This is a genomic window from Zhongshania sp., from assembly GCF_047636175.1.
Lineage (GTDB): Bacteria > Pseudomonadota > Gammaproteobacteria > Pseudomonadales > Spongiibacteraceae > Spongiibacter.
Window position 1 is genome coordinate 1 of record NZ_JBLIKC010000016.1, and the last position, 57,671, is coordinate 57,671.

At 49.2% G+C, this 57,671-nt stretch carries 47 protein-coding genes (1 of these 47 running past the window's edge); 19 read left to right on the forward strand and 28 right to left on the reverse strand.

Annotated features, from left to right (window positions below; all coding sequences use genetic code 11):
* The first annotated feature begins 101 nt into the window (after nucleotides 1–101).
* Both ACI955_RS10710 and ppa read left to right on the forward strand, forming a co-directional pair.
* Nucleotides 102–422, forward strand: coding sequence for a 2Fe-2S iron-sulfur cluster-binding protein (locus tag ACI955_RS10710; protein WP_415243726.1), 321 nt, complete (start codon nucleotides 102–104; stop codon nucleotides 420–422).
* A gap of 259 nt (nucleotides 423–681) precedes the next feature.
* A complete protein-coding gene (gene ppa / locus ACI955_RS10715; RefSeq protein WP_368375434.1) occupies nucleotides 682–1,209 on the forward strand; it encodes an inorganic diphosphatase in 528 nt (175 codons plus the stop codon).
* 184 nt (nucleotides 1,210–1,393) lie between these two features.
* Here the strand turns inward: ppa and ACI955_RS10720 are convergent, their stop codons facing one another.
* The 3 genes from ACI955_RS10720 to ACI955_RS10730 form a co-directional block, all read right to left on the reverse strand.
* On the reverse strand, nucleotides 1,394–1,870 hold the full coding sequence (locus tag ACI955_RS10720; RefSeq protein ID WP_415243727.1) for a hypothetical protein: 477 nt from the start codon (nucleotides 1,868–1,870) through the stop codon (nucleotides 1,394–1,396).
* A gap of 86 nt (nucleotides 1,871–1,956) precedes the next feature.
* A complete protein-coding gene (gene cysE / locus ACI955_RS10725) occupies nucleotides 1,957–2,748 on the reverse strand; it encodes a serine O-acetyltransferase (protein WP_415243728.1) in 792 nt (263 codons plus the stop codon).
* Nucleotides 2,745–3,494 (reverse strand): M15 family metallopeptidase, encoded by a 750-nt coding sequence (locus tag ACI955_RS10730; RefSeq protein WP_415243729.1) that lies wholly within the window; start codon nucleotides 3,492–3,494, stop codon nucleotides 2,745–2,747. The genes cysE and ACI955_RS10730 overlap by 4 nt, the downstream gene beginning before the upstream one ends.
* Nucleotides 3,495–3,591: 97 nt before the next feature.
* Between ACI955_RS10730 and ACI955_RS10735 the strand changes: the two genes are divergently transcribed.
* Complete coding sequence (locus ACI955_RS10735) at nucleotides 3,592–4,620, forward strand: patatin-like phospholipase family protein (RefSeq protein ID WP_415243730.1); 1,029 nt, start codon at nucleotides 3,592–3,594, stop codon at nucleotides 4,618–4,620.
* Between the two features lie 40 nt (nucleotides 4,621–4,660).
* Nucleotides 4,661–4,987: a Rieske (2Fe-2S) protein gene (locus ACI955_RS10740; RefSeq protein ID WP_415243731.1), complete on the forward strand. Its 327-nt coding sequence runs from the start codon at nucleotides 4,661–4,663 to the stop codon at nucleotides 4,985–4,987.
* Between the two features lie 38 nt (nucleotides 4,988–5,025).
* Here ACI955_RS10740 and sfsA read toward each other — a convergent pair whose 3' ends face one another.
* Complete coding sequence (gene sfsA, locus ACI955_RS10745; protein ID WP_415243732.1) at nucleotides 5,026–5,736, reverse strand: DNA/RNA nuclease SfsA; 711 nt, start codon at nucleotides 5,734–5,736, stop codon at nucleotides 5,026–5,028.
* A 274-nt stretch (nucleotides 5,737–6,010) separates the two neighbouring features.
* On the opposite strand from sfsA, the gene ACI955_RS10750 reads away from it, so the two are divergent.
* On the forward strand, nucleotides 6,011–8,743 hold the full coding sequence (locus ACI955_RS10750; protein WP_415243733.1) for a hypothetical protein: 2,733 nt from the start codon (nucleotides 6,011–6,013) through the stop codon (nucleotides 8,741–8,743).
* Here the strand turns inward: ACI955_RS10750 and ACI955_RS10755 are convergent, their stop codons facing one another.
* The 4 genes from ACI955_RS10755 to ACI955_RS10770 all read right to left on the reverse strand — a co-directional run bounded on the left by ACI955_RS10755 (nucleotide 8,744) and on the right by ACI955_RS10770 (nucleotide 12,975).
* The gene (locus ACI955_RS10755; RefSeq protein WP_415243734.1) at nucleotides 8,744–9,847 is read right to left on the reverse strand and encodes a class I SAM-dependent methyltransferase; all 1,104 of its coding nucleotides are present in this window, start codon (nucleotides 9,845–9,847) and stop codon (nucleotides 8,744–8,746) included.
* A 48-nt stretch (nucleotides 9,848–9,895) separates the two neighbouring features.
* A complete protein-coding gene (gene rsuA, locus ACI955_RS10760; protein WP_415243735.1) occupies nucleotides 9,896–10,624 on the reverse strand; it encodes a 16S rRNA pseudouridine(516) synthase RsuA in 729 nt (242 codons plus the stop codon).
* Between the two features lie 118 nt (nucleotides 10,625–10,742).
* Complete coding sequence (locus tag ACI955_RS10765) at nucleotides 10,743–11,222, reverse strand: hypothetical protein (RefSeq protein WP_415243736.1); 480 nt, start codon at nucleotides 11,220–11,222, stop codon at nucleotides 10,743–10,745.
* A gap of 166 nt (nucleotides 11,223–11,388) precedes the next feature.
* On the reverse strand, nucleotides 11,389–12,975 hold the full coding sequence (locus tag ACI955_RS10770) for a peptide chain release factor 3 (protein WP_415243737.1): 1,587 nt from the start codon (nucleotides 12,973–12,975) through the stop codon (nucleotides 11,389–11,391).
* A gap of 300 nt (nucleotides 12,976–13,275) precedes the next feature.
* On the opposite strand from ACI955_RS10770, the gene ACI955_RS10775 reads away from it, so the two are divergent.
* Nucleotides 13,276–14,577 (forward strand): DEAD/DEAH box helicase, encoded by a 1,302-nt coding sequence (locus tag ACI955_RS10775; protein WP_415243738.1) that lies wholly within the window; start codon nucleotides 13,276–13,278, stop codon nucleotides 14,575–14,577.
* 139 nt (nucleotides 14,578–14,716) lie between these two features.
* Here the strand turns inward: ACI955_RS10775 and ACI955_RS10780 are convergent, their stop codons facing one another.
* Both ACI955_RS10780 and ACI955_RS10785 read right to left on the reverse strand, forming a co-directional pair.
* Nucleotides 14,717–14,917, reverse strand: a complete 201-nt coding sequence (locus ACI955_RS10780; protein ID WP_415243739.1) for a hypothetical protein — start codon at nucleotides 14,915–14,917, stop codon at nucleotides 14,717–14,719.
* A 30-nt stretch (nucleotides 14,918–14,947) separates the two neighbouring features.
* On the reverse strand, nucleotides 14,948–15,190 hold the full coding sequence (locus ACI955_RS10785) for a putative metalloprotease CJM1_0395 family protein (protein ID WP_415243740.1): 243 nt from the start codon (nucleotides 15,188–15,190) through the stop codon (nucleotides 14,948–14,950).
* Nucleotides 15,191–15,434: 244 nt separating this feature from the next.
* Between ACI955_RS10785 and ACI955_RS10790 the strand changes: the two genes are divergently transcribed.
* Nucleotides 15,435–15,704 carry a hypothetical protein gene (locus ACI955_RS10790; protein ID WP_415243741.1) on the forward strand — a complete coding sequence of 90 codons (270 nt, stop codon included), beginning with the start codon at nucleotides 15,435–15,437 and terminating at the stop codon, nucleotides 15,702–15,704.
* A 116-nt stretch (nucleotides 15,705–15,820) separates the two neighbouring features.
* On the opposite strand, the gene ACI955_RS10795 is transcribed toward ACI955_RS10790, so the two are convergent.
* The 6 genes from ACI955_RS10795 to ACI955_RS10820 all read right to left on the reverse strand — a co-directional run bounded on the left by ACI955_RS10795 (nucleotide 15,821) and on the right by ACI955_RS10820 (nucleotide 24,170).
* On the reverse strand, nucleotides 15,821–16,924 hold the full coding sequence (locus ACI955_RS10795; RefSeq protein WP_415243742.1) for a PepSY-associated TM helix domain-containing protein: 1,104 nt from the start codon (nucleotides 16,922–16,924) through the stop codon (nucleotides 15,821–15,823).
* Between the two features lie 34 nt (nucleotides 16,925–16,958).
* The gene (gene dbpA / locus ACI955_RS10800; protein ID WP_415243743.1) at nucleotides 16,959–18,347 is read right to left on the reverse strand and encodes an ATP-dependent RNA helicase DbpA; all 1,389 of its coding nucleotides are present in this window, start codon (nucleotides 18,345–18,347) and stop codon (nucleotides 16,959–16,961) included.
* Nucleotides 18,348–18,522: 175 nt separating this feature from the next.
* Entirely contained in the window at nucleotides 18,523–18,729 is a 207-nt protein-coding gene (locus ACI955_RS10805) for a cold-shock protein (RefSeq protein WP_008251819.1), read from the reverse strand.
* 259 nt (nucleotides 18,730–18,988) lie between these two features.
* Nucleotides 18,989–20,431 (reverse strand): sucrose phosphorylase, encoded by a 1,443-nt coding sequence (gtfA, locus tag ACI955_RS10810; RefSeq protein WP_415243744.1) that lies wholly within the window; start codon nucleotides 20,429–20,431, stop codon nucleotides 18,989–18,991.
* A 344-nt stretch (nucleotides 20,432–20,775) separates the two neighbouring features.
* Nucleotides 20,776–22,017, reverse strand: a complete 1,242-nt coding sequence (locus tag ACI955_RS10815) for a cytochrome P450 (RefSeq protein WP_415243745.1) — start codon at nucleotides 22,015–22,017, stop codon at nucleotides 20,776–20,778.
* A gap of 71 nt (nucleotides 22,018–22,088) precedes the next feature.
* Nucleotides 22,089–24,170 carry a hypothetical protein gene (locus ACI955_RS10820; protein WP_415243746.1) on the reverse strand — a complete coding sequence of 694 codons (2,082 nt, stop codon included), beginning with the start codon at nucleotides 24,168–24,170 and terminating at the stop codon, nucleotides 22,089–22,091.
* Nucleotides 24,171–24,292: 122 nt separating this feature from the next.
* Here ACI955_RS10820 and ACI955_RS10825 point away from each other — a divergent pair, with 122 nt between their 5' ends.
* The gene (locus tag ACI955_RS10825) at nucleotides 24,293–24,952 is read left to right on the forward strand and encodes a TetR/AcrR family transcriptional regulator (protein ID WP_415243747.1); all 660 of its coding nucleotides are present in this window, start codon (nucleotides 24,293–24,295) and stop codon (nucleotides 24,950–24,952) included.
* 57 nt (nucleotides 24,953–25,009) lie between these two features.
* Here the strand turns inward: ACI955_RS10825 and ggpS are convergent, their stop codons facing one another.
* Nucleotides 25,010–27,286, reverse strand: a complete 2,277-nt coding sequence (gene ggpS, locus ACI955_RS10830; RefSeq protein WP_415243748.1) for a glucosylglycerol-phosphate synthase — start codon at nucleotides 27,284–27,286, stop codon at nucleotides 25,010–25,012.
* A 391-nt stretch (nucleotides 27,287–27,677) separates the two neighbouring features.
* On the opposite strand from ggpS, the gene doeB2 reads away from it, so the two are divergent.
* From doeB2 to ACI955_RS10850, 4 genes are read left to right on the forward strand one after another with little or no spacing between them, the layout of a single operon-like run.
* Nucleotides 27,678–28,877, forward strand: a complete 1,200-nt coding sequence (gene doeB2, locus ACI955_RS10835) for a N(2)-acetyl-L-2,4-diaminobutanoate deacetylase DoeB2 (protein WP_415243749.1) — start codon at nucleotides 27,678–27,680, stop codon at nucleotides 28,875–28,877.
* 46 nt (nucleotides 28,878–28,923) lie between these two features.
* Complete coding sequence (locus ACI955_RS10840; protein WP_415243750.1) at nucleotides 28,924–30,159, forward strand: aspartate aminotransferase family protein; 1,236 nt, start codon at nucleotides 28,924–28,926, stop codon at nucleotides 30,157–30,159.
* The gene (doeA, locus tag ACI955_RS10845; RefSeq protein ID WP_415243751.1) at nucleotides 30,159–31,430 is read left to right on the forward strand and encodes an ectoine hydrolase; all 1,272 of its coding nucleotides are present in this window, start codon (nucleotides 30,159–30,161) and stop codon (nucleotides 31,428–31,430) included. Before ACI955_RS10840 ends, doeA begins: the two co-directional genes overlap by 1 nt.
* Nucleotides 31,431–31,486: 56 nt before the next feature.
* Nucleotides 31,487–32,848, forward strand: coding sequence for an NAD-dependent succinate-semialdehyde dehydrogenase (locus ACI955_RS10850; RefSeq protein ID WP_415243752.1), 1,362 nt, complete (start codon nucleotides 31,487–31,489; stop codon nucleotides 32,846–32,848).
* Nucleotides 32,849–32,940: 92 nt separating this feature from the next.
* Here ACI955_RS10850 and ACI955_RS10855 read toward each other — a convergent pair whose 3' ends face one another.
* On the reverse strand, nucleotides 32,941–33,276 hold the full coding sequence (locus ACI955_RS10855) for a YkgJ family cysteine cluster protein (protein ID WP_415243805.1): 336 nt from the start codon (nucleotides 33,274–33,276) through the stop codon (nucleotides 32,941–32,943).
* A 422-nt stretch (nucleotides 33,277–33,698) separates the two neighbouring features.
* On the opposite strand from ACI955_RS10855, the gene ACI955_RS10860 reads away from it, so the two are divergent.
* From ACI955_RS10860 to ACI955_RS10890, 7 genes are all read left to right on the forward strand, one after another.
* Entirely contained in the window at nucleotides 33,699–34,193 is a 495-nt protein-coding gene (locus tag ACI955_RS10860) for a 2,4'-dihydroxyacetophenone dioxygenase family protein (protein ID WP_415243753.1), read from the forward strand.
* Between the two features lie 42 nt (nucleotides 34,194–34,235).
* On the forward strand, nucleotides 34,236–35,462 hold the full coding sequence (locus ACI955_RS10865) for a cytochrome P450 (protein WP_415243754.1): 1,227 nt from the start codon (nucleotides 34,236–34,238) through the stop codon (nucleotides 35,460–35,462).
* A 184-nt stretch (nucleotides 35,463–35,646) separates the two neighbouring features.
* On the forward strand, nucleotides 35,647–36,531 hold the full coding sequence (locus tag ACI955_RS10870; RefSeq protein ID WP_415243755.1) for a DUF6279 family lipoprotein: 885 nt from the start codon (nucleotides 35,647–35,649) through the stop codon (nucleotides 36,529–36,531).
* A gap of 208 nt (nucleotides 36,532–36,739) precedes the next feature.
* Nucleotides 36,740–38,011, forward strand: coding sequence for a serine hydrolase domain-containing protein (locus ACI955_RS10875; protein WP_415243756.1), 1,272 nt, complete (start codon nucleotides 36,740–36,742; stop codon nucleotides 38,009–38,011).
* Between the two features lie 360 nt (nucleotides 38,012–38,371).
* The gene (imuA, locus tag ACI955_RS10880; RefSeq protein ID WP_415243757.1) at nucleotides 38,372–39,193 is read left to right on the forward strand and encodes a translesion DNA synthesis-associated protein ImuA; all 822 of its coding nucleotides are present in this window, start codon (nucleotides 38,372–38,374) and stop codon (nucleotides 39,191–39,193) included.
* The gene (locus ACI955_RS10885) at nucleotides 39,193–40,677 is read left to right on the forward strand and encodes a Y-family DNA polymerase (protein WP_415243758.1); all 1,485 of its coding nucleotides are present in this window, start codon (nucleotides 39,193–39,195) and stop codon (nucleotides 40,675–40,677) included. Before imuA ends, ACI955_RS10885 begins: the two co-directional genes overlap by 1 nt.
* A 4-nt stretch (nucleotides 40,678–40,681) precedes the next feature.
* On the forward strand, nucleotides 40,682–43,789 hold the full coding sequence (locus ACI955_RS10890; protein WP_415243759.1) for an error-prone DNA polymerase: 3,108 nt from the start codon (nucleotides 40,682–40,684) through the stop codon (nucleotides 43,787–43,789).
* Nucleotides 43,790–43,843: 54 nt separating this feature from the next.
* On the opposite strand, the gene ACI955_RS10895 is transcribed toward ACI955_RS10890, so the two are convergent.
* The 10 genes from ACI955_RS10895 to ACI955_RS10940 all read right to left on the reverse strand — a co-directional run.
* Nucleotides 43,844–45,292 carry a M20 family peptidase gene (locus ACI955_RS10895; RefSeq protein WP_415243760.1) on the reverse strand — a complete coding sequence of 483 codons (1,449 nt, stop codon included), beginning with the start codon at nucleotides 45,290–45,292 and terminating at the stop codon, nucleotides 43,844–43,846.
* An 11-nt stretch (nucleotides 45,293–45,303) separates the two neighbouring features.
* A complete protein-coding gene (locus ACI955_RS10900; RefSeq protein ID WP_415243761.1) occupies nucleotides 45,304–47,832 on the reverse strand; it encodes a TonB-dependent receptor in 2,529 nt (842 codons plus the stop codon).
* Nucleotides 47,833–48,429: 597 nt separating this feature from the next.
* A complete protein-coding gene (locus tag ACI955_RS10905) occupies nucleotides 48,430–48,777 on the reverse strand; it encodes a DUF6488 family protein (protein ID WP_415243762.1) in 348 nt (115 codons plus the stop codon).
* Nucleotides 48,778–48,791: 14 nt separating this feature from the next.
* On the reverse strand, nucleotides 48,792–49,661 hold the full coding sequence (locus ACI955_RS10910; protein ID WP_415243763.1) for a HupE/UreJ family protein: 870 nt from the start codon (nucleotides 49,659–49,661) through the stop codon (nucleotides 48,792–48,794).
* Nucleotide 49,662: 1 nt separating this feature from the next.
* Nucleotides 49,663–52,770, reverse strand: coding sequence for an efflux RND transporter permease subunit (locus tag ACI955_RS10915; protein ID WP_415243764.1), 3,108 nt, complete (start codon nucleotides 52,768–52,770; stop codon nucleotides 49,663–49,665).
* A 10-nt stretch (nucleotides 52,771–52,780) separates the two neighbouring features.
* Nucleotides 52,781–54,013, reverse strand: a complete 1,233-nt coding sequence (locus ACI955_RS10920) for an efflux RND transporter periplasmic adaptor subunit (RefSeq protein ID WP_415243765.1) — start codon at nucleotides 54,011–54,013, stop codon at nucleotides 52,781–52,783.
* Complete coding sequence (locus tag ACI955_RS10925; RefSeq protein WP_415243766.1) at nucleotides 54,010–55,317, reverse strand: TolC family protein; 1,308 nt, start codon at nucleotides 55,315–55,317, stop codon at nucleotides 54,010–54,012. Before ACI955_RS10925 ends, ACI955_RS10920 begins: the two co-directional genes overlap by 4 nt.
* A gap of 9 nt (nucleotides 55,318–55,326) precedes the next feature.
* Entirely contained in the window at nucleotides 55,327–56,280 is a 954-nt protein-coding gene (locus ACI955_RS10930) for a hypothetical protein (RefSeq protein WP_415243767.1), read from the reverse strand.
* 2 nt (nucleotides 56,281–56,282) lie between these two features.
* On the reverse strand, nucleotides 56,283–56,663 hold the full coding sequence (locus ACI955_RS10935) for a BlaI/MecI/CopY family transcriptional regulator (RefSeq protein WP_415243768.1): 381 nt from the start codon (nucleotides 56,661–56,663) through the stop codon (nucleotides 56,283–56,285).
* A gap of 389 nt (nucleotides 56,664–57,052) precedes the next feature.
* Nucleotides 57,053–57,671, reverse strand: the 3' portion of a protein-coding gene (locus tag ACI955_RS10940; protein ID WP_415243769.1) for a Na/Pi symporter. 551 nt of this gene lie beyond the right edge of the window; 619 of the gene's 1,170 nt are visible here — the last part of the coding sequence; its start codon lies off the right edge, out of view; it ends in the stop codon at nucleotides 57,053–57,055.

Sequence of the window (57,671 nt, forward strand, 5' to 3'; positions counted from 1 at the left end):
GCGCTCAGCACCGGCCAGACGGCTGATCCACTGAAACTCGTTGACGAGTCGATTGAGATCAAAGACGTATTCAACTAATTCAAAGTATGAGAGCACAGACAATGCCATTAATATTTTACACATCACACGACGGCAACATCCAAGAAGTTCACGCCGAAGTGGGCAGCAGCATTATGCAAGCAGCAGTTGATAATGGTATCGACGGCATTCTTGGCGAATGCGGTGGCAGCTGCAGCTGCGCAACCTGCCATTGCTATGTTGATCCTGCATGGGTAGCTAAAACCGGCGAGGCCGATAGTACTGAGAATGAAATGCTCGAGTGCGTATTAGAACCACAAGAAACTAGCCGTTTAAGCTGCCAAATTATTATTACTGACGAAATGGACGGTATGATTATTAGTATGCCAAAGTCGCAATACTGAATTTCAAATCATTGGCTAAGGCTTTATTACCCACTAGCCAAACCTTAGCCCTGTTATCCGTCGCCAATGATCGGCTCAGCTAAGCGAGCCACCAACGAGGACTAAAACTGTCTTTTTCACACTGATTTGACCACCGCAGCGGACTGACTTCAGGCACTCGGCCGACAATATATACCCGCCTTTGGCAATCCTCTGGCACACAGTTTATAATCTGCGCAGATTTATCCACCCCAAACGCAATCTGAAATGGACGCCCACAATGAGCTACAACCAAATTCCAGCTGGCAAAGATTTGCCTAATGACATCTACGTTGCTATCGAAATTCCTGCGAATAGCAGCCCGATCAAATACGAAATCGAGAAAGAATTCGATGCGCTAATGGTCGATCGCTTCATGGCGACGCCCATGTTTTACCCAGCTAACTACGGCTACATTCCCAATACCCTGTCTGAAGACGGCGACGCACTGGATGTACTTGTAGTAACCCCCTACCCTGTCGTACCTGGCTCAGTTATTCGCGCGCGCCCCATCGGCATTCTCAATATGAGCGATGAAGCTGGTAAAGACGCTAAATTAGTCGCTGTTCCACACGACAAATTGAGCGTACTTTATCAAGACGTCAAAGAACCTTCTGATCTGCCCGCCTTGCTGATCCAGCAAATTGAGCATTTCTTTGAGAATTATAAAGATTTGGAAAAAGGCAAATGGGTTAAAATTGATGGCTGGGCTGGCAGCGAAGAAGCTAAAGCAGAAATCATGAAAGCGGCTGCAGCTTACAAAGGCTAGGGTCGACGACGGAGCCGCGCTGTCGGCTCCGTAGCACTATGGCTAACAACACTCAGCAAAGCCATCGCGAATCTAAAACCTTTGATCATAGTAAAATCCAGCCATAAAAAAACGGCGCCTAATAATTGACCCCGCTTTAATTATCATCACCCTACCAGCATCCACCGATAGCAGCATTAAAACACTATGATACGTTTGGCATCGCTTTTAATAAACGTTGATACAGCTTAGTATTTTTGCGAATCGTTTTGTGCTTCGCATAAGCTTCTACTGCCCGATTCCAGGCGTCATCACTGCCATGAGCGTTAAGAGAAAAACTGGTACATACAGTTTTATTTTCCACCTTCGACGCTACCCCGACCTGAAAGATAGGCGTTAAGTTGCCACTTTTTTCTGTCTTAAGTAGGTAGCTAATTCCGCGCACAGTGCCGTCGCTTTTAAAACAACGGTCCTCTTTGGTTTCATCTAAATACCGTTTCTGCTGCGCTTCCAACACCACATCGCGTGCTAGCGCCTCCTTCTCGATTTCCTTCTTTTTCTTACCTTCAAGGCGGCTACCGCCGGTTTTCAGCGAGAAATACTCCTGATACAACTTACCCGCCACGGTACGACGCACCCTAAAGCCATAGAAAGCTTTGTTATCCAGTAGTTTAACGCTCACATTAACCTCGCTTTTCCTGTTTCTTCACTATAACCCGAAATATAACATATGTAATTTAATAAATCTGACACCATAATATAGCTGCGCTAGGTATCTTCGTTGACATATTGATCCATATTCAAAGCTGGTAGCTCTGCCGATAATGCGCCTACTTGTTTCGCCGGCACCCCAGCAACCGTGGAATGTGCCGCTACATCGTTCAAAACCACACTACCCGCCGCAATTTTTGCACCGTCACCGACCACAATCGGTCCCAATACCTTTGCTCCGGCGCTGATCAAAACGCCATCACAGATACGCGGATGACGGGATCCTGGGCCACTACCACAACCGCCTAAGGTCACCGAATGCAACATTGACACATTATTACCAACAACCGCCGTTTCCCCAATGACTAGGCCCGTTGCGTGATCCACCATAATTCCACAACCGAGTACCGCAGCGGGATGAATATCTACGTCAAAGACACTGGCTATTCGGTTCTGCAAGAATAACGCCAAAGACTCACGCCCCTGCAGCCATAACCAATGCGCAATACGATATGCCTGTATCGCTTGAAAGCCCTTAAAATATAAAAACGGCATACCGTAGTGATCGCAGGCTGGATCACGCTCAAAATGAGCACAGATATCCATAGCCGCAGCGTCAACGATGCCCGGATCACTGGCAAACGCTTCATTAAACACATCTCTAATCAACATTGCCGGTACTGAATCGCAGTCCAGCTTAGCCGCAATGTGAAAACTCAATGCATCTGCGAAGTTTGCATGATTCAAAATGCTAGTGTGATAGAAACTCGCCAACACCGGCTCATTGCGGCCGTATTCCCGGGCCTCAGCGGTCATTGCAGACCACATTTCATTTACGCTTAAACTCATAGGACCTCCCGGCCGCGCAAGGCATCAGCATAGGACGCTGGGTAACAACTCGCCGGCACTGCAATATAACGTCTAAAAATATGGGGTAACTCTCTCAAAATCACGTTCTTTAAACGCAGGTCTTCCCGTCGCTGCAAGGCCTGCTGAAGAAGCTCGGCGTGCAACGCCAAATCACAGAACGCCGCTAAAGGTGCATAGCTTAAATGCCAGCGCTCCGGAGCAATGCCACCGCGATCAATATTATACGGCCTGAAAAAACCATTACCCCGTCCCGCCGCAAACTCACCATCAAGCCATTTATGAAATGGCCCAAACACGCCCTCATCTGCCACTTCCGTTGGCGTTAATTGCACTTGGTAATCGCTAGCTACCGCCGCTGCGTCATACACGTCAATATCCGTACCCCAGTGATGCCGCGATGCTCCAGGCAGCGCCGACCAACGCAGAATAGCTGCCATTAGCTCAGACTCAGACAAAGAGGCGCAATCTAAGACCAAGCCCGCATCGTCTAACAGCACCCGCTCACCCGCTGCCTTGGCATTCCAAATAGCGAGTTGACGTTCAAAACTACGAAAACCACTCGCAATCCGAAGTTCAAAACCCGAACTAGCCGCAGCAGCTTTAAGCGATATTAAAGGCGCAACGATATCTTGATGGACCAGAATACCGTCAAGCATAATCATCGCGGACTCATCGAGTCCTAGCAGGAGTTCAGTGCTGATATCATGACTATTCAGATTTAACATATTTTAGGTAGAAATTATCCCGGCAGTTGAGTTGTAGCTAGCCCTAGCATCATACTACCGGCAATTGATGTGTGTTGAAATTCCGGAGAACAATAACGTGGAAAATGCCTCGCTAGGTAAAAAGAAAATAGCTCTCGCACTCGGCAGCGGGTCGGCAAGGGGTATGGCTCATATTGGCGTTATTCAGCGCCTAGAGGAACTGGGTATTAAACCCGATATTATCTGTGGCACCTCTATCGGCTCGGTTATCGCAGGATGCTACCTCACCGGCAAGCTAGAGCACTTCACTGACTGGATTCAGTCTCTCAGCACTGCACAAGTACTGCATTATATGAGTGTCAGCCTGACGGCCACTGGCGGCGTTGCCCAGGCCACTAGACTCATAGAGTTCTTTGTAAAAGAATACGGCAATCCCAATATAGAAAATTTGAACACCCCTTTTGCCGCCGTCGCCACCGATTTAATACGCGGTCGCGAAGTTTGGTTGCAGCGCGGCCCGCTGTGGGATGCAGTGAGAGCATCCATGGCTGTTCCGGGCATTTTGACGCCTGTGGCATTCGGCGATTCCTGGCTCGTAGACGGCGGTTTGGTTAATCCTGTCCCGGTTTCAGTATGCCGCGCCTTGGGTGCCGACATTATTATCGGCGTCGACCTCAATAGCGATTTAATTGGCCGTCAAAGGGTGATGACCGACGCCAAAGTACCCGCAAACGAAGAGACCGTCGAAGAAGAAGAATCTGAAGAAGACGCATTAATAATAGCGGCAGATGCCGAAGATGATCCATCCCTAGGTGCAGCCTTCGGTCGTCTTGCGACCTCAATCAAAGACGCGGCCACCAATTTCCGTAGTTCAGACGCGACGAAAAAACCAGAGCCGCCCAGCACCATGAGCGTTATGATGAACGCCATTAATATAATGCAGGATCGAATTACCCGCAGTCGCCTCGCGGGAGAGCCCGCTGATATTATGTTGTGGCCGCGACTTGGGCATATTGGCTTACTGGAATTCAGCAGTGCTGCAGAAGCCATTGTAGAAGGTCGCGACGCGGTTGATCGAATGTTACCAGCCATTCGCCATACGTTTAACAGTGAAGGTGACGATCGCTTCCTAGAGTTTACTGACTAGCCCAGCCCAACAAGCAAATTCAAACAGTTTATATTTTATTATGCATATACTTTGTCGACTTGAAGACATAGCCGAACCCGGCTCTAAAGGGTTTAAATTTAAAGACAAATCCCTATTCGCTGTGCGCCAGCGAGGACAGGTTTTTGTCTATCAAAATAGCTGCCCTCACCTCGGCATTGAACTAAATTGGCAGGACGATCAATTTCTCGACTTCGACAACTCACTGATTCAGTGTGCGACCCACGGTGCTTTGTTTATTATTGAATCGGGGGAATGTATTGCAGGGCCATGCCACGGCAAAAAACTTGAATTCGTGGCCAGTAAAATCGAAAATGGCTGTGTGGTCCTTAGCGACAAACTTATCTAACAGAGGGCGTAAGCCATAAGTCTATAAGCAGAGCCAACTCACAAAATCACGGAAAGCCGATCTGCCAGAAAAATTTCGGCATCATTAATGACTGCCTTATAGGCAAGCACCTCAAGCCCATGCTGCGCCGCTAATTTAAGTGTTTGCGCATACACCGGATCAATTTCCGCGGCAGGTCGCACAACATCAATCCCCTCATGTAGCACTGCAAACAACAACACTACCCTAGCGCCTTGTCGCCGCAGATCAAGCAAGTCTTCAATATGACGCACGGCTCTGGTACTGACCGCATCGGGAAACGCGCCAATTCCGTCACCGCAATGTAACGTCACCGACTTCACCTCAACATAGCAGTCAGGTAAGGCCGTCTCCGGGGAAGATAAAAAGAAATCTATGCGGCTACCAGACGCCACGGTCTTTTCACGGCAAATATTGGTGTAAGCGGCTAATGGCGCTATTCTAGCCGCCCCCAAAGCCTCAGCCACCAAACGATTAGCGCGGGCTGAATGAATGCATATCATCCCCCCAGAATCACTCTCAACAAGCTCCCAAGTATAGGCATACTTGCGCTTAGGGTTGTGGCTATCTAATAAGTACACCCTACTGCCGGCCACCGCACACCCCGTCATGGCTCCGGTGTTGGGGCAATGCACAGTTAATTCCTCGCCACTGTCTAAAACCACATCGGCTAAAAAACGCTTATAGCGTTTTAATAAGTGCCCTTGCACTAATCTTTCAGGCCACTTCACGCCATACTCCGTCAAAATTCAAAAAAGGGGGGGGTTAACCGCAATCATACCTTATGCCCCGCCAAGCCACGATTTTCCACGCCAGCACAGTGCCTCATTCCCGCCGCCAATCCGTCAATCTGTACCATCTCGAACATAGCAATGTTAATGTGAGTGCATCAAGAACCTGACCGACAATATCTGCAAGACGTTAATTATCGTAGTATTTTTATATGTGATTTATGTGCAACACCCTAGTATAAAAACAACAACGTGCTGTAAAAGAGTATTCATTGTGATTAAGAAATTTTTACTAGGCTTGGGCCTACTTATACTGATTCTTATACTGGCAATCTGTATAGGGCTTATACAACCTCACTTATTGCGCGGATTAATCAGCAGCAGCGCCCAACGCTTTGCCGGACTTGAGGTGGAAATTTACGACATTCAATCACACCTTAAACCACTGCGCTTTGAAATCAGCGGCTTGCGTATTAATAATCCCGAATGGCCACGACCTGAACTACTGGCCTTAGCCGACATCACTATTGCACTCACCCAAAGCCCCTTTAGTCATTTAGCTTTTTGGGAACTTAGCGCCAAGAAATTAGATATCAACCTAGAGCAAAATGAGGCGGGTGAACTTAATTGGATAAGCAATAAGTTAAAACCTGAGGTCGACACTGCGATTCCTGAGGAGATAAGCAATGGCCCGATACTCCCAGGGGATTTCAATTTCAATCGCATCGCCATCAAGGACATCACCCTAAATTGGAGAAATAAAAAAGGTCATGAAAGCCAAGTTTACCTGCCAGAAATTACAGCAGAGCGAATTGAAGCCGGCAACGGCAATTTCTATATTGGCCTCGACTATTTAGAGCAACACATTGAACTCAATAGCGCAATTACCCTATTCGACCCACTACAGGGCATACTCGGCTACGATCTTTCACTACACCATCAAAACATTGATATTAAGAGCAAGGGTAAGTTGTTTCTCAACGCCAATTTAAGCGGCAGCACCCTATCAATTAATATCGACTTGCGCAGTGCCAGTGCACTCAACACATTAGTAAATACTGAAGTCCCGGTACTACCAAAAATCAAATTCTCAAGTAATATCGCGATTACGCCAAATTACGAACTAAGCGATATCGTCCTTCAGCTAAACGACAATATCATTGAGGGCAACGTTAACATTAATGCAGAAACCTCTGCTGTTGACGCAAGCTTACGCTCAGCGATACTGGATATAGATCGTTTATTGCCGCCTTTGCCAGCCCAAGTTGAGGGTAATAGTATTGCTGCCAAAAATACATCGCCAGCAAACTCCTCGTCACCAAACCTGGCAGTGCAAAGCAACGCCTCAGTAAAAGAAGCGGAAATCGATTGGGCATGGCTGGACGAAACCGATGTAAAACTCAAAATCAGTATTGAAAAACTCAAGGCCGTGGGTTGGCAACTGACGAAGCTGAACTCCAACATCACCCTAAAGCAATCTATCGATGTCAACGTGAGCGCCAGCAAAATTTCAGAGTTGGCAGGTAAACGCGACATCAATGATTTTTCAGCCGACATTCGCCTACAGCCACTATCAAACAAGACCTCTGGCGCCGACGTAAATCTGTCCCTAAAAACCCAACAACAGGGCATCGCCGCGACTGTCACCGGCAAACTTAATCTTAATGGCGTGCCAGGAACAGAGCTGCAAGTAACCGCGGATGCCCAGGCCAGTAAAGCAGTTTGGACCCTCGCCCAACTTCCCTGGCGGGAGGCGGGTAAGCTATCAATAGCAGCCTCTGTTAAAACCAGCGACGACAGCTACGCCATTAAAGGTAGCGGTCGGCTAGGTACGCAAAGTAGCGACCTCAATCTCAGTTTTACACCGGCCTTAAAACCTGAAGAAATACCTGTACTGAGCGGCAACATTGCGCTGCGTAAAATTGACCTCGCCTTTCTCTCGCCGCCAGTAAGTGCCAAAAATAACACTGAAGCGAAATTGCCTGCCAAATCGTCAAAGACCAAAATGATTAGTAATGATCCCTTAGCACTAGATGCCTTGAATTCCATTAATGCCAAGCTGCAAATAGAATTTGAAGACATCGACACCGGCTATAACTTTATTAAATCGGCAAAATTAAAGCCCACTTTGCAAAATGGCTTGCTACGCCTCAAAGATACCACTGTCAACTTTGATGGCGGCGAAGCAAAAGTTGCGCTGATACTCGATGCGAGTAAAACCATCCCCGAGTTTGATATTCGGTTCAGTGTTGATGCCGAGAACTATGGCAAGCTTGGCCTAAATAAGGCGGCTGACATCGATAAGGGTAAAGGTCGCATTCGTCTAGACGCCGACAGTAAAGGCCTTAGCCTCCACCAATTAGCCGCCAATATGAATGGTAAATTGGATATAAAAATTACTGACTTGCTAGCCCAAGGCAATGCCCTGAATCTTATAGGTTCTGACGTTCTTAGCGAAACCATCGACAAGCTCAACCCCTTTTCTGAAGCGAAGACGAGCACCGAGATAGAATGCGTCGCGGTGCATTTTAAAGGTAATAAAGGCAAATTTATTAGCGACGATGGCATTGCCTTGGAAACCAAACAAACCAAAATTATCGGTACCGGCAATATTGATATCGGCAAGGAAAAGTTTTTACTCGGACTTTCCCCTATCGCCCGCACAGGAGTGGGTATTAATGTTGGCGCGGCAGCGAGTTTAGTTAGACTGGGCGGCACCTTTAGCAAGCCCAAAATTGTCGCCGACCCTGCCGGCATGTTCACCTCGGGCTTGTCGACCGGCGCCGCCATTTACACCGGCGGGCTGTCGCTGCTAGCACAGGGCCTGATCAAGCGGGCAATTTACTCGGGTAGCGCCTGCGACGGTGATATTGATGACATCCCAACGGTGGAAGAACTGCCCGATGAAATTTTGAATCCCCTTGCACCAGAAGCAACATTGCCGCAAGACGATCAAGGCACCGCAACACCGATACCGGCAGCGGCACTTAACAGACCACTAGCGTGACTACTTTTGCAAAACGACCAGCTTAAAGCCGTCGTGTTCAAGTAGCACTTCGCTAGCGCGAAACAAACCCAGGGCTTTGCGCTCAAGGGGGATAAACTGATTAACGACAAATAGCGCCCGGCCCTGCCGCGCTAGTAAACGATGGGCCGCGGCTAAGAAACGATCAGCCAAGGAACCCGCCACCGCGAAACCCTGATGAAATGGCGGATTACATAGCACCATATCGACGGGACCCTGCAAGCCGGCGGCGCAATCTGCCAATATCAGCTCAGATCTTAATCCGTGGACACTGCAATTTTTTTCGGCGGCTAATATCGCACTGGCATTATTATCCGTTAACAACCAGTGTGCATCCGGCAAGCACTGCGCAGCCATCACTGAGATAAAGCCATAACCGCAGCCAAGGTCGGCAACCCGGGCCGGCGGAGTATCAAATTTACTTAAAAACTCAGGCAAATATTCTATAAGTAAGGCGCTACCGCGATCCTGTTTTTGCCAGCCAAACACCCCTGGCTTGCTGAACAACTGTGGGACTCGCGCAATTTCACGAATCAGCGTGTATTGGCTGTCATCCAACAGTGAACTTGGCGCCTGCTGTTTGACAATTGTCGCCACATACGCAGCGCCGTCATGCTTTTTAATATCGGCACTGCAGCCCATCAACGCCGCCGCTTTCTTGGCATAGTTATGCAGGCCATCATTTTTATGGCCGCTGAGCAGCAAGCTACCGCCCACCGGTAAACGCGCTAAAGCCTGATTTATAATGTAATGTACTAATGCCTTTTCTTTAGATACGCGATAGCAGAGTGTTTGTGGATGAGCCATATCCATAGGAACATCAAAGTCACCCAGCTGCGTTGTATATCCGCCCGCTCGCAATTGATCGGCGATGTCGCAGCGGTTGGTAAAACATTGCCAATCGCTCTGTGCTGGTGGCAGGGGCAAACCAGCAATATGTTCATCAGCAAACCACCAAACCGGAGAAGGTAGCGAAGAAAATTGCCGATAAAGCGCCGCTAGTGCCGTATCCGCAGGTCCCTCACGGCCCATCGAGCCTTCTCCAGTTTTAGATTTAGACTTAGCTTTAGGCTTCAATTTAGACATCGTCATTTCTTTCCTGTGGCGCCGCGCCTGTCAATAAACAGACCATGTCTACTTAGTTTCGGCGTGGTAAACACTGGCGACTTCATCCGCGGTTAAGGCGCGATATTCACCTTCTAGCAATTCGGCATCCAAGTGAATTTCACCAATTGCCTCTCGGTGTAAACGGACAACCGCATTGCCCTCCGCGCCAAACATACGCTTCACCTGATGGTAGCGGCCCTCACAAATTTTCAATCTTGCGACACGTTCATCAAAAATCGTTAGCTGTGCTGGCAGTGTCCGCGCTTTGTCATCTTTTAAAAACACACCCTGCGCAAACTGCGTTACGGTATGCTCTGGAATAGGGTCGGCAGTTTCTACGTAATAGGTTTTCCAACACTTGTGATGCGGTGAGGTTATTGCATGCGACCAGTTGCCGTCATCGCTTAGTAGCACCAGCCCCGTTGTATCTATGTCTAGCCTGCCGGCTGCGTGTAAATGCTCTAGATTATCTTCATCCAATAAATCCAGCACGGTGGAATGACGACGGTCACGCGCAGCGCAGACGACGTCTTGGGGCTTGTTCAGCATTAAATATCGCGGACCAACTGGACGCAGTAGCCCCCCCATAAGAGTGACATCGGCCTCGGCAGATATCAGCTGCCCCGGATCGCGGACCAAACTACCATCAACGCAGACGTCGCCGGATTTAATCAGTTTTTTGGCATCACTGCGGGAATAATCAGTCACGCTGGCCAGATAGCGGTCCAAGCGTATTGGCTTGTTAGAAGTCTTCACAAATCCTAGTGCTCTTAAATAATGCCGGTATTGTCGGGTAACTACTCTGGCGCTTCAAGCAGGCAATAAAAAAAGGGCCCTAAAGGCCCTTTTTTATCACGTCTTGCTTAGGTCAGGTTTACTGAGCGTCCGCACCTGCTTCAACGTTTGCATTAATTTTAATATTACTCAAGCTGCGCAAAGCGGCTTTTTTCTCTTCCATGCTTGCTTTTACTTCTGCTTTGGCTTCAGCGCGCTTCTGATCCCGAGCTTCGGCATCGGCTTTAGCCTGCGCATCACGCTCTTCTTTAGCCGCTTTTCGCTCAGCTTTTTCAGCTTCTGCCTTGGCTTTCATTTCGTCGCGCTTGGCTTTCGCTTCCGCTTTTTGCTCATCGGCACTGGCCTTCATCTCGTCACGCTTAGCTTCAGCATTAGCTTTCGCTTCGGTTGCTTTAACATCGACGTTGGTATCAACACTGATATTGGCCTCTGCTTTCGCTTCTGACTTAGAGTCATCACTACCGAGACCAATGCGGCTTAAAAAGCTGCCTTCAGCAGCCATGACACTGCCACTCAAACCCACTAATGTAAGTGCGATTACAATATTTTTCATTTTCATGGTGATGTCTTTCCCGTTTGTTTTGTCACGCTTGTTATGTAATGTTCATTGTAGAGAAGCATTCCGGTGTGACAAGTAGTCAATCGCGTAATTTTCACCGCAACTTTTTTATAAGATTATGGTCCTGTTCAGCTCAGAGTCAGCCTCTATCACGCCGGCGTCTAAATTAGTGCTCTCGAGTCGCCCGGAAGCGCACCTCAGGATGACGCTCTTCGGTCAGGGCTAAATTCACCCGAGTAGGTGCCAAATAGGTTAAATGTCCACCACCATCAATCGCGAGATTATCCGCACACTTGCGCTTAAACTCCTCAAATTTCTTAGGATCATCACACTCTACCCAGCGCGCGGTATAGACATTAATCGGCTCATACAAAGCTTCTACCTTGTACTCATCTTTGAGGCGGTAACTCACCACCTCAAACTGTAAATTACCCACGGCGCCCACAATCAGATCACTATTGCGCTGCGGCATAAACACCTGAGTAGAGCCCTCTTCGGAAAGCTGCTGCAAGCCTTTATGCAGTGCTTTACCTTTTAAGGGATCACTCAGACGAATGCGCCGAAACAGCTCTGGAGCAAAATGCGGGATACCAGTGAATTTGAAGTTCTCACCTGAAGAGAAGGTATCTCCAATTTGTATGGTGCCGTGATTGTGCAGACCAATAATATCCCCAGACACCGCTTCTTCCACCAGTTCCCGATCACCGGCTAGAAAACTCACCGCGTCCACTATTTTGACGTCCTTACCCAGCCGGACATGACGCATTTTCATGCCCTTAGTATATGTGCCTGAGCAAATTCGCATAAAAGCGATACGATCCCGATGCCTAGGGTCCATATTCGCCTGAATTTTAAATACAAAGCCTGAAAACTCGGTTTCCTTGGCGCTCACTTCACGATTGTCGGTAGCACGATCCAGCGGCTCTGGTGACCATTCAACAAAGCCATCAAGCATTTCCTTAACACCGAAATTAGACAGTGCAGTACCAAAAAACACCGGGGTCTGCTTACCTGCTAAATACGCGTCGCGGTCGAAGAAATGGCTGGCACCACGAACTAACTCAATTTCTTCTAGAAAATTATCGTAATCATCATCAAGTAATTTGCGCGCCTCGTCATTATTCAAACCCTTGATTTGGATGTCTTCCGCGATCACCGAACCTTTACCCTTGGTGAACACATGAATGGTATCGGTATAAAGGTTATAAACACCCCTAAAGTCTGAACCCATACCAATCGGCCAGTTGATGGGCGCAGCGGCAATACCCAATACGCTTTCTACTTCATCCAATAGCTCAATGGGGTCGCGGATATCCCGGTCCATCTTATTTACAAAACCCAAAATAGGGGTGTCGCGAAGGCGGCAGACGTTCATCAGTTTAATAGTGCGATCTTCCACACCTTTGGCGCCGTCAATAATCATCAACGCCGAATCCACCGCCGTCAGCGTGCGGTAAGTATCCTCAGAAAAATCCTCGTGACCCGGGGTATCAAGCAAATTAACGATTCGATCGCGGTAAGGAAACTGCATAACAGAGGACGTGACCGAAATCCCCCGCTCCTTTTCCAGAGTCATCCAATCTGACGTAGCGGCGCGATCATTCTTCTTGCCCTTGACCGTACCCGCCACCTGAATCAACTGCCCCAGCAGAATCAACTTCTCAGTGATAGTGGTTTTACCGGCGTCGGGGTGAGAAATAATCGCAAAGGTACGACGCTTAGCGATTTCCTGCTGTAAAGACGATTTCGACATCTGAATGGGTCTTCTGGCTTAAATAATGGACGCGACCTAAAGACTGTCGCTGTGGAGGCGCGATTCTACGTTATTTACGCTTTTTTTTCACGAACCATACTCAGTAATAGCTGGTGCTTACCGATAAAACGCAGATATACCAAAATCATCGCCACCACGCGCGCCATCCTGGTACTCTGCCCTATTCACACACCACAACTCTGGCGCCAAAGCCACTAATCCAGTAAGATGCACGCCCGCTGTCACTCTGGCAACGAGCATCACGCCGCGACATGCGACATTTTTGAGATGATAGATTCTATGAGTTTTACCTCCCTGGGCTTATCCGCCCAAATTTTGGCAGCTGTTGCCGAGCAAGGTTACGACACCCCTTCCCCCATTCAAGCACAGGCCATTCCAGCTGTATTAGAAGGCCGTGACGTTATGGCCGCAGCACAAACCGGCACCGGCAAAACAGCGGGATTCACGCTGCCTATTTTGGAATTATTATCTCGAGGCGAGCGAGCTCAGGCGAACCAAGCCCGTGTTTTAATTTTGACGCCAACCCGCGAACTTGCTGCGCAAGTGGGCGAGAGCGTAGCGACCTACGGAAAACATTTGCCGCTGCGTTCAGCAGTGGTATTTGGCGGCGTTAAAATCAACCCGCAAATGATTAAATTACGTCGTGGCGTAGACGTGTTAGTTGCCACCCCCGGTCGCCTATTAGATTTGTACAATCAAAACGCGGTCAAATTTAAGCAGCTAGAAATTTTAGTATTGGACGAAGCCGATCGCATGCTAGACATGGGCTTTATTCACGACATTCGTAAAATTCTAGCGGTATTACCAAAGCAGCGTCAAAACCTGATGTTTTCCGCCACTTTCTCTGGTGATATTCGCGAACTCGCGAAAGGCTTGGTAAACAACCCGGTGGAAATTTCTATTAACCCAGAAATCACCACCGCCAAAAGCGTTACCCAGTCGATTTATCCCGTTGATAAAAGTCAGAAACCGGCCTTATTAACGCATCTGATTAACAGTAATAACTGGCAACAGGTTCTTATATTCTCGAAAACGAAGCACGGAGCCAACCGCCTGGCTGCGCACTTAGAAAAAGCAGGCATTGGCGCAGCAGCGATTCACGGCAACAAAAGCCAAGGCGCGCGCACGAAAGCCTTAGCCGATTTTAAAAGCGGTGCAGTACGCGCTTTAGTAGCAACCGATATCGCCGCACGCGGTTTAGATATTGACCAACTTCCACAGGTGGTCAATTTTGATTTACCGAATGTGCCAGAAGATTATGTACACCGTATTGGCCGTACCGGTCGCGCTGGTGCAGTCGGCAGCGCGGTATCGTTGGTTTGTGCGGATGACTTTAAACTATTGGCCGACATCGAACGCCTGATTCAAGAAATGTTGCCACGGGAAACACTGCCTGGCTTTGAGCCAACTCACGCTCTGCCAGAGTCGCGTTTAAATCAACGCCCAGCGCGTAAGCCTAGACCGAAAAGCCACACAGAACACCGCGATGGTCAGCGGCCCGCCGCCCGTCGCAGCGGACGCCCAAGTGGTAACGGCAATAGCAACGGAAATCGCGCTCGCTCTTCGGCACCAAAAGTCTAATTTAACTAGGCTGAGTAAAGACAAAGGGCGCGTCACAATCACTGACGCGCCCCTAACCATTCACAATATATATACTTAGCTTGTTACGCCCGGCTGTTTATAAAGTTAGCCGGTTCGCGTTCAAATAAGCCGCTATTTTCTAAATACAGACTGCTAACTCGCCGAGCTTTAAGCGCGTCGGCATCTGCTCTTTGTTGATCGTCGTTTTGCTGACCGTCGCGCAATGACCTCGACTCATTTTCCAAGCTTTGCTGCCCAGCTCGCACGCTAGTGCTACTTCTGTATTTTGAGACGTCTGACCCGATTCGGCGAGCAACTTTTGACGCGCTTGGGCTGCCATTCGAGCCACATCAGCCGCAACTTGACGATCTTAACTACTGAGCTCCGCTGGAGCCAAGACTGCTTGGCGGACAATTTCCATCTTCTCGATGGTAGCTTGAGGGGTAGCGGCTCTACCCAAATCGATACTGACCTCACCATTCACCGCATAGTTATTGCCATCAGGGCCACGCTTAAACTCATAACCAGATGAGCCACTGTAACGACCTCCCGCTACTGAGTGAGCAAGCTCGTGATTACGCACCTCGCGTTCGCGGGCGACGAGGTCGCGCACCTCAGCTTTAATTTCCTGCCCTTACTGGCGGTTTTGCGCGGCGTCTGATGATTTTTCTGCTTTCTCCGCCCGACCTGCTTGATCATTCGGCGAAACGTCACCTGCCGTAGCAGACAAACCAGGCGGTTTAGCAGTTTCACTTCAAGCTTCAGCGGGACCGCCCCGGCCACCCGCATCCCCGGCGTATATCACGACTTCTGGCGATGATATTACCTCTGCAAGCAATACCGGTTTTGCTGACAATATGGCGATTTTAGCCGGATATACACCATTTTCGGCGAAAATAGATTCAGATTTTTTAGAGGTTCTTAGTAAATTTAGCCGGGCTTTGTCAAGCTCGGGTGCGCTGACGGGCCTAGGCAGAGCGATGTTAATGGGCTTTGTATTAGCTACATTTGCGCCCGCAGAAGAAGGGGCCAACTCCACCGGCGTCACCGGCCGTAAACTGGGCCGAGATATAGGATTAATAGACGACCCGGTTACCGGATTCATCAACAAGTCTAAACTTGATTAAAAGTTGATTTAATTTTAGTCTTTTTTATGGAAGCAACCAGCACAAAACTGCCGAGAGAAACGCAATAATGATGCGCAAAAATCATTAAAGATCTCACCGCACTCTGCTAATCACATTTATTTCGGTTGACCTTCACGTCGTTGCTGCGCCGCCCTCTTACGCACAGGTCTACGCAAGTAATACATCGACAGTCCGCTCAGTACCAGTGCCAGTGGGCTTAGACCTGCCAAGGTCCAAATTATCCGACCACCTAAACCAGCAACATCACCAAAGTGCAGTTGTCGAAAGCTATGGGTAATTTGATCACCAAGATCAGCATCCTGGATGTCGCGCGCCGTAACAAGGGCGCCAGTTTGAGCGTGATAACTCAAGGAAACCGAAAACTCACTGAATAAGGGGTTTTGCTGGTTACGGCCACCGAGTACATTAATGGCATAGCCAGGTTTTGCTGGAAGAGCAATAAAACTTACTTCGAAGTCAGGATATCGTTTACGACTTTCTGCCACCAAGGCATCCACAGACAGACTTGGATTATACAGCCGCTGAGCCACGATATAAGGCGCTGCAGGAGGCTGACCGACGCTGTATATCAGCTGATTGATATTCCAGTAAGCACCCGTCACACCCAGCAGCAAAAGCACCGGCGAGGCCAGTACACCGACTAGTTTGTGCATATCGCCCAGATAGATAATCGGTCGCGCCTGAAGACGAAGGGTGAACAGGACTTTCCAAAACTTGCGATGCAGAATTAAGCCGGTAATTGCCTGTAAACACATCAACACAGCAACCAAGGCAGCAATAGACAAACCCAATTTACCCAGCAACAACTGATAATGGAATTCACGCAGCGCATCACTTAAGTAATATCGCGGCGGCTGCGGTGGTGATAATATTTTAGCGGTATAGGGATCGACAAACAGCGAAGACCAATCGCTGCCGCCGCGGGCCATTGCATAAACTAAATCAGATCGGTTTGACTTCGCAAAAACCCGCCAGCCAGTGACTTCGTAATCGGGGTAATGATTATTAAATGACTGCAGCAGCGTATCGAAAGGCAACCGCGTCGCGGCTGCTTCGGCAACACGAACGCGCTCAGGTATCAACACTAAATCTAACTGATGCTTAAACACCAGCACGCTGCCACTAGCGCAGATTAGCACCAGTGGCAGACAGATCAACAATGCCAATACCCGGTGAATATTAAACAGCGTTTTATTCATTCCTGATTAACACTAGATCATCCGTATACCCGGCTTAACCGCGAATACGGCGCACTCTAAAATTACGACCCTTGAGCTGCCCTTCGCTTAATTTACGCAGAGCATCAGCCACCACATCATTACGTACCGCGACATAGGCGGTATTATCAAAGACGTGAATTTTTCCAACATCGGTACCTTCAATACCATCTGCGCCGGTAAGCGCACCGACGATATCACCGGGGCGTACTTTTTGCTTTTTACCACCATCGATCTGTAAGCAAGCCATCGGCGGCTTAAAGGTGGGTTTATCTAGGTGATTAACATTAGGTAGTGCTTCAGGTACTACCTTACTGCCGCGCATCTCTTCAATACGAGCAATTTTGGCACTTTCGCGCTCGGTATAGAGACTGCAAGCAATCCCTTTTCCGCCCGCTCGCCCGGTACGACCAATGCGGTGAATATGCACTTCAGCATCGCGGGCAATATGGTAATTAATCACCGCATCTAAGGCGTCTATATCCAAACCGCGTGCTGCCACATCAGTGGCAACTAGCACCGACACACTTTTGTTGGCGAAGCGCACCAAGGTTTGGTCACGCATTTTTTGATCCAGATCGCCGTGTAATGCAGACACGCTGAATCCGGCTTCGCGCAAATCGTCACATACCTGCTGAGTTTCATGACGGGTATTACAGAAAATCACCGTTGAATCAGGACGGTAACGAAGTAATAGTAATTTAACGGCAACAATGCGCTGGGTATTATCTGCGACTTTAAAAAAGTGCTGGGCAATACTGTCATTGTCATGGGTAGACTCTACTTTTACGAGTAAGGGACGCTGCATAATCCGCATCGCCACATCCTGAATCTCGTCGGGATAGGTCGCGCTAAAAAGTAAAGTCTGACGCTCTTTGGGAATATAGCCAATAATAGTATCGAGTGAATCTTGGAAACCCATTTCCAACATACGATCAGCTTCGTCTAATATCAGAGTATTAACGTTTTCTAACTTAAGAGTGCCTTTGCGAACATGCTCTTCAATTCTTCCTGGCGTGCCAACTACGATATGGGCGCCGTGCTCCAATGAGCCAATTTGCGGACCAAAGGGCATGCCACCGCAGAGAGTAAGCACTTTAATATTGTGGATGGTACGCGCTAGCTTGCGTAACTCCTTGGCAACTTGGTCGGCCAGTTCACGGGTCGGGCACAAGACCAATGACTGTACATAAAAGCGTTTAACATCGAGCTTTTGCAGCTGCGTCAAACCGAATACAGCGGTTTTCCCGGAGCCGGTCTTTCCCTGCGCAATCACGTCTTTGCCATGCAAGGTGTGCGGCAAGGCCTTGGCTTGAATCGGGGTCATTTCGGTATAGCCCAATGAATTCAAGTTATCTAATAACGCGGGATTTAACGGAAGGGTAGAAAATTCTAGCTGGCTCACGGTGTTTTTCCTGTAATACCGCCAGAATGAACACGCGGCGGTGGCGCAATGTACGCAAATAAAAACAGTGTTTCTGAAAAGAAAAAAGGGCAAGACCCATAGGTCCTGCCCCTTTAGCATTCAATCCACAAGGGTTTGAAGCTGGCTGAAACCCTAAGGCTCAGCCCATAGCAAATTACAGTGCTACGATGTTCTCTGCTTGAGGACCTTTTTGTCCCTGAGTAACAGTGAACTGTACGCGCTGGCCTTCAACCAAAGTTTTGAAGCCTGAACCAGAGATTGCGCTGAAGTGAGCGAAAACGTCTGGGCCAGATTCTTGCTCGATGAAACCAAAGCCTTTAGATTCGTTGAACCATTTTACTGTGCCAGTAGTAGTAGACATAATTTTTTTCCTGATATATTCAAAGGTAATTTTGATCTGAAATCAGACCGATTAGGCTGGAAGTGATTCTATTACTTATGAAGTACAGGACGAAAACTACAGACAGGACTTCGAAATGGTGTACATAAATATAGGTCGAACTTTCTAGCTGGGAGTGAGTATATAGACATTTCGGTGCTTGTCTACCCTTTATCACAAGCAAATTCCTGTGTAATACTCTTATAAAAATAGGGTTTACACAGAAATCCAGAAATAAGTATCAGCACAGCAAGCGACATTCCGCCAAGGACTCCTCATCCAGATAAGTAATACTAGAAGTATTAAAATTCAGGTCAACGAAGAGATGACAGTAATAATCGCCATGCCGCCACGCCATTGACACACTCGAGTCATTGGAATAGCCCAGCTCGAAATGACCATCAAATGCGGGATAATTACTTCTAAAGCGCATCAGAGCGAGCAATCGCTGCACCACCGGCTGCTCAACCGCTTCGGCCACTTCGTCCATAGTATAAAAATGACGGTTAATATCCCGGAGCTCACCCGTAACCTCCATTAGTTCATTGTCATTGCAACCCGCCAACAGGCCAACGTAGTAAACCTGCGGAATACCTGGCGAGAAAAACTGAATCGCACGCGCTGCCAAGTAGGCATCATCGTTGCGCATCAAGGCATCGTAAAAGGTACACGTTAGCTGGTAGATGGCGCCGACACTGTGAATATTAGCCGCTGAACGCCGCAGTATGGGATCGGCACTGCGACTGGAAATATTGTCGATCAGAGCGCGGATCTTGTCTTCCGGCAACACCCCTTCCACATCCGGAATACAAATGCCGTCGTGGGTATCAAGTACCGTGACCATATTGCGCGGACACATTCGCAGCCAGTTCTTTAGATAAACGCTATTGGCATCGAGTAGAGAAAACAGCAATAGCGGAGGCAAGGCAAAACCATAGGGATGCATATTGCGGCGACTGATGGCGTACTGATAACTGCTGTGATCATGCACCTCTGGCAAGACCTCAGCGCCGTGCAATTGGGCAACACTATTAATCCAGTCGAGGTTGCGGTAGACATCCGGCTCAACCAAAAAACAACTGGTGCCAATACGCTTGGTAGTATATCCAAAGGCATCCAAGCGGAATAACTTCACCCCGCGCTGGGCGAGAAAGCCGATATAATTTTCCATCAACTGAAAGGTCTGCTCAGATTCATAATTTAAATCAATCTGATGCTCAGTAAAGGTACACCAAACTCGGCCGGTGCTGCCGTCGGCAAAGTCCACCCGCCGAAACGGCTCCTTCTCTTTACGGATATGAATTTTCGCTAGGTCGTCAGAACTGATATCACCAAACTTATCAACATGCACAAAGAGATCGGCATATTCAGAATCGTAGCCCTTGGCAACGAAGTCCTTAAACTCCTCAGACTCGTCAGAAATATGATTGACGGTGACATCACAACAGAGATCATATTTTACCGAAATGCGCTCGATATCGTCCCAATCACCGTATGCCGGATCGACTTCTTTGTGGGTCAGCGGCGAAAATCCCGCATCAGCGTTGGAGGGAAAAAAAGGCAGTATATGCACGCCACCTATTGCTTCTGAAAAATGCCTCTCAATGACGGTGTGTAAATCTTTAAGGTTATTACCAAGACGATTGGGATAACAAATTAACTGTACAGCATTGCGCAAGGCCATACGACGGCTCCGTTCTATCAGGGATGCCTAACCATAACTATTGTCCAGCAAGCATGCAAACTAACAGGGGCATTCTACGAGCAGAATGTCGGTGTTTTCAGGATCAGATCACAATATCCGGAGAAAGAGTCCTACTTGATTATGCTTAGCGCGATAGCCAACAACTTAGCTAGCACACAGTAAATTTTCATAGGCGGGGATAATTAGAACAACAAAGGCGTACTTCAAAGAATAGTGGCGGCCTTGATTATCGACATAATAAAGCGGGAATCACAGCAATAAAAAATTCATTTATAGATGCTATTCCCGACCTTAAAAAACAGCTATTTAATAATTAAGCCAATCTAGGCTTTAAATTTATATTTAATAGGCAATGAGCTTAAGCCACTTACAAAATGACTTGGAATATAGGCAGGCTCGCCATTCAATTCAATGCTTTCCAGCTGCGGCAGTAGCAAACGCAAAAATGTCTCCACTTCCATTCTTGCCAAATGCATACCCAAACAGTTATGACGGCCTTGGCCGAATGCCAGATGCTTACTTGCCTTGCGCGACACATCAAAAACTTCTGGCTGCGAGATGGCGTCACCATCCCGATTAGCCGCCTCAAAAAACATGGCAACGGTATCACCTTTTTTAAGACTCACACCACGCAGCTCGGTATCTGCAAGCACAGTTCGCGCAAAGTGCTTCACCGGTGTCACCCAGCGAACACTCTCATCGGCAGCGGCTGGATAAAGACTAGGATCATCAAGTAAAGCTTTGCGCTGCGCCGGGTTTTGAATAAGGGCCTGCAAGCCGCCGGCGATCGTTGCGCTGGTGGTATCGTGACCCGCCGTGGCTAGCAACACAAAGTACGAGGTCAGGGTAAACGGATCAATCAGTTCACCGTCGATTTTTGCATTGGCTAGCACGCTGGCAATATCATCTCTTGGCGCGGCGCGGCGATCATCTGTCAGCACCGTAAAATACTCCGCCATTGCCTGCACGCAGTCAATAAACACGGTCATGGAATCTTTTTCGGCGCTGGCAAAACCTTCAGGAGCAAATAGGCGCTGAGTCAAATCTAATATATGGGCCTCATCACTTTCTGGAATACCAATCAGCTGCAGCACAACCCGCAAGGGATACCAAAAAGCGATGTCAGTGGCAAAGTCACACTCGCCATCCATGCCTTTCATTCGCTCGATAAAGCTTTCTGCGAGCTCGGCAACATGACCGCGCATCTTGGAAATATTCGCCGGCATAAACCAATCACGGGTAATTTTACGCAGCGCTAAATGACGCTCACCATCCATGTGAACCAAGGTTTTCACGCCCATGATTTCACCGAAGCGCTCTTGATTTAATTTTTCTAATGCCTCTAAAATCAAGACCGCTCTGGGCTCTGCGCTAAATAGCTCGGGATTCGATTCGATATAACGAATATCTTCGTAACGGGTTATCGCCCAATACGGACGAATATCCTCAGGCTCTATCAAGCAGATCGGCCGATGCTCACGCAATTCCGCCAATTTAGCGCTAATGTCCGCAGGCCGCGTGTAAGACATCGCATCGCTAAGTATTGAGTCACTGATACTGCCCATAATCATTTCCTTTAATAACCAATTGCTTGAATACTAAATCCCAGTTAACACTGAGGTTTTTTAAATTTTATTTACAAGGTTTTAAGATATTCCTTAATAGCACGTCGCTCGACGTCATTCAGCACACTGGTAAATTCATGACCACCGTTACCTTGACTGTAAAGTTTAGTGTTATAGATTTTTCGCTCTTCAATCTGCTGATCACTCACAATCGGCACATTCAATAAGTTCCATGCCAGACCTCCGTTACCCCAAAGCACCGACAAGGCATCTTGTAAAACTGGGCCACTAGGATCGAGTGGGTTGCAATCCACACCCGGGGTAGCGACACCAATTAATGGCAATGCCAAACCCGCACCGCATTCCAGCTCGTCATAACGCCACCCTATTTTTTCAGCGTCGTACCCAGTTTTAAGACTGTAATCAAAACCCATTACCACCTGCCCCGCTAAGTCCGCCGGTGCGTCATTTGAAAGGCGACGCCAAATGGTGGGCCGCACTGCCGGATTTAGGACACCGTCGATATTCGGCACCGAGCCATTATGAAAATAAGGCGCCGTAGCCCATACCCCATAAAGCGGCGGCGCTAAATAGCCCAGTTCGCGATCACCCCGCAGGGACTCATCAGCCCAGTTACCGCATAGCGATACGCCGTCGTCGTTATATAGCCCCTCCGAATAGGCAAACCAATTGTTTTTTGAATACTCTGCCACCCTCGGAGAATTACCATTCAGGCGGGCTGGATCCGTATCAATAATGTTAATAGGTGTGATATACGCCGCCACACCATCTAACAATGGCGAATCTAAGTACGTCGGATCATTCACATAGCGCGGCGAGTAAGCACCATGGCAGCTTGCACACGACCCATTGCCGCCTTCCGGACGCGGTGTGGGATTATTCAAATCCGGCGCCCATAAATTTTTAGCATGAAATAGCACCGCGCCAGCTTCCGCTTGGGATGTATCTACACTGTCTAAAACCGAATCTGGCCACGGCGGTGACTTAAGCGAGCTAATCCAGGCATCGCTATCTTGCTGATTATCCAGCACCCATTGCTTGGCACCTTCAATATCATTAAAGGCATCAGGAAAGTGAAACGACAGCTCAATACGTTTGGCATCGACGACCTGACCTCCATCATAGAATTTTGCGCTGCGACTTCCCACATTCCACCACACCGGCGGATCTTCGGTGCCGGTAGAAGGCTCAGCCTGAATAGTAAGATAAGAAGGAATGGTATCGTAATCAGCAAGCGTCAGCGTGCCGAAAAGTTGAAAGTTAGTGATATTGCCTGTCCCGCGCACTTTATTCTGAGAGATGATCGCCAGCGCCGCCTGCTGCGGTGCCAAACGCGCCAATTCAGAAAACATCACGGTAATATCGCTGAGACTATTATTGCCGTACATTGCCCCCAGCCCCTCAGCCTCATCGGCCGTTCCCACCGCCCCGCCATGACAAATACTACAGGTGACATTGAGCTGTCCGGTCCAGCTTCCGTTGGTCTCGCGCAGCTGAGTCACTCCCATTGGCAGCTGACCGCTGCCTCCATCACTTAGATTTGGATCTTCACCCGTCAACGGGTAGGGATTGCGACCAACAGACAGCGGCATACCCCAGCGCTGGGCAACTAATTCATCGTACTGAAGCGGGCGTTCACTGAGACCCCAAATCGATTTCCACATCTCTCCATAGCCATCAGCGGGAAACGAAAATCCTGACTCACTAGCGTCACCAGAAAAGAAACTGGCGGCGCCGAGTCGTCCCTCGGCGGCAACCAAGGCCAGACCATGTTCTGCACGCTGACGAAGCTCACCACAATTGGCCGGCTGATTATCTTCTTGGCAAGTTTGCCACCATGCATTCATCAACACGGCCTTATTTTCGTTAACACCCGGTACCACCATTTCACGGGGATCGGCAGGCACAGCTGTGTTATCAGGTTTATCGGCACAGTAATCATGCCAATAATGGCCGCCGCGCCGACTCACTAGCAGTGACGACGACTCCGCATCAGTATCCGAGCCAGTATCAACGCTAGTGTCGTCACCACCGGGATTAAGTACTTGCGGTGAAGGGTTACTCGATGAACCGCCACATGCCGTCAGCAGCAACAGGGAATATGCCGCCAAAACCAATAGAATTTTCTGCATTTGAACGCTGCCTCATCTTACTTTTTATTGTTATATTTATGCTGGGAGCAATATCATACACTTGTATGATTTCATTATTTGTACATTTGTATGATATTTGTGTCAAGTGATATGATGCCGCCATGACTGAAACTACTGCTATCACTTCTGCCCCATCCGCCGCCAGACCCCCGCAACAAGCGCGCGGTCGTCAGCGTTTTGAGCGCATCCTTGAAGCCGCCGAGGCGCAGCTAATTCAAGGTGGCTTGAGTAGTTTCTCGATTCCAGAACTAGCGTCGTCACTAAATTGTACGCGAACCAGTATTTACCATTTTTTCCCCAGCCCCTATGCGATTCTCAATGAACTCACAAGGCGACACTTGATCACGCTAGAAGAGGAAGTTGAAAAACTAAGCTATGCCATTGAAGGCAAACCTTGGCAGCAGGTTATCAGTGAAGTCGCGGACATTGTCACCAACTATTACAACCACCACAAAGGTGCCGGAATACTTATACTTGGCAGTGTGGCAAGTCATGAAAGTCACCAGGCTTTGCACCTGACCATTTCCCATATTGGCCGCCACGTGGACACCTTAATGCGCGCCATAGGTGTGACCTTGGCGGATGAAAATCCTGACGCCAAAGCACTCGTTGTCGAACTGGGTACCGCGTGCTTGCGGCTGTCATATTTTCTTCATGGCGAAATCACACCAGCCTATCGGCGCGAATGCGCCGCAGCGATGATCGCGTATTTAGAACGTATTATTGCCGCCCAACAAATTACTCCCAATAGCGCACATTAGCCGCCAAATTTCAGCGACCAAGCTAGATGATAAAACGCCTTAAGCGGCCATAGTTAGTTAAGCCACTTTAGATGATAGGTCGCTTGACGGTAACGCACTCTCAATACTTCGGCAGGCATCAACGGCGCTCATAAACTCGTCGCCCCACACCTTAATATCATAGTGCTGAACCACATCGTAGGCTTCGCACATACGACTGCGCGCCTCTTCGCGCTCTAAAGTTAGCGCTAAATAGCAGGTTTTAACCATCTCGTTGCGGTCATGGGGATTAGCCAAGATCGGGCCGCGCAATTCTGCAGCAGCACCGGCAAATTCAGACAATACCAATACGCCGGAGCCATCGGTCATACCCTGGGTGGCAATATATTCTTTGGCTACCAAGTTAAGTCCGTCGCACAGCGGTGTAATCCACATCACATCCGCCATGCTGTAATAAGCGACTAATTCGGCAAAGGGTAAACTGCGGAAGAAAAACTGCAGCGGCGTCCAGCCGACTTTTGCAAATCGGCCATTAATACGCCCCACCGCCTGTTCAATCTGGGCTTGTAAATCGCGATAGATAACCATTTCGCTAGCAGCCGGCACACATACCATCATCAAAGTTACTTTGTTGTGCAAATCCGGGTACTCATCCAACAATCGTTCATAGGCCTCAAGCTGTTCTAATATACCCTTGGTATAATCCAATCTACCCACTGATAAAATCATACGGGTGCCATGCAGCTCATGTCTAAGCTCATCCATACGCCGCTGAATCTTCTCGTCGTTGAGCGCGTTTTTCACCCGTTTCAAGTCCAATCCGACCGGGTGTGCCCCCAACCGGATAAGGCGATCATTAACCTTTATCTCGGTCGTCATTTCATCTAGGCCTACCGCGCAGCCATAGGTAAAAAATCGTGGCGCACAATTCATTTTCGCCGTCACTTCTAAGGGCGTTACACCCCGTGCCACGTCGACAAAGTTCTCAGACTGACGTGGAATATGGAAGCCAATATAATCACATTGCAATAAGCTGCCAATAATATCTCGGCGCCAGGGGATAACATTGAAAACATCTGCAGAGGGGAAGTAGGTGTGATGGAAAAAGGCAATAACAACATCCGGACGCAACTCGCGCAAATAGGCCGGTACCATCCATAAATTGTAGTCATGTATCCAAACCGTGGCACCTTCAGCGGCCTCGGCCGCCGCCGCCTCAGCGAAACGTCGATTCACATCAAGAAACACCTGCCAATGATCTTCGCGGAAGGTCGCTCGCTCCCAAAAAGTATGTAATGTTGGCCAGAATGCCTCTTTGGAAAATTTCTTGTAAAAAATATCGACATCACTTTTACTCAAAGCAACCCGCGACGCCACCAGATTAGGATACTGCGCGGTATCGACCTCGGTATGGGTTTCGAACTTGCCGTCCTCAGGTTCGTGAATTGACCACGCCACCCACGACCCCGCACGCCCATCCGCAAAAAAGCTCATCAAGGTAGGAATAATACCGTTTGGTGAGGTGGGCTTGCGACGAATGGTCACACCATTTTCACGAAATTCTTCATAGGGAAGTCGATGGTATACAATCACTAGATCAGACTTTCCCGGTACCGCTACCTCGCGCTGCTCTGCCTCCATGCCCGCCGCGCCCAAAAAACCAAAATACTCGAAGGCTTGCAGAATACCACCGCACCCTGGGAGCTCAGCGTGATATACCCGCGCCCGATTTTCAGTCTCTTTTAATAACCCAACCTCGGACTCACCTACACAAACACCAATAAAACCGTGCTCGTACATTGAAAGATCATTTAAGGTATCTCCAGCAACTAATACGTTTTCGTCGCCAATGCCAAGCAGCTCTACCAAGCCTCGCAAGGTCGAGCCCTTATTGACACCTTTAGGCAAAATATCTAGATACAAACCTGCCGAGTAAAGGAGCTCGCAATCCAATTCACGGACCACGTCTTTAAGCTCACTAGTAAGGGCATCCGCCCCACAAAAAAAGGAAAAGCGCCGCTCTTGTGGAACATCCTGACGTTGTAAATTGGGGATATGGGCGACTGCTTGCTCAACCACATGCTCGCCGGGCCAACGTTTATCAATATTGCCCTGCAGTGGTTGAATCGCTTGTTGCGTATGACCGTCAACAACGGTGCAACCTACATCGCAAATAATATAATCGGGATCTGGAATAGTCGGATCGGAAAGCAGCGGTAATACAGACTCAAGTCCACGACCGGTTACAAAGGCCAGCTTGATTTCGGGGTGCGCTGCGATCAGCTGATAAAGCTTAAGGCGTTGCTCGTTATCTCCAGCGAGAAATGTACCGTCTAAATCTGTTGCTAAAAGCATTAGTAATACCTGCGTTTAATCGCAGAGTCTAGCTCCCACCAGACTCCGGGTGCTGTTATAAAAAATTCATAACATCAACATACTACACAGCCAACCTACACAATGATTTAAATAGTTTAGCTGTGTACAGTTCAGTAACAATGCATGCAGGGATTGTGCCTACTAAAAATCAGGTTTCCATAGCAGTCTCGCTAAAAACTCGACCATTAGGGCTAATAGCCCTGTTTTTTAAAAACGAAATTTTATCGATAAATTTAAATCCCACTAGCCTTAGTCGTTAGTGCACCAGCAAATTAAGAGGCGCACCAAAACTGACCGCCCTATAAATTTAATAAAAATAGTCAAAAGTAAGTTTGCCCCAACACAAAAGCTGTGCCACAGTAAATCTGTAATGACTGATTTCTGGCTAGATACAATGGCCGCCGCGCAGACTCTACGCCGCGACTTACACGCCCACCCCGAGCCTGGCTGGCACGAGGTCCGCACTGCTGAAACCGTGCGCAATACCCTCGATCAACTAGCCATACCATGGAGAAAATGCGCGGGAACAGGCACCATAGCCACCTTAGCCGCAGCGATACCTCAAGCCGGCGCTAAACATATCGCTCTCAGGGGTGACATAGACGCCCTTCCTATTATTGAACAAACCGGTAAGGCGTGGTCATCCACCCGCTCTGGCTGCATGCACGCCTGCGGCCACGACGGACATACCGCCACGTTATTAGCCACTGCGCAGTGGCTAAAACACCATGAACGAAGCCTGACCCGGCCGGTCACACTGTTATTCCAACCAGCTGAAGAAGGCGGCCACGGCGCGCGCGAAATGATAAATGAAGGCGCATTAGACGGTATCGACGAAATATACGGCTGGCACAACTGGCCAGCCATACCCTTCGGGAAGCTGGTCTGTCCTGACGATATTGTTATGTGTGGCAACGGTATATTTACTGTGACCGTTACCGGCAAAGGAGGACATGCCAGTCAACCTGAACTCTGCCGCGACCCGGTGCTTGCCGCCAGCGCCATTACCCTTGCTCTACAACAAATTGTGAGTCGCCGCTTAGCGCCACAACAGGCCGCGGTGATCAGCGTAACATCATTTATGGCTGATAGCGGCCCCACTATTATTCCGCAACAAGCAGTATTGAGCGGCAGTATAAGGGTGCCAGATCAGTACACACGCGATCAAATTAATGCACTCATCACCGAGGTAAGCCAGCAAACCGCGCGCAGCTATGGCGTCGAATGCAATGTGGAAATTATGCCTCGCTACTACGCAACTATTAATCATCCCACTCAAGCACAATACGTTCGGCAACTATGGCAAGAAAGCTATGGCGTCGACGCTATCGACCTCAACATTCGGACACCTATTATGGCGTCTGAAGATTTTAGTTATTATCTGCGGGAAATTCCCGGCGCGTTTGCTCTTATCGGAGCAAATGATGGCGACGAGCACCATCAAGTGCCCTGTCATAGCCCGCACTATGATTTTAACGACAAACTAATTCCCTTGGTGAGTAATCTATTTTCTCGCCTATGTGGTGTGACGACGCCCAAAAAACCTGCAACACAAACCATTTCAAAATAGTTACCGTCGACACGTCGACGAACTTTATTTATACGAAGGAGTTCGCATGAGTATTTTTGAACAACGTGAATCAGAAATCCGCGCCTATTGCCGCGTTTGGCCAGTGGTCTTCGACAAAGCCACCAATGCCCGTCAAACCGATGAGAATGGCAAACAGTACATCGATTTTTTTGCCGGCGCGGGAGTTTTAAATTTCGGACATAACAACCCACGCATGAAAAAGGCCATGATCGACTATCTAGAATCGGATGGTGTTACCCATAGCTTAGATATGCATACCACCGCAAAGCGCGACTTTATGGAGCGCTTTGTAAAGACAATTCTTGAACCACGTAATATGCCACATAAAATGCAATTTATGGGCCCGACGGGAACCAATGCGGTAGAAGCTGCCCTTAAACTTGCGCGGCGTGCCACCAAGAGGCAAGAGATAGCTGCCTTTACCCATGGATTTCACGGCATGACTTTAGGCTCCCTAGCCTGCACCGCTAATTCGTATTTCCGTGGTGCCGCGGGCATACCACTTAATCATGTCTCACATCATAAATTTGGATGTCTACAATCTCTCGAGCAACTGGCGGCACACTACGCTGATTCGTCTAGCGGTATTACTCCTCCCGCCGCATTTTTAGTAGAAACCATACAAGCCGAAGGTGGTGTAAATGTCGCTAGCAAAGAGTGGCTACTCGCCTTGGCCAAACTCGCTGAAGACGTATGCGCTCTGCTTATTGTTGATGACATTCAAGTAGGCTGTGGCCGCACCGGCAGCTACTTTAGTTTCGATAATATGGATCTCGACCCCGACATTATTTGTCTCGCCAAAGGCGTTGGCGGCATGGGCATACCTATGGCGCTAAATCTTGTTAAACCCGCAATTGATAACTATTGGTCGCCCGGCGAACACACCGGAACCTTCCGTGGCCAATCGCTGTCTTTTGTCGCCGGCAGTGAAGCATTAAGCTATTTCGAAGACAATGAGCTTATGACCGGGGTGGCCAAAAAAGCTGAGGTCATGGCAAAAGCCCTGGCGTCACTAGAAAAGAAATTTAGCGCGATTGCGGTACGCGGCAAGGGCATGATTCTTGGCTTAGATGTTGGCAGCGGCGAGCAAGCCAAAGCGATTGTAGATAGCTGCTTTGCAGCCGGTCTACTTATTGCTAGCTGCGGCACCGGTGGTAGAGTTATTAAATTAATTCCGCCATTAACCATTCCCGATGAAGACCTTCAAGAAGGCTTAGACATTCTGGTAAGTCATACCACCAAAGTAATGGAGGCCATCTAATGATTCCGCGCGACGACATGACCTTCCCCTTTGAAGAATACGAGCGTCGCTTATCTGCATTGAGGCAGCGTATTGCCGACCGAAGATTAGATGCGGTGGTGATTTCTGATCCAGAAAACATCATGTATCTAACTGACTACCAAACCACCGGCTATTCATTCTTCCAAGCCTTAGTTGTGCCGCTGGAAGATGAACCCTTCATGATTACAAGGGCCCTGGAAGAGTCGAATATTATTGCTCGCACGTGGGTGGAGCGCACCCGCCCCTACCCAGATACGGGCGATGCTATTCAAATGCTGGTTGATGCGTTACGAGAGTTTGGTTTGGCCAAAAAGCGTATTGGCTATGAGCGTAACAGCTACTTCTTCCCTGCCTACCAACAGGACCGCGTACACACCACACTCACCGAAGCAAAATTACTCGACTGTTTTGGTATTGTTGAACAGGGGCGTATTTGTAAATCGCCGACAGAAATTGACATCATGCGAAAAGCGGCCTTCGCCACCGAAGCGGGTATGCAGGCAGGAATAGATGCCTGCCTGCCGGGTGTCACTGAAAACGAAATAGGTGCTGCCATCAGCGCGGCTATGTTCCGTGCCGGTGGAGAACCCCCTGCGGTTATGCCTTATGTGACCTCAGGTCCACGCTCCATGATCGGTCACGCCACCTGGGAAGGTCGCACTGTGTTACCCGGCGAACACGTATTCTTAGAGGTTGGCGGCTGCTATCGTCGCTACCACACCGCCATGATGCGCACTGTGGTGCTCGGGGAACTCAGCGATTCTATGCATCACGCGCAAGAGAAAATGAATCACGCCCTGCACGCTGTTCATGAAAAATTCCAGCCGGGAATGACCGTCTCTGACGCTGATAATATAGTGCGCAATATTATTACTGATAACGACTGTGGCGCACGACTTATCACCCGCTCAGGTTACTCTATTGGCATCGCCTTTCCGCCCAGCTGGGACGAAGGCTATATCGTCAGTCTTAAACAAGGCGAATCTGCAGTGCTACAGCCTGGCATGACATTCCATATTATTCCGTGGATGTGGGGTGTAGACGGCGATAAGACTTGTGGGATATCGGATTCCATTTATATCACCGACACCGGTTGTGAATCCTTTTTTACTATGGACAGAGACTTCACCGTAAAGCCAGAACCAGCAGAACAGACAATGCTAAAGATTGACGAGGCACGAAAAAACAAAAAGGAAGAAGCTGACAGCATTAAAAATGCCGACAGCGCAAAAGTAGAAAACGGTGAGTAAACCACACATTTATTCATGGCAATGAAGGCCTGAATCAAGATCATAACGAGGTAGCTATGCTGATAGCGAAAAACCCGTGTACCGGTAAAATAATTGCCGAGTACCCCACCCTCAATAACGCCCAACTTCACGAGCGGATTGGCGACGCCTTCCGCGCGGCAGACCAATGGCAAGCACTAAGCTACCAAGAGCGAGGGCAAACACTGACAGCCGTCGCCGCCGAGCTACGTAAGCAAAAAGACAGGCTGGCAGAATTAATGGCCCTTGAAATGGGTAAGCCCTTCAAAGAAGGTCTCGCTGAGGTAGAAAAAGCTGCTGGCTGCGCCGAGTATTATGCAGAACACGCCGCCGAGTATTTAGCCCCGCAAACCTTGCCCTCAGACGCCAGCATTAGCTACGTTTGCCACCCGCCACTGGGTACCTTACTTGGCATCCTGCCTTGGAATGCGCCACTGTGGTTGGCCTTCCGCTACTTGGCACCTGCATTAATGGCCGGTAATACCTGCGTAATGAAGCATGATCCCAATGTGCCGGCCTGCGCCATCGCGATCGCTAAAGTATTTGCCGACGCCGGCGCGCCAGAAAATATTGTGGTCAATCTACCCATAGATAACGACACCATAGAAACCGCCATCCGCGACCCGCGCATCGCAGCGGTATCCTTCACTGGGTCCGGCAACGCGGGCAGTAAAGTTGCCGCTGTAGCTGGCTCAGAAATCAAACCCACGGTATTGGAGTTAGGCGGTTCTGACCCCTGTATTGTACTTGCAGATGCAAACTTAGAAGCCGCAGCCGATATCGCCACCCTGTCCCGAATGATCAATGCCGGGCAATCCTGTATTGCCGCGAAACGTATTATTGTTGAAGACTCGGTATACGATGTCTTTGTTGAAAAACTCCAAAGTCGCATGGCCAAATTCAAATCCGGTGACCCGCTAATGCCAGACACCGATGTTGGCCCTATCGCCCGCGACGATCTGCGGCAAAACCTGCATCGCCAGGTCACAGAAACTATTAACGCCGGTGCCAAATGCCTATTGGGCGGTGAGCTAAGCGATGGCCCCGGTTTCTTTTATCCACCGACCCTACTCATTGATGTCACCGAAGATATGTGCGCGTTTAAAGAAGAAACCTTCGGTCCCATTATGGTAGTGATACGCGCGACCGATGTGGAAGAGGCAGTACAGCTCGCCAACGAAACACCCTATGGTTTAGGTGCCGCCGTATGGACTAGCAATGCGGAGCTAGCCATCAATATTGCCAATCGCCTGGAAGCTGGCCAAGTCGCTATCAACGGCATCGTCAAAACTGACTCACGTTTACCCAGCGGCGGTATAAAAGGATCTGGCTATGGCCGCGAACTCGGGCCACATGGCATTCGGGAGTTTGTGAATAGCAAACAGATTTGGGTGAAGTGACATTCCTAAGCTAGCACTGAGGGTTAACTGAGTGCTAGCAGTTTCTTATGGCGACTGCTCACTCTTTTAAGTTCAAACATCTTAGAAATAATTTACACCAACACTTGCCGGGTATTCGCTATGTAGTGATGAACCTGACGCTCAATTTTAGAATCAATCATGGTCTCTGGGCGACGATCATTTGGGCAGGGCATGCGCGGGGTGGTACCAAACAATCTGCAAATTAAAGGACGCTCCCCGTAGACTGTGCAACCTTTTGGACCCAAATGTACACAGCTAAAGTCATTTAGAGCGGCATCATGTTCGGCGTCAGTTTTCTCCGGTAGACGCGACATTTCTTCCGAAGAGGTCGTTACCGGACCGCAACAATCGTGACAACCCGGCACACATTCGAAGGATGGAATTTGCTCGCGTAAACGCGCGATGATATCTCGATTATTGTAAACGCTATCCACTTTTTGTAATGCTCTCTTTATTATTTGTCTAAGGCTGAAGCTAGTTTATCAGTTTTAGCTTGATCACTGCCGTGCCTTAAAATATCAATATTCTGCACATTCTTGCCAGCATGGCCTCACACTGATCATTACAGCTCTCATCACCTAAGGAGATCACTCCGATAATGGCTGCTCAGCCTAATAATTCTTTACCGATACTAAGGTCCAAAATGGTCAATATCTGCCCAAACAGGCGTGCGCCCTCTTGTCGCCAGCAGAACAGACTTATTTATCGTGGCGCGCAGTGGGGCTAGCTTACTAAATGGTAATCCCTAAGAATTGATTACAAAGCTGCGCAATGAAATACTCTGCCACCTATAAAGATAACAGCAGCAAACCAAATAGAGAGCAGCCCCATGGAATTACCTGAGCCCGTCAACATCACTACTCTGCCTGAAACCCCTCTGGAATCTGGCCATCTTAATCACAATGACTTTCCCTGGGTTGATCAGGGCTGGGGTATTGAAGCCAAAATATTACAGGTCTGCGATGTCACTGGCAGCTGGATTATTATGAACCGTTTTGCGCCCGGCACGCAGCTGCCAACCCATCGTCATAGCGGTGTCGTAAAAGCCTATACCCTGCAGGGCAAATGGGGTTATTTGGAAAGTGATTTCACCGCCACCGCGGGCTCAATCATCATGGAACCTGCCAACACCGCCCATACGCTAAAAGTAGCTGATGACGCAGGCGAGCCGACTGTTGTCTTCTTCACCATTGAAGGCAGCCTAGTGAACTACACCGAAGACGGCACCATTTGGGGCATTTCCGATGGCCATACTCAACTGGCAGAGTATATCCGTTTGGGTAAAGAACAGGGCCACGACATTTCGGCCGAGAGCATTCTTTAAAATACTCGCACCCTTTATCCACAGCCTAGTTGAAACACTATTATGAATGCCAAAACCCTAGAAAACCTGGATATTTACGACCCCGACAATTATGTCGACGCCGTGCCATTAGCAGACTTTAAAACGCTGCGTGATAAGGCGCCGGTTTACTGGCACTCGCATCCCGATGGCGGTGGCTACTGGGTAATAAGCCGGCATCAAGATGTGATGAAGGTGTCCCGTGATAATAAGACCTTCTCCGCAGAGCGTGGCTTCGTGTTGGTAGATGATCTGCCCCCAGAGATTTTAGAGCAGGTTAAAGGCCAGCTACTAGGTATGGACCCACCAAAGCACGGACCTCTTCGGCGCTCGGTGATCACTCGTTTCACCTCAAAAATGTTGGCCGAGTTAGAGCCTAAAGTGCGTGACATCACTCGCACTATTTTACTGGCAGCACTTAAAAAGCCCGAATGTAACTTTGTCTACGATGTGGCGGGAGAACTACCGACGTCGGTTATTGGGTCGATGATGGGCGTACCGCAAGATATGTGGCACCAGTTGCGGGAGTGGTCAGATATGCAGACGTCTGCCAGTGACCCAGATATTGGCGGCACCCCAGAAGAGGTGCAAGCGGCCTCAATAGAAATGGGAACATACGGTTATCTGTTAGCTGCCGAACGCAAAGATAAGGGTGGCGATGATCTGATCTCCCTATTAGTGAATGTGGAAGTCGATGGCCATCAGGTTTCCGAAATGGAGTTTGCCTCACTCTTTGTGCAGATTACCGTAGCCGGCAATGAAACAACCCGCGCCTTAATCTCCGGCGGCATGTACGAACTAATACAGCGTCCTGAGCTTTATCGCGAATTGGAAGCAAAGCACCTAGACAAGCCTGAGTTAATGAAGAGCGCCATCGAAGAAATGCTGCGCTGGACCTGTCCCCTGCATTACTTCCGTCGCACTGCCACCTGCGATACTGAAATTGGTGGGCAGCAGATCAAAGAAAATGACAAAGTAGTCATGCTCTATAGCTCTGCTAACTTTGATGATACCGTCTTTGAGAACCCACAAGTCTTCGATATTCATCGCTCACACAATCCGCATATGGCCTTTGGTCACGGCATTCATTTATGCCTAGGGGCCAATCTGGCTCGTATGGAAACGCGTATATTCTTTGAAGAATTCTTTAAACTATTTTCAGGGGTTGAGTTAACAGGAAAAGCCGTGAGGATTCGCTCCAATATGGCAAATGGCTTTAAAGAAATGCCAGTAAAGCTATACCCTCGTTAGCGAGCAAGGCAGTAATAGCTGATAGGATGCGAACATTCCGGTTCGCACTCGCTCGCCCTCCCGCACTCTTCTCTTACGTTGAGAACAGAATCGCTATACAGAAAAATGGAAGCCATCAGCAACGGTTGCTCGCGATGCGCCTTACATACAGCTACCATAAACTTTTTTAAGCGACATCACTGCCATGCGCACACTGATACTTCTCCCCCTTATTCTGCTACTACTGACAGCTTGCAGTAGTGCTAGCTTTGTCTACAAGCGCGCTGACTGGTTTATCAATTGGGCAGTAGATGACTATGTTTCCTTTGATCGCGAGCAACAAACTCTATTCGATGCGGCCCTAGACGATTGGCTTGACTGGCATTGTAGTGCAGAGCTACCTCGCTACGGCGAGTATTTGCGAAATTTATCTACCGCACTTTCTAAAGACGAGCTGCGTATAAACGACGCCTCCTTACTGGGCTTTGCTGACCGTGCAAGCGAGGCTTGGATCGCCTCACTTTCACGGGCATTAATCGACGCGTCGGGAATACTTGAAAGCCTGAGCGACGAACAGCTAGCGCAATTTATAGAGGAACTCGATAGCAGGAATAAGCAGTTCCAAAAAGAGTATGTTGCACTGAATGCCACAGAGCTCGAAAAACTGCGCGTGGAGCGTGTCCGCGACGCCATGAAACGCTGGGCTGGCAGCATCGACGATGGGCAGCAACAGCTAGCCCTAGAGTGGGCGCGCAGCAGCGATAACATTTACGGTTTGATCTTTAATCGGCGCTTACACTGGCGAGATCGGCTGCAGGAGATATTTTCAAAACGGCCCTACGATAATTTTAAGGCCGATTTAACCGAGCTGTTTTTACGTCCGGAATTACTGTTGACTAACGACGAGCGCGGTCGGCTTGTGGCCAGCCAGCAATCTGCGCGGGGACTTCTACAAGCCCTAGACCGCTCATTGAGCAAGCGTCAGCGCGAGCATTTACTAGCTGAACTCGATGAAATCAAAGACGATATTACACACTTAATTACCAGCGACTGTGGGTCCGCACAGCAAGTAAACCCCACTCCGCAGTAGCGATGTTAGGAGCCACCAAAACTGCCGTTACAGTTGTCGCCCACGGTTCATCCCCCGCTTTTGGGATGCGGTAATGCTTATCACTGCGCGTTTGCAGCGCGGGCCAAAGTAAGAGGCTCAATCACTATTAATTCACAAGCCAAAGCGGTGGTTTATTTGCCTGAGTGAAATGTTAGTATCACCCTCACCTCCTTAAGCGATATCAGCAATGAATATAAAAATTAACGGCACTGTTGCACCGGGCTATGAGTCGGTCAAGAAGCTATACCAACACAATATGAACACCCTAACTGAGCGCAACACACAGCTGTGTATCTATGTCGGCGAGGAGTGTGTGGTTGACCTGTGGGCATCAGCCATAGACGATGCAACATTCTCTGCAGATTCACTCATCAATATCTGGAGCAGCGGAAAAAGCCTAGAGCCTATTCTGCTCGGCATGTTGATTGATCGCGGATTGCTAGATCTGAATAAGCGTATAAGCGACTACTGGCCCGAATTCAGTGCCTACGGCAAGGGCGATCTTACGGTTGCAGATTTGATGCGCCATGAAGCAGGTCTGCCCGTGTTTGATCAAACCATCAAACCGACTGAGCTGCAGACTAGCGCCATCAAGCAGAATGCCATCGGCGCCATCATCGAGCGCCAAAGGCCTAAATTTCGAGAAGGTAGTAATAATCAGCGTGAATACCACGCGCTAACACGTGGCTGGGTCGCCAATGAGGTATTCCGGCGGCTGGAACCTAGCGGCCGCACAATGGGCGAATTTCTGCGACAGGAGATCAGTACCCCCTTTAATGCAGATGTCTATATAGGCCTGCAAGAAACCGAACTGCAGCGCGTTAGCAATGTAAAAGTACTCAGCTTCAAATATCAGTTCTTACAAGGTCTTATCCCACGGATTTTCGGCCGTAAAATGGAACTTAATCTACTGCAAATTATTACTAAAATTTTCCACCTATTTTCAAGCCTGAGAAACTCCACCGCCCGGGGTGCACCGGAAGCCATTACTGGCATGAATAATCTACACACTATTAATTCACCGCTGGTATCAAACGGCGAAACACCGTCGGCAGGTTCTAAGGGCTCGGCACGCGGCTTAGCAAAACTGGCAGCAGTCATGGCCAATGGTGGCAGTCTCAAGGGACAGCAACTTATGGGCGACTCGGCCCATGCAGCGCTGCACGCTGCAGCTATCGGCCGCAATATGCTGGGAATGAATGTCGCTTTTACACAGGGCGGCCTGGCAGAGTTTGCACAACAAGGCCAAGAAGGTAGCGCATTCGACAACGGCTTAAACCAAGGCCGCGAAGGCTTTTATGGCTGGATGGGGCTAGGCGGATCTATCTTTCAATGGCACCCGCAACACCGAATCGGCTTTGGCTATGTACCCACATCCTTGAACATCCTCGACTTAGTTAATGCGCGCGGCAAAGCCTACCAAATCGAAGTTGTGCGCTGCCTAAAAAACCTAGGCTAAGCGTTGTCTTTAACTGCTTGCTAGGTCAGTTAGCGACTACCAAGCTTAGGGAGGCCTTAACTCACTGACTTAGCAGAGATCAAATTTTGAAGTAAGAAAAGAAGATTCCAGCCCAGACTTTAAAAAAATTAGCCCCGCTCAACCAGGTCCGTTTTCGTGCGGAGATAATCGAAACACCAACCTAAACAGCGCTTTTGGCGCTCATTTGAGCAATATTTTATAGCCGAGCTCAGCATCCGCTATTGAAAGCCCTCAAGTTCAAACTCCATGGGAATGCAAATCTCAACATTGACATTCGCCCCACTTAATATACTGTATATACATACAGCAATTTCCTGCTGACGTATTTTTAGCGGCAATATGAAAACTCACTCCCTTGACCAATTACTCGATGAGCGCAAGCTCTGGCGAGGCCAGCAACTCCGCCCTAGGCTGGCGGCCGGTGATCGCCTCTGCACTGGGTTTAGAGCCTTAGATGCGGCCCTACACATTGGTGGCTGGCCGCGTAGCGGCTCTACCGAGTTGCTGGGTGATTATGGTATTGGCGAGTTGTGGCTGCTTATGCCCGCCTTGCGTGAGCGCCTTGAAGATCGAGCCATGGCGTGGCTAAACCCGCCGTTTTTACCTTATACCCCAGCCTTAGCTGAACAGGGACTAGCTGTAAATAGGCAGCTACTAGTGAGACCCAAAACCTTGAGCGACCAACTGTGGGCGGCTGAAGAGTTACTTCGCAGTGGCGCCTATGCCGCTGTATTGAGCTGGTTTAGCGGCGCGGATCTCAATGATGGACAGCTGCGACGTCTGCATATTGCTGCGCTGGAGGGGCAATGCTGGCATATCAATTTTCGCCCCTCCGCCTTTGCACAACAAATATCTCCCGCGCCGCTACGGCTACAGTTAGCTGCAGCAAACCAAGCTCTGCAAATTAATGTGATTAAGCAGCAGGGGGGCCATGCCGGACAACAGCTGCAATTAGTGCGCCCGCCCGCACTGTTTTTACAGCAAAGCGCCGCCGCCAGCTGGCCGGTATATAACACTGCACCCACTCCGCCATCCCAGCGCCAAGCCCTGCGTAAAATTAGCCTCTTAAGCAAAACTGGCAAGGCCGCTATATTCGCCGCCCCACAGCAAGACGAAGTAACAAAGCTCGCCACCACTGGCAGCAAAGAGCAGTCGCGCTAATGCTGTGGTTATGCCTGAGGCTACCAGAGCTGCCATTAGACGCCATCAGCGAGAGCCGCTCAGCAGGTATGTTGGCACTAACAAATAATAATACCATCGAGATGGTGAATAGCGCGGCGCAACAAGCGGGTGTCGCAGCGGGCATGTCAGTCACTACCGCCATCAGTTTATGCAGCGCCCTAGAACTTCGCCCCCGCGACCTGAAGCGTGAGCAACAGCATTTAGAAAATATTGCACTCTGGGCATATCGCTTTAGCGGAGACGTCTGTCTTTGCCCGCCCAATGCGGTGTTGTTGGAGCTGGGCGCCTCACTGCGCTTATTTAACAATTTGGCGCGGCTATATCGTAAATTTATTAGCGCCTTTCGCCTCCGTGGACTTACCGTAAAGCTGGGTATTGCCCCTACACCACTGGCCGCCGAGTTACTCAGCTATCAAAACCTAAGCCCGGCAAGTTTAGTGAATGGCGCCGGCCAATTGCATCAAGACGCATTACAAAAGGCCCTGAGCGCGCTGCCCATTGGCTTATTAGCACTGCCCCCCAAGACCCTGAGCACATTACAGGAAATGGGCTTACACACCTTGGGTAATATTCAAGCCCTGCCCCGCGCCGCGCTTGAACGCCGCTTCGGCAAGGACATTGCCAAGCTGCTCGCTAAACTAGAGGGCAAACAGGCAGATATTCGGCCTAAGTTTATTCCCCCCGAGACGTTCGCCGCCCAGCGTCATTTTGACGGTGGCCTGAATAACAAGCAGCAATTACGCTTTCCGGTCTCAGCGCTACTCAGCGAACTGGAGCACTACCTGCGTTTGCGACAGTGTGTGAACCGCGATTTAAAGTGGCAGTTTCATTATTTAAACGGCAGCAAAGAGCCATGGTCATTGGCACTAAGCCATCACCACTTTGACCGTCGCAGTCTGATAGAACTGGTGATGCTGCGTTTAGAGCAACTCAGCTTAAAAGGTTCGGTAGAAACACTGAGCCTACACTGCGAGCAATTTATTCATAACGAACTGCAAAGTGAGCAATTGTTCGAGACCGCCAACAACAGCCAGCAACAGCAAAAGACGGCCCAAGTATTAGATAAACTCCGCCTGAGATTAGGCCCACACCGTTGTCATCAATTCAATTTGCAAGACGCCCACCTCCCCGAGCTGAATTGGGTGCTTCGCGATGCGCATACCGCCAGCCACAGCAAACTAAAAGTGGTAGCAGCGGCGCCATCAGCAGCAAGCGAATATAAACCGCTGCTTAGACCAAACTGGCTTTGCCAACCGCCCAAGGCGATTAGCGAAACCGGCGAGGGTTTATTTTGGCAGGGTGAATTGCATTTATTGCAAGGTCCGGAACGCTTTGATGGGCAGTGGTGGCAGCAGCGCCAAACCCGAGATTATTATATTGCTCGCCATCAAAACGGCGCGCTGTGCTGGGTTTTTAAAGACTGCCTGAAGCGCCAGTGGTATTTACACGGTTTTTTTGGGTAGCGCCATGCATAGTAAAAAAGCCGAGACGCAAGCTGCGCCAAGCTCTTATGCCGAGCTTCACTGCCTGAGTAATTTCAGTTTCCTGCGCGGTGCCTCTCACCCCCAAGAACTCGTTAGCAAGGCCGCCGAGCTTGGCTATCAGGCTATCGCCATTACCGATGAATGTTCTCTATCAGGTATTGTGCGTGCCTATCGCGCCAGTGAAGAACATGGGATTAAATTAATTTGTGGCGCCGAGTTTATTCTCGACGAGGGAATTCATCTGGTCTTAATTGCTCCGGTGCGGCTTGCCTATACCGAGCTGTGCTCGCTAATTAGTCGCGCCCGCCTGCACAGTAGCAAAGGCAGTTACCAGCTGAACTTAGGAGATTTACGGCGTTATAGTCAGCACTGTTTCGCCATTTGGCTCAACCCCGACGGCAGAGAGCACTATGCTAATGAACTAAAGGAATATTTCGGTGATCGACTCTGGCTGGGCATCAGCTTTCACGGTCAGCAGCAAGCCGAGCCCTACTATTTTAAGCGCTATCAACTCGCTCGCGAGCACGGGATTCCCATGGTGGCCTGTGGCAATGTGCATATGCATTGCCGCCAGCGCAAGCCCTTGCAAGATGTGCTCAGCGCCATTCGTCTGAACACATCGGTGCAGAAACTTGGCAGTCAAGTACAGGCTAATAGCGAGCGTTATCTTAAAAAGCGGGAGCTCCTACAGCGAGACTATCCCGCAGACTTACTCAGCGAGAGTGTCGCTATTGCCGAGCGCTGCACGTTTACTTTAAAAGAGCTGCGTTACCAGTACCCCAATGAAGTGGTGCCCAATAATAAAAACGCCGGTGAATTTCTTCGCGAAATCACCTTGCATGGCGCGCAACAGCGCTGGCCCAAAGGCGTACCCGAGCTGGTTAAAAGTCTGCTGGAAAAAGAACTCGCCTTAATAGCCGAGCTACAATACGAGCATTATTTTTTAACGGTTTACGATATTGTTCAGTTTGCCCGCAACCAAGGTATTCTCTGCCAAGGCAGAGGCTCAGCGGCTAATTCGGCGGTATGTTACTGCCTGTCTATTACTGAGGTTGACCCGTCGCGAGGGCAGTTATTATTTGAGCGTTTCATTTCTAGAGAGCGCGACGAGCCACCCGATATCGACGTTGATTTTGAACACGAGCGCCGCGAAGAAGTTATTCAATATATTTATAAAAAATACGGCCGGCAGCACGCCGCACTCGCCGCCACCATTATCAGCTATCGACGCCGCAGCGCGGTTCGCGATGTGGGTAAAGCCCTTGGTCTAGACGATTACTTGCTGCAAAAATTATCGCGCAATATGGCCTGGTGGGACGATAAAAGCACTTTTATTCAACGCTTACAAGAAACCCAGTTCGATACCGACAGCATTCCCATTCAGCAATTTATGGCTTTGCTTAATGAGATTCTGGGCTTTCCCCGCCATTTGTCGCAACACGTGGGCGGTTTTGTTATTACCCGCGACCCCCTCGCCAGTTTGGTGCCCATAGAAAACGCCGCCATGCCTGAGCGGACTATTATCCAGTGGGACAAAGAAGACTTAGAAGCACTGGGAATGATGAAAATTGATGTATTAGCCCTAGGTATGCTCAGCTCGCTGCGCAAAAGCCTTGGCTATATCAGCGCAGCTGGCGCTAAGGTTTATCAACTCAGTGATATTCCTGCGGAAGACCCCGCCACCTATCAAATGTTATGTACCGCCGACAGTGTGGGGGTATTTCAAATTGAATCCCGCGCCCAAATGACCATGTTGCCGCGCCTACAGCCCCGCACGTTCTATGATCTGGTTATTCAAATTGCCATTGTGCGACCCGGACCGATTCAAGGCGGCATGGTGCATCCGTTTTTACAACGTCGGCAGGGTTTAGAAAAAGCCGAGTATGAAAATGACGCCATCGCCAGGGTATTAAAACGCACATTGGGGGTGCCGGTATTTCAAGAGCAGGTAATACAGTTGGCAATGGTCGCTGCGGGCTTCAGCGGCGGCGAGGCGGATCAATTGCGACGGGCTATGACCAGCTGGGGCAAGAACGGCGACTTAATAAAATTCCGCGACAAACTTGTCAACGGCATGCGCGAACGCGGCTATAGCGAAGATTTTGCCGAGCGGCTATTTAACCAAATGAAAGGGTTTGGCGCCTATGGTTTTCCAGAGTCCCACTCCGCCAGTTTTGCCTTACTTGCCTACGCCTCTGCGTGGCTCAAATGTCACTACCCCGCCGCGTTTTACTGTGGCCTATTGAACAGTCAGCCGATGGGATTTTATGCGCCCTCGCAATTGATACAAGACGCCCGTCGTCACGACATTGAGGTGCGCGCCATCTGCATTAATCATAGTGAGTGGGACCATTGTCTTGAAGGCGACCCCAGCGCGCCCGCACTGCGTCTGGGCCTGCGTTTAATTAAGGGCTTTACGCAGCGCATTGCGGCGCAACTCTGCCAGGTGCGGCAAGATGCGCTATTCCATAGTATGGACGATTTCTGTACTCGGCTAAGCATCGCCAAACAGTACCGGCAGCAACTGGTACAGGCCGATGCCTTTCACTGTTTTAATATGCACCGCTATCAAAGCCTGTGGGAAATTAGCGCTTGGCAGGCCCCTGCGCCCTTGGGCAATTTACAGCCAACACCGGACACCATACAACTAACACCACCTGTCGAAACTGAAGAGGTTCTCAGTGATTATCGCCATACTGGCCTCTCCCTGCGGCGCCATCCTATGGCCTTGCTACGCACTCACAAGGTCTTTAAGAATTGTGCAACAGCGCAAGATTTAAGCACTATTAACGACGGCAAATTTATACGTATTGGCGGCTTGGTCAGCTGCCGACAACGACCGGGTACAGCCTCTGGAGTGATGTTTATGACCTTGGAAGATGAAACCGGCAACAGTAATATTATTGTCTGGCCAGCAGTGCAAGAACGCTGTCAAAAAGCGGTCTTACAAGGCCGTATTTTAATGGTTAAGGGCTGCCTGCAAAAATCAGCAAACGGCTACGCCACACCAGTAATTCATGTGGTGGCCTTCAGTATTGAAAGCTGCGACCATCTTATGAATATCAAGAACTCATCCCATGATTTTCATTAATGCCTGCAGTGTCATATGCAGCGCAGGCAAGGGAAATGATTTCTAAAGGTGTTTCTAAAGCTCTGCTGAGCGCTGCATTAAACGATAATAGATACGCACTGAATCCATAAAACTTTCCACAGATACCCGCTCATTAGTGCCGTGCATACCGGCCAATTCTTCGGGCCCAACTTCTAAGCCCAAAAAGCGGTAGCTCGCATCTGCAATCGCTTCAAAATGACGCGCGTCAGTTGCGCCAACCACCAAACGCGGCGCCACTGCAGTATCTGGTCGCACTTCTCGAATGATCTCGCTCAACACTTGGTATCCCCCTGAACCCACAGGCGCAACCTTGGAAGGATTATTGGCAAAATCACTATACGGCGATACCACTACGTGGGGGTCATCAATAACACGATTTACATAGGCGATAACCGACTCAACCGTATCCCCCGGTAAAATTCTGAAATTAACCACGGCAGTAGCGCTCAGCGGTAAGACATTGTCTTTTACACTCGCGCTCATCATGGTCGCAGCCGTCGTAGTGCGGATACCCGCATTGGCTGCCGGAATACTCGACATCATACTTTCCGCCAAAGGCCCCAATAGCCAAAGGTTGGCAAACACCAGGCGCTGGATAAACGGCACCTTTGAACCCAAAGCCTCCAAGGTGTCGCGGGTAAAACTAAGATCAGCGGGAAAGGGATTATTCTCCAAGCGAGTGATTGCTCTAGCAACGACGCCCAAGGCGGTATGACTGGGCGGCATAGAGGCGTGGCCACCGTCGCCTTTCGCGCTTATATTTAAACTCACATAACCCTTTTCTGCAGGGCCGATTAATGCAACACGGCCCTTAATACCGGGGATTAAGTCTTTGGTGACAAAGCCGCCCTCGTCCAATAAAAAGCCCAGCCGCACATTTCTTAGCGCCAGTGCCTTGGCGATAGCTTTGGCACCTTCGCCGCCAACTTCTTCGTCATGTCCAAAGGCGAAATAGATGGTTCGCTTAGGCACAAAACCTTCAAAGAGCAAGCGTTCAGCAGACTCCAAAATACTAATTAAACTTCCCTTATCATCAAGGACGCCGCGCCCCCAAATAAAGCCATCACTCACCACCCCGGCAAAGGGCGGATAACGCCATGATGACTCACTACCTGGAATCACCGGCACAACGTCTTGGTGCGCTAAAAACATTACCGGAGATTGGTTGCCAGATCCGTCCCAGCGCAATAACAGCGAATCCTCTGCCAGTATTTCTACCTCTAGTTCATTAAACACCCGCGGATAACGCGCGGCCAAATATTGCCGAAAATCAGCAAAGGCCTGTGCATTAACTGGCCGGCCGTCGCCCTCTGAGATGGTCGGTATCTGTATCGCGCCGACCAGACTTTCAAGCGGCCTGTCCTCTTCCCAGGCGATGGGCTCGATACCCTGCACCTCGACCGCATCTACCCCAAACATTAGGCCGCGAACCAAGACAAACGCAATTAAAGCAAGAAAGGCGATAGCTAATAACTTTTTCATCCATCAATCTCTTATTGAAAACGGTAGTTCACTTCAACACCAAACTGCCTTGGTGAGCCTGGCACTCGGTTAGCCACTCCTATCACGCTAGTGACGGCAATACCGCCAACAAAGTAGGAGCTATCTTTAAGATTATTAATATAAGCAGCAACACTAAGTTGATCGCTCACATCCCACAACATACGCGCATTATAGATCTCGTATTGACCGATATTCGAACTCTCGTACTCGCCGCTGAGATAATCGGTACCGATGAAAATCTCATCGGAATAATAATACTGGAGACTGGGCACAACGCGACCCACAGGACTTTCCCAATCGTATTGAACCACCATACCTCTGACATTTTGCGGCACTTGTGGAAAGGCTTCGCCGCTTCTGTCAACAATAGCGAAGCCATCGGCGGTGTTGGTTCCCAAATCGTACTCAATAAAATCACCGTCGGTATAACCGGCATTGGCGTTAATCGTCCAGTTACCCAGCAAGGCCGTCAACTCGACTTCAAAACCATCGACCACAGCTTCACCGGCATTACCGGTAAACTGAACCACTTCGGTATTGGTATTGCCGCGCTCATACAGGGCGACCTGTAAGTCGGTGTAATCAAGCTGATACACCGCCACATTAAATCGCAAGCGCTGATCAAGAGCATCTATTTTGACACCCAGCTCGGTGTTGCGGACTTGCTCGGGATCAAACTGCTGAAGCTCTGATCCGGTTTGGGTGGAACGCACATCAAGTCCTCCCGATTTAAAGCCATCACTCACTGTAAAGTATGCAATTAGGCTATCAAAATTAAGCGTATTCGCCAGTGACTCAGGTGCAATAAAATTGGCCGTAAACAGCGGCGTGAATTCTGAAAAAGTGGTGCCGCCGGTAATTAAAGGCAAGAACATCAACGGAACCTCAGGCGCCTGATAAGCAAAATACTGCTCCCTACTAATTGGACTATAAATACCATCCATTGCATGTGCCACTGGCAACAGGATAGCCGGATTAGTGCCAATTTGAGCATTTAGGCGATTTGCATATTCGTCATAATCTGGCACCACCATGGTGTGAACAGCTTGCCGTTCTTCCTCGGTATATCGCACACCCAACGTCAATTGTAACCAGTCATACACGTCCCACGACGCCTGCGCAAAGATAGCGCGGGTTTCATTTTGGTAATCTGCTAGGGACGCAGTATTAGCCTGCACCGGTAGTAAGAATGCTGGCGGAACTGCCACCGGCACGTCAACTGCAGCATCACCTGGTATACCCACCAGACCGTTGTCACCCACGTCCGTCCCGTCCAGCGTATTGTTCAGTTCTTCGCGGGCATAAAAGACCCCGAAGGTGAGCTTAAGCGTGTCGTCTAATAAGCTACCGTTAAATTTCAACTCTTGGGTGAACTGATTTCGATCAGAGCTTGGTGCAGTCAAACCGCCACCCTTAAAGACGGCATTACCAGCATTAGAACCCACCGACACGCTCTCAACTGAGGAGCCGTCAGAGTCACCACTTATGCGAATATTATCTTGAAGAGCAAAACTGCTGATACTTTCCATCTCCAGGCCGAACAACGGCATCCGCAGCGTGAGCGCGTACATCTGATTATCGATCGCGTAAACCGCATCTTCATCGTTTTGACTGACTTTAAAGCTATCGGCCAGCGCCGCACTGGTATCACAGGCTTCCTTTAAATTATCCCCGCCACTGCCTCTGTAAACGCCTTGGGTTAATATTGCATCGCTATTTTGGAAAGCGCAACTATAGGGCGTGCCGCGCTCATCTATACGGCTCATAAAACTAAAAAAGTCTAATTCAAGGGTGTCGGTGGGATACCAAATAGTACGCTGCGACACAGCTAATCTATCTTCGTCGAATAAATTATGGCTGGAGTTAATATTATCGATATAGCCGTCGCTACGTTTAGAGTTCAGGACCAGGCGGCTACTAATGGTGTCATTAGCCCACGGGATATTTGCCGTTAATTTGCCATCTTTACGGCCGTAACTTCCAGCGCTAACACGCACCTCAACTTCCGTTGCATCTGAACTCGGTCGCTTTGAGTCAACCAGTAAGGCGCCACCGATATTATTCTTTCCGAATAAGGTACCCTGCGGCCCCCGCAAAACTTGGATATTCGCGACATCAACGGCATCTAATAACTGCGCATCAGAACGCGGTATATACACTCCGTTTAAATACACGCCAACACCAGGATCTAAAACAGGATTACCCGAACGCTGGCCAATACCGCGAATGAAGATGGCAGGTGCTTTATAATTGGTTTGCGAAAACTGTAAACTTGGACTGAGGGTTTCAACGTCTGCAATAGAAGTCACCCCCATTGCATCGAGATAGTCCGAACTTAAGGCCGTAATCGCCAGCGGTGTCTCCTGCAAGCCCTCTTCTCGACGCCGGGCGGTGACCACAACCTCTTCTAAAACCGCTCTGGTATTACTATTCGACTCCTCTGCCACAACCAATGGGACAGACAAAAATGCTGACAAGAGAGACGCACTGCAATAGAAGCGGCGAGTATTTAAGCTCATAAACTTTCCCCATAACACATTGTTTATTTCTATACTCACGCCATCCTATCGCGTTATAGCGAATTAACAAAAGATGTTTAAAATTCAACGTGTTGATTCACACATAATTTGGCCGCCTGTTCACCCATGATATAGCCGAATTGTCAGGTAGATATTTTGTGCAAATCCTCTCCCAACCCTTCGTCGACGGTAAGAAGGGGCTGGCTTCTTAATTGAAATTGATTATTAGTTTGATAGCCAATAGAAAGATCACCCAATGGCAATCATTATCGCCCGGTGTGCAAAGCAGCTCCCGACCAGGAACAGCAAAGCCGATATATAACTTTGCCAAAAGCCAAAGTGAAGCCAATCAGCCAGTAAAAACGGTAGGGATAAGAAATATGGAATCGGCACGCCAAAAAGAATACTTTTGGCAAAGGTAATGCTGGCCTGTGGATCTTTGTGTTCTATGTACGAAAAAAACAAAGCCAAAATAGAAGCCAATGGTAGTGCAACAATAAACCTCGCCAACACCGGCTTCTTATCAGATAGCCACGACGCATGGCCCATTACCAATACTGCAAGAAGCTGCTTTGCGGCAAAGATATAGGCTCACCGTTAATTTACGCCTTTAAACTTACCGTTGGTATTGGCATCATACACTTCACCTTCGGTCGACATCAGGATATAAAATACGCGCTCATCGCTAGGGTTTATAACTTTTACAATATAGTAGCCATCGCCACTTTGAAAAATTGTCGCGGCCTGATTACCGATATTTGCCCAGCTTTCAGACACCTTGCCAAAGCCCAGTTGTGGGTCGACGCTGGCAAAACCTTGGGTAATTTGCGTTGCTATCATCAATGCCTTCTGTTCAGTAATTGGCGCATGACCGCTACCATGAGCGCTTAGATTTGAGCTTATAAACAAGCTTGCGAGAAAACACAGAGTAATTCGGTGTTTCATTTTTTCACCTTTATTTAGTGGCTGTGGTAAGCACCATCACCGTGCTCATGAGATGCTTGGTCCTGCAGCGAAGGCTGAGGAGTAATAATACGCCGTGGATAACGATCAAGAATATTTGATTTCGCTTCCATATCTTCATGGATATGCGAGTGGTCATCCCTATTAATCGGAAAATTATCGGCAAGTACGGTGTGCTGATAACCATGCAATTGATGCAGGAAAAGCAAGCCACCAACGATAACCAGCAGTGTATTAGCGATCATGCTAAAGCGTTTGAATGAGGCCGTTTTTCGCCACCCTGTGAGCAACACTAGCATTGCGGTAAGTGCTGCGATTTGACCAACTTCGACACCGACGTTGAAAGCGAGTATTTTCATAACGATACTGCCGTCCCCCATAGGCAGTTGCTGCAGCCGAGTAGACAGGCCAAAACCGTGAATCAAGCCAAAGCCAAACACCATCCACATTAGATTGGGTGACGCCACACCAAGATAACGTTTGAAGCCATCCAGATTTTCGAAGCCCTTGTAACAAACGGTGAGCGCGATAATGGCATCAATCAGGAAGTAATTTGCCTGTACTGAATAAAGCGTGGCAAACACCAGCGTTATCGAGTGACCCAAGGTGAACGCCGTGATGAACCTGACAATATCGACAAAGCGGCTGAGAAAGAAGATAACACCAAACAAGAAGAGTAAATGGTCATAGCCCGTAAGCATATGACCTGCACCCAACAATATGTAATCTGGCAGACCAGCCTCAATTGCACGCTGTTTATCTGCCTCAGACATGCCGTGGGCGAGCACATTTAAACTACTGAGGATCATCACCGATACTGCAGCCATGAGGGCGTAAGAACGGCCTGTAAACAATATTTTTTTCACATTATGCTCCTTTATCGGCGCGGTACAGCATTCGGTACAAAGACGGCAACACAAATAAGGTAAGTAATGTCGACGAGATAATGCCGCCAATCACCACGGTAGCTAAGGGCCGTTGCACCTCGGAACCTATCCCCGTGTTTAATGCCATTGGAACAAAGCCCAAAGACGCGACCAGCGCAGTGGTAATGACCGGCCGTAACCGCGTCAGCGCGCCTTCGATAATCGCAGGCTCTAGACCTAAACCGTCACGACGCAATTCCCGAATAAACGACACCATCACCAAACCGTTTAAAACAGCGATACCTGATAAGGCGATAAAACCCACTGCTGCGGATATGGAAAATGGTATATCTCTAAATACCAACGCCAATATCCCACCAGTAAGTGCGAGAGGAACACCGCTGAATATAATCATCGCATCTTTTAGCGAACCAAGGGCCAGCAATAAGAGACCGACAATCATGATTAAGGTCACTGGAACAACGACGGCCAGTCGCTGCGACGCGGATTGCAAGGTTTCATAGGTGCCTCCGTATTCAACCCAATAGCCTGCAGGTAGTATCACCTGTGACTCAATCGTTTCCTTCACGTCACTGACGAAGCTACCGAGATCGCGGCCACGAACGTTCGCTGTCACAAAAACACGGCGCTTGCCATTTTCGCGGTTAATCTGGTTGAGTCCCGTCGTCAGCACAATATCCACCAATTCTTTCAGCGGTACATAACCTCCAGCAGAAACTTGGATGGGAAGCGAGCCCAACTGGTCAATATCACTGCGTCGATCTTCAGGTAGGCGCACAACAATCTCTGCGCGACGATCACCCTCGTAGAAAAATCCCGCACCCTGGCCACCCATTGCTGTGGCAACTTGATCTTGAAGGGCGTTAAGCTCAACGCCGTATTGACCCAAGGCAAACTGTTTGGGCTTGAGTGTTAGCATGGATAAGCCTGTGGTCTGCTCCATCTGGATATCAACAATGCCATCTACGGAGGCGATTACACTTTGAATTTCACCACCAAGGATATCAAGCTGAGACAAATCATCGCCAAATATTTTAATAGCTAATTCGGCACGCACTCCTGACAACAGCTCATTAAAGCGCATCTGTATCGGCTGGAGAAATTCATAGCGATTGCCCGGCACGGGTTCCACCAACGCCGCCAGTTCTTCCACAATCTGGCTTTTAGGCTTACTCGGATCAGGCCACTGATCGCGCGGTTTTAGGATAATAAAATTATCTGCCACGCTCGGTGGAACTGCATCAGTCGCGACATCAGCGGTGCCGATTTTGGCAAATACTCGCTCCACTTCAGGCATTTTTTTAATTGTGGCTTCCAAGGTTTCCTGTAAGGCCACCGCCTGACTTAGGGAGGTACCCGGAATTCTGAGCGCGTGCATTGCAATATCGCCCTCATCGAGGTTTGGTACAAACTCACTACCCAAGCGACTAGCCAAGGCCGCACAAACAAGAAGTAATACCAGCGCTGCTCCAACGACCACGCCACGCATGGCGATCGCTTTGCGCAACAGTCGACCGTAAAAATCTTTTGTTACATTAAATGCGCGATTCTCTTTTTCAACTACTGGGCCCTTAAACATTATGGCGATTGCCGCTGGCACAAAGGTTATAGACAGTAGCATTGCGGCACTGAGGGCGATGACCACCGTCATGGCCATAGGGTGAAACATTTTGCCTTCTACGCCCGTTAAGGAGAAGATCGGCAAATACACCGCGGTAATAATAAACACCCCAAACAACGCTGGACGGATTACCTCTTTGGTAGCGCTATATACGACATCTAGGCGCTCATTCAGCGACAGGGCCTGCTTGTCGCTGGCAAGGCCCAAGCGGCGCAAACAGTTCTCCACGATGATAATGGCACCGTCTACTAGTAAGCCGAAATCCAATGCACCTAAACTCATCAAGTTTGCACTGACGCCGCTACGCACCATTCCTGTAATGGTCATTAGCATCGCTACAGGGATAACAGCCGCAGTCAATATGGCGGCGCGGACATTACCCAACAGTAAGAATAAAATAACGATAACCAGCAATGCACCTTCTAGCAGATTAGTCGTTACGGTCTTCAGAGTTTTATTCACTAGGCCGGTGCGATCGTATACCGCGGTCGCGGTAATGCCCTCTGGCAAACTCGACTTAATTTCATCGAGTCGCTCACCAACCGCTTTGGCAACGGTACGGCTGTTTTCGCCAACGAGCATAAATACCGTGCTCATGACGACCTCACGACCATTTTGGGTCGCCGCTCCAGTGCGCAGTTCCTTACCCTCGCCGACTGTCGCGACATCACCTACACGCAGTACCTGACCATCAATAGTTTTAATCGCTATTTTACTAATATCCGCAAGCGTCTCGGCTTGCCCCGGAATACGTAACAGCCACTGCGCGCCTTTTTGTTCAACAAAGCCTGCGCCACGGTTTTGATTATTATCGGCAAGCGCGTCGATAAGTTCTTGCTGCGAGATACCGTAGGCGAGCATTTTTTCCGGCTGCAGTCCGATTAAGACTTCCCGTTTGTAGCCGCCAATGGGGTTAACCTCAACCACACCGGGGACACGCAATAGCTGGGGGCGAATAATCCAATCATGTGCTGAACGCAAATCTGTTGGCGTTATTAGTTTGCCATCTGCACCAGTTGCACCTGGCTCGGCATCCACGGTGAACATAAAAATTTCACCCAGCCCCGTCGCAATTGGCCCAAGTTCAGGCTCCAGCCCAATTGGCAATTTGGCACGCACGCTGCCAAGCCGCTCGTTCACCAACTGACGTGCAAAATAAATATCGGTGTCGTCGCTAAATATTACCGTGACTTGTGACAGCCCATAGCGGGAAATCGATCGGGTGTATTGCAGCTCAGGCAGGCCCGCCATCGCCGTTTCTATAGCGTAGGTAACGCGTTGTTCTACCTCCAACGGCGTATAGCCTCGTGCTTCGGTGTTAATCATTACCTGAACATTAGTGATATCGGGCACGGCATCAATAGGCAGTCGATTGAAATTCCACAATCCGAGACCACAGACCGCGACCACAGCGGCCATGACCACACCGCGCCGCGCTAGGGAAAACTGTATAATTGCATCAAGCATGGGGCATCCTTTAGTGGTCGTGTGAAGCGCCGGATTTTTCGATATCGGCCTTGATGATGTAACTGTTATCGGTAACGTATTCGGTTCCCGGTTCCAAGCCACCTAAGACTTCTACCCATTCTCCAGCCTCACGGCCGAGTTCAAGCATACGCACTTCGTATTGATCGCCCACTTTCGCGTAGACCACAGTAAAATCCCGGAAGCTTTGCAGTGCTTTGCGTTTTACCGCGAGCGGGACTTCATAGCGGGCCACTTCAACATCTCCACGAACAAAGCTCCCCACGGGCACCTCAAGATTGTCGGCGTCGATACTGACGCGTATATCGGCAGATTGATCCCCATTAAGCAGCGGTGAAACCCACTGCACTGCACCTTTTCCAGCTGTTTCAAGCGCTTCGTTTACTAGCAGCACACTATTGTTTAAAGCGATACGACGGCGATCTTCGGGGAAGGCTTTCAGTAAAGCCAAAGGCCGAGAACGATCAAGAATGCTCACCAGCGTGCGGCCATCAGTCGCTTCGCCGATATTGATCGGTAATGCCGCAATCTCACCAGCAATCTCGGCGCGCAACACATAGGATTTAAGGCTTTCATTACTCTCGATACTAATAAGTGCGGTGCCCGCTTTCACTTGCTGCCCCAAACTAACGTGAATGCCTTTTACTACACCGTCAAAACGCGCGCTCAGATGAACCAAGGCATTGGTATCGGCAAGCAGCCTACCGAAAAGCGACAGACGTTCAGTGAGCACTTGCGAACTCGCAGTGCCTGTAAAGATGCCCATGGCGTTAGCAACATCGGCATGAATTCGCGTTCGCCCTTCGAAATTATCGTATTGCCATTTATAGCTTTTATTAACGTAAGACGCGTTGACGCTAACCATAAAAGAATGTGGCTCAACTATTTCCATATCACCGCGCAAAAAATCTTCTTGCGGTCTAAACTTGATCTGATCTTCGCCGTCACCAAGACGGCTCAAAGTAACGCTTACTTCGACACTCTCTGGCGGCAAGATCTTGCCATCTTGCGTTGCCCACACCCGAAACTCTGGCGGTACACCAGCCTCGAAGATGGCCAATTCAATCGCGAAATCGTCTTGGCGCAACATACGGCCCCGATGTGGACCTTTTTCAGGCTCAACTTCCTGCGCCTCTGTACCTGAGGCCAGAGCGATAATGCTTAGGCCCATTAACGTAGCGACAATAACGCTGGCAATTAACGATAGTTTTACTGAAATACTCATAAATTTACCTCATTGTTAGCCAGCAGAGGCAAACCGGTTAGACGTTCAATTTCGACGCGTGTGAGCTGTGCTTTAAACTGGCTATCCAGTAAATGACTGCGTGTCGCGAGTAATTCCTGCTGCACCCCACGCCAATCCTGATAGCTGTACCGGCCCAGCTGGTAAGCGTTTCGGGCTTCTTTCTGGGCTTGTTCAAGCGTTGGAATAATTTGCTCACGCAATGCGCCAACCACATGCTGCGCGTGCTGAAACTCTTGAAGCAAAACATACAAGCGCGCTTCCAGCACTAATTGCACTGCGTCAGCATCAGCGCGATAAGCATCACGCTCAGCCGCTAAAGCGGTCATACGTCCGCGATTACGCTGCTCGCCCCCTAAGGGCACGGTAAAGCCGGCAACCAAGGCGTAGTCGTCGGTGTTTTCAAAACGCCGTACGCCGGTTGAAAACTGCCATCTTGATTGTGCTTCAGTTTTCGCTAAGGCTATTTCGGATTGCGCGACGCGCTCTTGGGTGAGTAATTTCTGTACGTGCGGATGGCTGCTTAGCTGCTGCGCCAGCTCTTCATAATTCACTTTGCCCGTGGCAATGGCAAGTGAGCCAGAAGCGGTATCAAAATCGAGTTGTCGCGCACTCCACTGGGTCGCCAACATCCGTTTAGCGCCGCGAATTTCATGATCGAGATCTTCCAGCGCGATATCTGCCCGCGCTAGCTCAGCTTCAGCTCGAAGCTTGTCGGCGAAAAGCGATTTTCCTGCGTCCATACGTTTGGATAGTTCTTTGACCACTGACTCCGCTTGTGCTCGGGCGTCTGCTGCTAGTTCTTTTCGCTGCTGAAAGATGACTACCGACAGAAATTGACGCGCCGTTTCGGCGGCCACATCAAGCTTCTTTATAGCCTGTTCATCGGTAATCAGTCTCTTGCGCGCATCAGCGCTACGTCCGCGCTGTTCCAGCAATTCACCCTCTAATACCCAACTAATGCTGAGCGTCGATTGAAGGTTGTCGGCACCACTGTAGTCACCGGAGCCGAAGCCATCTTCAACACTTAAGCCAAGTTTGGGCCGACTTCCAATTCGGGCCTGCTGAGCCATTCCGTCGGCAGCAGCTTGGCGATAATTAAACGCCCGAAGCTCAGGGTGTTTAGCAAAGCTTCGTTGAATAGCCTCACTTAGTGTTAATGAAGTCTCCGCTATGGACACCATCGGTATAAGCAACAAAATTGGCAATAAGGTAATTACTTTGCACCAAAAAAACCGATCCACAATCGGTTTTTTTGGTGCTCGAAACGGACTAAAAACACGCATAAATAAGCCTCAATGACTAAAAATTGCTTCAACCGCGTGATGATAACTATCCACGCTCAAAAGACAGGAAGCCAAGAGCATCGCAAGCAATACAGTAAACAACGATAAAGGAAACCCACGGCCTCGTTCTGGCCTCAGCTGATAACGAACCCGCTCTTCAATTTCAGACGCGTAGAAATGACAAGGTAAAGGGCTAGCGAAATAATGTTGATCACGGGACAAACGGCATAATTTTATTACGGTACTGGCAACGCTGCTGCCGCCCCATCCACCGGCAGCAGCATAGTCGTCAGCGGCCAGCTCAAGGCATAAAGAAAACTCACGTCGTAAACGATTACTAATGAAAGGCAGGTAAAATGACGTTAGAAAAGAGAAGCACAGCTTCCGTAAGGAATCCAACCGCTTCTGATGGGCAAACTCATGTCGCGACACAATGTCGTTTTCAGTGTCCGTCAACTTCGCTTGCAAGGCTGGACTAATAAAGACTTTCGGCCGCAAAAAACCAGCGGTGACGGCGTATATTACTGTTGAACCGAGGTTTTCGCCTTTAACGAACGCATCAAGACTAAGCAACTTATCAAGAGCAGCTCGATGGCTTAAAAATTGGCGGGCATGGCGTATTAGCGAATTTAACGAGATGCCGACAAACAGAAGTACCAGTAGGCTGTGCCAGCTGTAAATATTGAAAACATAAATATGGTGCCAGTGGCTGAGTGCTCTGAACCATGTCGGCATCGCGGCGACAAAATCCGGTTTCAAAACAATGGTAGTTACACTTAGCGCAACAAGCCACGGAATTAGAACAACTGTCCACAGTACCCATTGACGCGCGCCGGCCGACAGCTTCACCCGCCACTCTACACTTACGCGGACCACAAACGATAAGGCAATAACACAGTAGAAAAACACTGATGCAGCGATAAACGCGCTATTGAGAGCAATTGCAGTGGCGCCAAAAAACATCGCTACCTTCCCAATTTGTCGCTGGCACGCCGCTGATCAATGAGCTTCTCCAGGGCCTGCAATTGGGTTTCGGTCATTTCTGCTGACAGCGAATTAAAGGCAGCCAATAGGCTGTCTTCATTGTCACTGTAATCCGCAGTAACCTCGCGGACCAATTGAGCCAGAAAGGCGTCTCGGGGCATGGCTGCGCGATAAATAAAGGCATGGCCTGACTTATTGCGGAACAAAAGCTTTTTTTTGTACAGGCGGTCAAGAGTGCTTTGGATCGTATTTAACGTCCTCACAGTATCATCCGCTATCTCGCGGTGCACACGCTTGGCGTCTGCTTCGTCAGTATCCCAAAAATACTGAAGAACCGCCTTTTCCAAACTCCCCAATTGCATGTCACTTTTGGCCTAGATATACATAAGATAGCTATATAGTGCCCCCGTCAAAACCGATCGTCAATCGGTTTTATATTTGAAAGCTTGGATATTATGGTATGCCGTGCCGCACAGCAAAAAACTTCGCCCGGGTAAGCGACGGGTATTTCGTGAAGGATCGCGGAAATGTAATGGAGCGTAAATCTGTCTGCTTTTTACCGGGCTAGGACATGCGGTATGAAAAAGTTAGTACGAAAGGCTTCTGCAACAGCAAGACAAAAAGCACTATTGCCTAAAAATAATAAGCTGATTAACTCACTAATTTTAATCTAGCCTAGCGACAGCAAATCGCTAGCTATATACACTGGTGGCAGCGAGCAATAAAAGCGTATACACAAATTTTAAATTGCTTATTGGCTAGCAAAGATAGCGACAATCGGCATTACAAAAAATACGCTAGCGATATAAGCGAAACCGAGAATCTTTTGCTCCGCTACCCGCTGGGATAATCCCTCTGCAAATTTAAGCGGTATTTCACGTAAGAATTTAATCCCAAAGACCACCGCAACGCCGAGCACATTATAAATAAGATGTACTAGGGCAATTTGTAGTGCAACTAGCGCAAACTCACCAGTGACCGCCAGCGAAGCAATTAGTGCTGTTATGCATGTGCCAATATTGGCTCCCAGGGTGAAGGGGTATATATCTCGGGTTTTTAAAATACCATTGCCGACTAAGGGCACCACCAAGGACGTAGTGGTAGAAGATGACTGCACCATTACCGTCACAATAGTGCCTGAAAAAATACCGGTTACAGGGCCTTTGCCAATGGCGTGATGAAGGACATTTTTGGCCTTGCCAACCATCAAGGATTTCATGGTCTTGCCAATGAATGTAATGGCAAAAATAATCAAACCAACACCCGACACCGCTAAAATCATACCACCCATAAGCTCAGATAAGGGACTCACTAAAGAAGCAAGCCGCTCAGCGAAGGGTTCTGTTATCGCCTTTACTGGGTTAAAGCCG

Excerpts from the sequence above, each read along its gene's own strand:
- imuA (WP_415243757.1), top strand. The coding sequence starts at position 38,372 with ATGAAAACTCACTCCCTTGACCAATTACTCGATGAGCGCAAGCTCTGG.
- ACI955_RS10730 (WP_415243729.1), bottom strand. The coding sequence starts at position 3,494 with ATGTTAAATCTGAATAGTCATGATATCAGCACTGAACTCCTGCTAGGA.
- ACI955_RS10860 (WP_415243753.1), top strand. The coding sequence starts at position 33,699 with ATGGAATTACCTGAGCCCGTCAACATCACTACTCTGCCTGAAACCCCT.
- ACI955_RS10875 (WP_415243756.1), top strand. The coding sequence starts at position 36,740 with ATGAATATAAAAATTAACGGCACTGTTGCACCGGGCTATGAGTCGGTC.
- ACI955_RS10900 (WP_415243761.1), bottom strand. The coding sequence starts at position 47,832 with ATGAGCTTAAATACTCGCCGCTTCTATTGCAGTGCGTCTCTCTTGTCA.
- ACI955_RS10740 (WP_415243731.1), top strand. The coding sequence starts at position 4,661 with ATGCATATACTTTGTCGACTTGAAGACATAGCCGAACCCGGCTCTAAA.
- ACI955_RS10885 (WP_415243758.1), top strand. The coding sequence starts at position 39,193 with ATGCTGTGGTTATGCCTGAGGCTACCAGAGCTGCCATTAGACGCCATC.
- doeA (WP_415243751.1), top strand. The coding sequence starts at position 30,159 with ATGATTCCGCGCGACGACATGACCTTCCCCTTTGAAGAATACGAGCGT.
- ACI955_RS10930 (WP_415243767.1), bottom strand. The coding sequence starts at position 56,280 with ATGTTTTTTGGCGCCACTGCAATTGCTCTCAATAGCGCGTTTATCGCT.
- ACI955_RS10775 (WP_415243738.1), top strand. The coding sequence starts at position 13,276 with ATGAGTTTTACCTCCCTGGGCTTATCCGCCCAAATTTTGGCAGCTGTT.
- doeB2 (WP_415243749.1), top strand. The coding sequence starts at position 27,678 with ATGACTGATTTCTGGCTAGATACAATGGCCGCCGCGCAGACTCTACGC.
- cysE (WP_415243728.1), bottom strand. The coding sequence starts at position 2,748 with ATGAGTTTAAGCGTAAATGAAATGTGGTCTGCAATGACCGCTGAGGCC.
- ACI955_RS10795 (WP_415243742.1), bottom strand. The coding sequence starts at position 16,924 with ATGAATAAAACGCTGTTTAATATTCACCGGGTATTGGCATTGTTGATC.
- ACI955_RS10805 (WP_008251819.1), bottom strand. The coding sequence starts at position 18,729 with ATGTCTACTACTACTGGCACAGTAAAATGGTTCAACGAATCTAAAGGC.
- ACI955_RS10790 (WP_415243741.1), top strand. The coding sequence starts at position 15,435 with ATGGCGATTTTAGCCGGATATACACCATTTTCGGCGAAAATAGATTCA.
- ACI955_RS10770 (WP_415243737.1), bottom strand. The coding sequence starts at position 12,975 with ATGTCGAAATCGTCTTTACAGCAGGAAATCGCTAAGCGTCGTACCTTT.
- ACI955_RS10895 (WP_415243760.1), bottom strand. The coding sequence starts at position 45,292 with ATGAAAAAGTTATTAGCTATCGCCTTTCTTGCTTTAATTGCGTTTGTC.
- ACI955_RS10710 (WP_415243726.1), top strand. The coding sequence starts at position 102 with ATGCCATTAATATTTTACACATCACACGACGGCAACATCCAAGAAGTT.
- gtfA (WP_415243744.1), bottom strand. The coding sequence starts at position 20,431 with ATGGCCTTGCGCAATGCTGTACAGTTAATTTGTTATCCCAATCGTCTT.
- ACI955_RS10755 (WP_415243734.1), bottom strand. The coding sequence starts at position 9,847 with ATGTCTAAATTGAAGCCTAAAGCTAAGTCTAAATCTAAAACTGGAGAA.
- ACI955_RS10825 (WP_415243747.1), top strand. The coding sequence starts at position 24,293 with ATGACTGAAACTACTGCTATCACTTCTGCCCCATCCGCCGCCAGACCC.
- ACI955_RS10765 (WP_415243736.1), bottom strand. The coding sequence starts at position 11,222 with ATGAAAATGAAAAATATTGTAATCGCACTTACATTAGTGGGTTTGAGT.
- ACI955_RS10890 (WP_415243759.1), top strand. The coding sequence starts at position 40,682 with ATGCATAGTAAAAAAGCCGAGACGCAAGCTGCGCCAAGCTCTTATGCC.
- ACI955_RS10905 (WP_415243762.1), bottom strand. The coding sequence starts at position 48,777 with ATGAAACACCGAATTACTCTGTGTTTTCTCGCAAGCTTGTTTATAAGC.
- ppa (WP_368375434.1), top strand. The coding sequence starts at position 682 with ATGAGCTACAACCAAATTCCAGCTGGCAAAGATTTGCCTAATGACATC.
- ACI955_RS10850 (WP_415243752.1), top strand. The coding sequence starts at position 31,487 with ATGCTGATAGCGAAAAACCCGTGTACCGGTAAAATAATTGCCGAGTAC.
- ACI955_RS10920 (WP_415243765.1), bottom strand. The coding sequence starts at position 54,013 with ATGAGTATTTCAGTAAAACTATCGTTAATTGCCAGCGTTATTGTCGCT.
- ACI955_RS10915 (WP_415243764.1), bottom strand. The coding sequence starts at position 52,770 with ATGCTTGATGCAATTATACAGTTTTCCCTAGCGCGGCGCGGTGTGGTC.
- ACI955_RS10865 (WP_415243754.1), top strand. The coding sequence starts at position 34,236 with ATGAATGCCAAAACCCTAGAAAACCTGGATATTTACGACCCCGACAAT.
- ggpS (WP_415243748.1), bottom strand. The coding sequence starts at position 27,286 with ATGCTTTTAGCAACAGATTTAGACGGTACATTTCTCGCTGGAGATAAC.
- ACI955_RS10815 (WP_415243745.1), bottom strand. The coding sequence starts at position 22,017 with ATGGGCAGTATCAGTGACTCAATACTTAGCGATGCGATGTCTTACACG.
- ACI955_RS10870 (WP_415243755.1), top strand. The coding sequence starts at position 35,647 with ATGCGCACACTGATACTTCTCCCCCTTATTCTGCTACTACTGACAGCT.
- ACI955_RS10925 (WP_415243766.1), bottom strand. The coding sequence starts at position 55,317 with ATGCGTGTTTTTAGTCCGTTTCGAGCACCAAAAAAACCGATTGTGGAT.
- ACI955_RS10820 (WP_415243746.1), bottom strand. The coding sequence starts at position 24,170 with ATGCAGAAAATTCTATTGGTTTTGGCGGCATATTCCCTGTTGCTGCTG.
- ACI955_RS10840 (WP_415243750.1), top strand. The coding sequence starts at position 28,924 with ATGAGTATTTTTGAACAACGTGAATCAGAAATCCGCGCCTATTGCCGC.
- ACI955_RS10780 (WP_415243739.1), bottom strand. The coding sequence starts at position 14,917 with ATGGCAGCCCAAGCGCGTCAAAAGTTGCTCGCCGAATCGGGTCAGACG.
- ACI955_RS10935 (WP_415243768.1), bottom strand. The coding sequence starts at position 56,663 with ATGCAATTGGGGAGTTTGGAAAAGGCGGTTCTTCAGTATTTTTGGGAT.